A 53,664-nucleotide genomic window follows, 5' to 3' on the forward strand; every position below is an offset into this window, starting at 1 on the left:
AAGTTTGGGTTGAAAACGGTGGAATATCCGGCCTTGTCGGAAGCGGTGGAATGTATCACTGAGTGACGGCGCGTATCCACGGCCTGAAGGCCGTGGTATTGCGCCTGCTCCACCTATAATCAGCAACGCAATCGGCAACACGAGTTCGACCATCTCGGTGAAAAACTTCGCATTCGCCGCGTTGTAGGCGTCGGTGTTCAACACGAAAAAGCCAGCCTCGTCGTACTCTTGGGCAGTCTCGTACAGTGCCGTGTTTGCTTGCTCCTGCGGTTGTTCTGCCGCGGCGCTGGCGTTGAACGCGACCAGAATCCGGCGGTCGGTCGAATCCGTCGCAGTCCCGTGGCCAGTCGGGAGAAACCGCTGTGCTCGTGGCTGGTTGTTCAGGATGCGCCCGACGACGCGTTCGACACGCTGGTCCGAAGCGTCGTCAAGCGCGGTAATCTGTTCGTCGAGACTCGCATTGCGGTCGTCCGCCAGCCTGAGTGCGACCAGATTTTCGAGTCCGCGGATTCCGGCCTCGTGTAACGCCGCCTGCACGGTCTCGTCCTCGGTCACGTCCTGCTGATATCGTAGTCCAGCGAGCAACGAATCCCGAGACAGAACGTCCCCTTTCTCGTCGTAAACGTACACCGTCTGTATCGTCCGACGGTTGCGCTGTCGCTGTTCGGATTCGTTGCCGTAGTGCTCGAAAATGTACTGTTGTGCCTGTACCTGCTCGACGTTCTCGAACTGGTCGGCCGAGCCACTCGCTTCCGACTCCATGTCGAGTTGCGGAATGCCTGCCACCACCGCGCCGCTCAACACGAGCATCACCAGCAGCGTCAGCCGGTTGTGCTCGGTGACGAAATCGATGAGTCGACCTGATACCTCTCACAACTGCATACTATCGTTCTTTTCTCCGACTCTCCTCACAATTTGTGCTAGCTATGCAGAGCTCACCGGTGACCCAGTACTAGCTATCCAGACTCACCGCGCGTTACCACGTAAGTCCTTCGTAGGTTATCCCGCCGCGGCGGGAGATGATTCGACGGCCATCGACAACCACCGGCGAGGCCATCGCGTCGAACTCCTCGTCGAGGCTGGCGAACTCGTCCCAGTCGGTGACGACGACGGCACCGACAGCGTCATCGAGTGCCGCTGGCGCCGACTCGGCGTACTCGATATCGGGGAATAGTTCCCGCATCTCCTCGATTGCCACAGGGTCGTAGCCGACAACCGTTGCGCCACGCTCTTGCAGGCCCTCGATAACTGGAATCGCTCGGGAGTTACGGATGTCGTCAGTGCCTGGCTTGAACGAGAGGCCAAGCACAGCGACTCGTTCGCCGGCAACGTCGACGTGGTCATCCAGCAAGCCAAGCAGTCGTCCGGGCTGGCGGTCGTTGATTTCGACCGCCGCGTCGAGCATCGCCGGTTCGTAGCCGACACTGCGGGCGGCCGACTTTATTGCACCGACATCTTTTGGAAAACAACTTCCTCCCCACCCCACCCCACTTCTGAGGAACTGCTCGCCAATTCGGTCGTCGAGTCCGATGGCGTCAGCCACCTCGTAGGAGTCGACGCCGAACTCCTTGCAGATGTTTCCGAGGTCGTTGATGAGGCTGACCTTGGCGGCCAGAAAAGCGTTGTTGGCGTACTTGATCATTTCGGCTTCGCGGCGGCCAGTCTCGACGACTGGAATATCCCAGTCGGCGACGATTGGCTCGTAGAGTTCGGCGAGCAACTCCAGCGCGCGCTCGTCACCGTCAGTTCCGACAACAATCTTGTCCGGCCCCATGAAATCGTCGACTGCGGAGCCCTCTCGCAGGAACTCGGGGTTCACCGCCAGTCCAATCTCGTCGCCGTCGGTCCTGCCGGCGGCAGATTCAAGAATCGGTCTGAGTTCGTCCTCGGTCGTGCCGGGGATGACCGTACTCTTGACGACGACGAGGTGATAGCCCTCTTTCTCGCGGAGTGCGTTGCCGATGGACTCGATGCCGGCTTTCATCACGGAGAGGTCGATCCCGTCCTCGTTGTTCGGCGTCGGAAGTGCGACCATCGTCACGTCCGTCTCTCTAATTGTGTCGTAGTCGGTGGTCGCCTGGAGTCCCGACCCGCCGTAGGCCGACACCAGCGCGTCGAGTCCCGGTTCGTGGATTGGCGACTCGCCGTCGTTGATCTGTTCGACGACCGTCTCGTCGATATCGATGTTATACACCTGATGGCCCATGTCGGCGAGACACGCCGCGACTGTCGTCCCGACGTAGCCGCTCCCGACGATACTGACGTCCATTAATTCATTTACACCCAGTGTCGTCTTCAAAGGTTTGGGTCTACGGTAGCCCGACGGGGTCTGTCCGCCTCGCCTCGCGCGACAACTGGGAGCCTACCGAACGACTGTAACTGGAACCGGGCTGTTTCGCACGACCTTGTGTGCAACGTTGCCGATAAATAGCCGGTCTGCAACGGAACTGTCGTGGTGTCCGATGACGACGGTATCGAACTCCTCGGCCCGGCTCACAATCTCGCTGGCTGGGCTGCCATAGCCGATGATTCCTTCGAGTTCACGGTCCTCACCGGCGAGTTCGCTCGCGCGGTCGAGAACGATCCGGGCGGCTTCAGTCCCCTGTTCGCGTGACTCCTCGAACACCAGTCCAACGGCTTCGCCCATCATCCCTGACGGCTCGCCAATGATTGTCAGCACCGTCACTTCGGCGTCGGGATACGCCTCCAGGGCGAACTCCAGTGCTCGTTCGGTGATCTTCGAGCCGTCCATGGCGACTAAGACCCGTGATATCATTCTCTAGGCTATCTCCCCCCGACGGTAATGAAGCTACCTCTCAGAACTGCAGATGTGAACTCGAAGCTGGCCCGTCGTCGTCCTCAATTCCGCCCTCGTGGACGAACTCGTAGTCCTCGTCAGTCAGAAAGATATCGCCGCGGTTGACGGAGATGTCGACAGTCCACAGCGTCGACCCGTCTGCGGGGCCATTCTCACACCCACCTTCGCAGGCGTCGAACACCGAGCCGTGCTTCGGACAGACGACGCCGCCGTCCCGGATGATTGCCCCGATGTCACCCCCGCGGTCGAGTCGCTGGGCTTCGTGGGTGCAGCGGTTCACCCACGCCGTGACGCCGTCATCGCACGGGAGCACCGTCACCTCGGTCTGCTCACTGCCGTCACTTGCGGTAAAGAGCCACGACCCCTCCTTGTGGACGGTGTCGACTGAGGTAAGTCGCGTCGGCATACGCTGATACACAGGTGTCGCGGGCAAAAAACTCCCGCAACCCGGCAACTCAAAGCGCTCTTTGACTCTTCACGTCTCCCTTTAGTACGGCCGCCAAAACTGGGCGTGCCGGCCCGCTGCCGGCAGTCAGTCCGAATCCCTGACATCGGCTGTGTGTCTCTAAAACAGGAAACCGCCGCCCGCAACGGTCTGCCGCCCTCTTGATTTCCGCTGACGCATTATCCTCGCGTCGAGCGCGCTTCTCGAATCTCTGCCCCCTCGCGCAGTTTATCCTCACAGTTCGGACACACCCGTGGGCGGTCAAACTGCTCTGGTGTGAATACCCGTACGTATCGCTCGGTAACGAACGACTCGCAGTTCTGGCACTGTGGCATTCTTTCATAGGCTCCGCCGCCGGGACATAAACCTTCTGTCCAGTCTCTGAACAAACACCGCTGAGCGGGGGTCGGCAACGCTGTCGGTCAATTTTGTCCTCGTAGCACGCCGCTCTCGTGTCCGAAACAGTAGCTTTATCACTCGTAGGAGGCCAAAATTCATCGAGATTACTCCCGAGATGACATCGAACAAGCGACCGGAGGTAAATATCGGACTCGTCGGTCACGTCGATCACGGAAAGACGACACTCGTCCAGGCGTTGAGTGGGGAGTGGACAGATCAACACTCCGAGGAGATGAAACGCGGTATCTCCATCCGGCTCGGCTATGCCGACGCCACATTCCGGCAGTGTCCGGGACTGGACGAACCCGACTGTTACACAGTCGATGAGGAGTGTGCCGACGGCTCCGAGAGTGAACACCTTCGGACTGTCTCCTTCGTCGACGCACCGGGCCACGAGACGCTGATGGCAACGATGCTCTCGGGTGCGTCGCTGATGGATGGTGCGGTGCTGGTCATCTCGGCGAGCGAGGAGGTGCCCCAAGCCCAGACTGAAGAGCACCTGATGGCGCTCGATATCATCGGTATCGAGAACATCGTTATCGCCCAGAACAAAATCGACCTAGTCGACCGCGAACAGGCCGAGGAGAACTACGAACAGATCAAAGAGTTCGTCTCCGGCACTGTCGCGGAGGACGCACCAATTGTCCCGATCAGCGCACAGCAAGGCGTCAACATGGACCTGTTGATGCAGACCATCGAGGAAGAGATCCCGACGCCGGACCGCGATCCCGACACTGACGCCGAACTGCTCGTTGCCCGGAGTTTCGACATCAACCGTCCGGGGACGACCTGGGACTCACTCGTCGGCGGCGTCCTTGGCGGCTCGCTCTCACAGGGTGAGCTGTCGGCCGGCGACGAGATCGAACTTCGCCCGGGCCGTGAGGTCGAGGAAGGCGGCCAGAGCGAGTGGAAGCCGCTGCAGACGACCGTCCGCTCGCTGCAGGCCGGCGGCGATGATGTCGAGACGGCCACGCCGGGTGGGCTGCTCGGTGTCGGAACCGGACTCGACCCCTCGGTCACGAAAGGTGACGCGCTGGCCGGACAGGTCGCCGGACCGCCCGGCACGCTCCCGCCGGTGCAGGAGTCGTTCACGATGGGTGTCAACCTGCTCGAACGACTGGTCGGCAGTGAGGAAGGGGCTGGTGAAATCGAAGACATCTCGACAGGCGAGCCACTCATGCTCACTATTGGCACGGCAACGACCGTCGGGTCGGTCACGAGCGCCCGTGACGGCGAGTGTGAGGTGGCACTGAAACGACCGGTCTGTGCCGAGGCGGGCGACAAGATTGCCATCAACCGCCGAGTCGGCGCACGGTGGCGGCTAATCGGCTACGGAACGCTACAGTGACTGTCGTCCTGGACACGAACGCACTGATGATGCCCGTCGAATGTAACGTTCGTCTGTTCGACGAACTTGACCGGTTACTCGACGGGCCAGACCGACTCGTCCCACAGGCAGTCGTCGACGAACTGGCGAGTCTCTCAGCGGGCAACGGCACGGAAGCGACGGCCGCAAGTGTCGGCTACGACCTCGCGACCGACCGCTGTGAAATTCGGGCCACCGAGGCGACCTACGCCGACGACGCTGTCCTCGAACTCGCTGGTGGGGCGGCCACACACGTCGTCACGAACGACCAACCGCTGGCCGACCGGGCGTTGCGGGCGGGCGTATCGGTAATTAGTTTACGCGGGAAGAATAAACTAGGTATCACTCAATCGTAACCTCAACGGGTATCAGCTATGTACAAACGGGTCACACTACGCGACACAGTCGAGGTACCGCCGGAGGATCTAGCGGACGTTACGCCAGATCTCGTCAAGAAACTACTCCAAGATAAACTCGAAGGCCGGGTGGACGAAGATGTCGGTTCGGTCGTCTCCGTCGTCAATGTCAAAGACATCGGCGAGGGTGCGGTCGTCCCGAACGAGCCCGGTGTCTACTACGAGGCCGAGTTCGACGCCGTCACCTACGACCCACAGATGCAGGAGGTCGTCGACGGCGAAATCGTCGAAGTTGTCGACTTCGGTGCCTTCGTGGGTATCGGCCCAGTCGACGGGCTACTGCACGTCTCCCAGATCTCCGACGAGTATCTGGCCTACGATGGCGAGAACCAGCAACTCGCTTCGCGAGACACCAACCGAACCATCGGGACAGGCGACGCTGTGCGGGCGCGAATCGTCACGAAGAGTATCGACGAGCGCAACCCCCGGGACTCGAAGATTGGCCTGACAGCCAAACAGATCGGCCTGGGCAAACACGGCTGGCTGCAAGAAGAGCGCGAACAACGCAAGACACAGGCGGAAGCCGGTGAGAACTGATGGCGGACCGACTCGTCTGTCGTGACTGTCACCGGATTCAGCAAAACGAAGAAATCGAGGCCTGTGTCGCCTGCGGGTCGACATCGCTCACCGAAGACTGGGCGGGCTACGTCGTCATCTCCCATCCCGAGGAATCGGATATTGCCGAGGAGATGGAAGTGACCGAGCCGGGCCAGTACGCGCTGAAGGTCCGGTAACGATGGCCGATATCGTCCTCGAACTACAGGACGAACTGCGCGGGGAACTCAAGACGCCGCTGGGACCCATCTACACTGATACTCAGGCGCTGGTTGCCGACGCTGGCCGCCCGCTGATTGCTATCGGTGATGTCGTCACACACCATCTTATCGAGGCTGGCCAAGCGCCGACAGTGGCGCTGGTCGACGAACACACCGAGCGGTCGGAAGTCAGTCCTGACATCGCTCAGACGATCGATTCCTTCGAAGGATTCGACACTGTCGAGCAGGTCACGAACCCGGCCGCGACGCTCACTGCTGAGCTTCTGTCTGCGTTGCGGTCGGCACTGGACCGTGGCGGGTCGACGCTGCTTGATGTCGACGGTGAGGAAGACCTCGCTGCGCTGCCGGCGGTGGTCGCTGCTCCTGACGGCGCAGCAGTCGTCTACGGCCAGCCAGGCGAGGGTATGGTTCTGGCTGCCCTCGACGACGACACGCGCGCTCGCGGCCGCGATATTCTCTCCCGTATGGACGGCGATACCGACCGACTCTGGTCGCTGCTCGGCGTCGACGCGTGATTCGGGATTTTCTCGATACCGTGATAGCGGAGCTTGTTGCCTGTTGATTGCCTGATAGTGTGACGATCCAGACGAAGTGTGGCCAGAGACGCTCTGGAATTGTCAGCGGGCGGCTTCACTCTCCGCAAATTGCGGTCGCTACGTCGGCGCGCCGACACCAACTGTGCTGTTGCTGGTCCGACTCGTCTGCTGACCGGACCCGACGCGCAGTCTCCGAGGTAGCGGAGGCGATTGCTGGTAGTCGGGAGTGCTGGTAGGGATTACATGTGTAGGCGGGGTTAAGAGGGTGCGAGCAGTAAGATGGGATAGAAAGTGTCGGCACCGACTCCGACGGATGCCGCCGCGTGTGAACAAATTATGACGGCGAGTTCCAAACAACAGGACGAGGACGAAGAGGAGATTAGAGAGCACCTGCAGGATGTCGACGATGGGTGTGGCTGTGCGGAGGTGTGGGAACACATGTCCGAACAGCGCGACGAGTGACCTGGGTCGGCACCGGCCGCCTAACGCGGGACGTTTTTGACTCCGCGCCCCATGAGTACACGTAATGACGGAGGACGGCCCACGGAATTTCTTCAAGACCGACCGACAGTCGCCCATCGGGAAGCCTGTCATTCGTGGTGACCCCGACATTACCGGTCAGGGCCCCGAGGAAGCGGTCCAGTTCGACCCCGACGACCCCGACAGTCTCGCGCTCGCCGCCGAGACAGTCGCTGCCTTTGCCGCGAACACCGCCGGCGCCGAGGACAACGTCTTCATGCTCCGCGGGGCCGCGGCCTGTGCCGCATTAGTTCGTGGTGAAGGCTCCTACAAGGACGCCGCCAGCCGCGCCGGCGACGGCGTGACTGTTTCGTTCATCCGCAAGTGGTCGCGGGTCCACGACCTCCCGCACTCGATTCGGCGACACGTCGCCCGCGGCCAGATTGCACCGACGGCAGCGAAACATATTGCCCGCGTCTCCGGCGCTGCCCGTCTCCATCTCGCGTGGGCCGTGCTCGACCACGACTTGACAGTGCGTGATGTCCGTGCAATTGCCAGCGAGATCAACGACGGCACCGACGTTGCCGACGCACTCGCAGCCCGCGGCATCACACTCGGCGAAGTGACACTCACTCTCGACCCGGACATCTACGGTGAGTTGCGCCGCCAGGCGTCCATTGGAGATGTGACCCCGGGAGAACTCGCAAATAAAGCACTGCTAGCGCAGTTCCAGGAGTCAGAGTGACGATGGCACCACGACTCTCTCGCCGACAGTTCACTGCCAGCATCGCAGCGGGGACACTCACCGCCGTTGCAGGCTGTTTCTCTTCGTCCCGAGACCCTGGTGAGCAAGCCGCTGGCCAGCCGCTTGCGGTCCCGACGAAAGGCGACCCCGACGCCGCGGTGACTGTCACGGCCTACGAGGATATTGGCTGCCCGCACTGCCAGACCTACCAGACCGAGGTGGCTCCCGAAATCGAGAGTACGTATCTCGAATCGGACCGAATCCGCTACGAGTTCCGGGATATGGTTCTTCCTGCCGATGGCAAGCGGTCCTGGGAAGCAGCCAGCGCCGCCCGCGCCGTCCAGGACCGCGCTGGCGTCACGGCCTTCTGGTCGTATCTCGACGCACTGTTCGAGAATCAATCTGACTTGGGGCCAGACACGTACGAGACACTCGCTGACGACATCGACGTCGATGGCAGTGCGGTCCGCGACGCTGCCGTCACCCAGGCCTACGACGAGACGGTCTCACACTATACCGACGAGGCGGGCGAGGCCGGCGTCGATTCTACGCCGACCGTGACTGTCAACGGAAGCACCGTCGAGTGGGGCGACGAGATTGCTGCTGCCCCGGTTCTCGACGCCATCGAGCAAGCACTGTCGTAGCCTGTTTCTCACAACACGACTCCCGACTGCAACAGCGCAATCAGTCCCGTTAACGTCACCAGACTCGCCAGCGTGCTGACCAGAATGGCGGTGCTCACGTAGTCGGCGGCCGACAGCCCAGCGCGCTCGCTGCCGAACTCGATTGTCAACATCAGCGGCGTAATCGCCGCCGGCATCGCACACTCCAGGACGAACACCCGGCCGACGGTGCCGGTGAGCCCCAGCGCCAGTGCGATGGCGACGGCGATGACTGGCGCGACGAGCAGTCGCAGCGACGCCGCAGGGAGCGCGCGCTTGACCGTCCCGCCGCCAGTCGAGCGCGCAAGTTGGATTCCCAACAAGAGGAGCATAACCGGAATTGCCGCGTCGCCGGTGAGTTTGATCGTCTGCATCGCGCCGCTGTCGGTCGGCGGCGCGAGGTCGAACGCCCGGACCACTGCCGCGGCGGCGACGGCGTAGACCAGCGGCAACCTGAATACCTTCCCGACGGCCCCGCGGACAGACCCTGCCGAGCCGCGGGAGGCGACGTAGACGCCAACGGTGTACATCAACACGGACTGGACGGCGATATACAGGACAGCGGTGCTCCGCCCGAGCGCGCCGAAGGCAAACGCAGAGAGCGGAATACCGTAGTTGCCGGCGTTGGAGAAGGTACTCGTCAGCACGAACGCGCCGAGAATCGGCTCAGTTTCGCCGAGTACTCGACCGACAACCTCCGCAAGCGCGACGATAGCGATAATGAAGACCACGACGCCGACGAACAGCCGTGCCACTGTCGGGCCCTCGATGGGCGTCGTCAGCAGACTGTAGAATATGAGCGCCGGTGTGAGCACGTAGATGGTGATTGTCGAGAGCGTATCGACTTCGACATCCTGTGTGTAGCCGATAACCGCTCCCACACCGGCAACGGAGACGACGGGCAAAATCGCCGACGTCAGCACCGAAAGCAGCGACACACTCGGGGTGAGGCACGGCGCGCTGTCAACAGTTTCGGTCTCTTTGCCTGTGTGTTCGATAAATATCCAGACTGAACAATGTGAATAAACTTGACAGGCGGTATACATTTAACCATCTAGCATACGGCGACCGAAGGGAGCCGTTTCACCGGACGTGAGCACCGCGAGCGTCCGGTTTTTGGCTTCTAAAGTTTTCAAGGAGTGGTTCCCGCAGTGAGCCGTCGGCTCACGAGGAAACCCGACGCGAAAAGTTTAGCGGGCCGGGAGGGAGTTGAACCCCCGACCATCTGGTTAAAAGCCAGACGCTCTCCCTAACTGAGCTACCGGCCCGCAACAGTGGGTTGGGGAGTCGCTGGCTAAGTACTTACGAAACGCGACGGGCTTACTGCCGCCGGGTGGCGACCAGCGCCAGCGCGAGCAGTGCCGCGACGGCCGCACCGACCGCGAAGCCGGGGCCGCCGTCGTCGGCACTCTCCTCGGCATTTTGCTGGTTCTTGATGACCTCATCGTCACCGTCCGTTCCATCGTTGCCGTCCATCTCTCCATCGGTGGAGTCATCCTCCTGCGCTGCACGGGCCGCTTCCATCTCGTCGGGGTGGAGTTCCTCGGCGACGGCAACGAGCACGTCGACGGTTCGGGGTGCGTGCTGGCTGATGTAGTTCGCGTCAATCTGGATGGCCTGCGCGCCAGCCTGGTTGACCAGTCGTTCCTGTGCGAAGTCGCTCAGGTTTCCTGGTGAGATGACGATATCGGGATTCGCTTCGAGCACCGTCTCCTGATTGATGAGTGGGTAGCCGCTGCCGTACTGGCCTTCGACATCTGCAGCGATGTTTTCCGCGCCTGCGATGTCGAGTAGATTGTGCTCGAAGGCTTTCGAGTTGACCGTTCGAGGCCCACGGTCTTGCTGACTGAGGTCGTAGAAAACCGACGGTTCCTCGACATCTGCGGTTGCGTTCTCGACGAGTGCAATTCGGTCGGCCATCTGTTGGGTGCGCTGTTTGGCGGCGTCACAGGCACCGACGAGCCGGCCGGTGCGCTCGACCTGCGTCATCACGTCGGTGAAGTTCGTGGCGACCGGGTAGTGATAGACCGTCAGTCCGGCGTCGCGCAGTTCTTGGACGGCGTCGCCCGGAATCACGCTCGGCGAGAGTACGAGGTCGGGGTCCAGCTCCACGATTTTCTCGCTGTTGGGCACGTCGAATCCACGGTTGCTCTCTTGGTAAATGTGTGTCCGGCTCTCAGAACCCGGCAAGTAGGCAGTGTTGTCGTTGACCGGCATCCCGATGACTTTCTCCTCGGCACCGATCTCCCACATGTGCTGGGCGACGTTCGCCGCGAGGACGACGACTTCCTGTGGTTCTTCCTCGACGGTGACTTCCTGTGGCCCGCCGATCTGGTCAGGGGAAGCGTCCTCGGCCGAGTACGGGAACGTACAGTTCTCACTTTCTGTTCCGTCGCTATGGCTTGAATGTGCGAGGTCACTGGACTGTCCAACTGTGTGCGCACCAGCAGGCGCGGCCAGCGCCGGCCCTGCAGCGAGCACGACAACTACTGCGAGCAGTACTGAACGGAGTTGCATACTCAGGCGAAACGGCTAGTGCAACAAATATTTGACTAAAGAAAATCGAATTGCAAAGAGATGGAGATAGGCACACGGACACTGCTGTGGTCGGCGGGACTCTCTGCGCTGTTGGTCGTCGCGATTCTGTTCAGCGCTACCGTCGGCCCCGTCGATATCGGTGTCTGGACCGTCGCCAGGGCGATGGTCAACACGATTGCCGTTCCGTCAGACCTCGGCGTGGCCTGGACCGGGGCCGGATTCGGGTCGTACACCCTCTCTGTGCCCGTGCCGACGCTCGGATACACGCAGCCATTCAATCTCACGGTCCCCGAAACTCACCAGATTATCGTCGAGGAGATTCGCCTTCCGCGTATCTTCCTCGGTGCTATCGTCGGGTTCGCGCTGGCAACCGCCGGCACCGTCATGCAGGGCTTTTTCCGCAATCCGATGGCCGACCCCTCGATTATCGGCGTCTCTTCGGGCGCTGCCGTCGGTGCCGTCGCGACTATTGCCTTCCCGCTCGCCCTTCCCTTTGGACTCCAGACCGCCGCCTTCGTCGGCGCACTGCTTGCCGCCTTCGGCGTCTATCTCATCGCGACCGAGGGCGGACGAACACCAGTAACGACGCTGCTGCTCGCGGGGCTGGCAATCCAGACCTTTCTCGGCGCAATCGTTTCGTACATGCTGTTGTACTCCGGTGAGAGTCTCGAAGAAGCAATTCTGTGGTTGATGGGCCACCTCCGGTACAGCAGTTGGGGCGACGTGGAGGCGACCCTCCCGGTCGCGGCGCTCACCTTCGCGGTGCTGCTCGTCTACGCCCGTGACCTGAACGTCCTCTTACTCGGCGAAGAGGACGCTGACGCTCTCGGAATCGAGGTGGAACGCACGAAGCGAATTCTTCTCGCGGGGTCGAGTATTATCACCGCCGCCGGCGTTGCTGTCACAGGAGTTATCGGCTTTGTCGGTCTCATCATCCCACACATCATGCGCCTGATTGTCGGCCCCGACCACCGCCTGCTCCTCCCGACGAGCGCACTGGCCGGCGCAATCTTTCTCGTGCTCGCGGATACCATCGCGCGCTCCGGGCCTGCCGAGGTGCCCGTCGGTATCGTGACCGCTGCCGTCGGCGCGCCGTTTTTCCTCTTTTTGCTCCGCCGCCGGGAGGTGCACGCGCTATGATTTCTGGAACGAATCTCTCCAAATCCTTCGGTGACGTGTCTGTGCTGGAGGGCGTCGACATCACCGTCGAATCGGGCGAATTCGTTGGGCTCGTTGGTCCCAACGGCGCTGGAAAGACAACACTGCTACGCCTCCTCAACGGGCTGTTCGAGCCAGACGCTGGCTCTGTCACACTCGATGAGACCGATATCCAGACGCTCTCCTCGCGGGCGGTCAGTCGCCAGGTTGGGACTGTCCCGCAGAACAGTTCGATGAACTTCGCTTTTACCGCCGAGCAGATTGTCGAGATGGGCCGGACGCCACACCGCTCCCGGCTGGACTGGAGCGACGAGACCGACGCGGTCGAGGCGGCACTCGAACGGACGGAGATGCTCGCGTTGCGTGACCGGACCATCGACGACCTCTCCGGCGGGGAACGACAGCGTGTGCTTCTCGCTCGTGCGCTCGCACAGGACCCTGAGGTGCTCGTGCTGGACGAACCGACGGCAAATCTGGACATCAACCACCAGCGCCGAGTACTCGACCTCGTTTCTGACCTCGTCTCCGAGGGCCGCGCTGCCGTCGCCGCGATTCACGACCTGGACCTCGCTGCTCGGTTCTGTGACCGGCTCCTCGTCCTCGCAGATGGCGAGATTCGCACCTGTGGCCCACCTGAAGCGGTGCTGACCGACGCCGGCATCGAGACGGCCTTCGAGACGCGGACGGCCGTGACTACCGACCCAGTGACGGAGACGCCGCGGGTGACCGCCGTCCCCGAAGGTTCGGCTGCGGGGCGGATTCACGTCCTCGGCCACGGACCGACCGCCAGACGCGCACTAAAGCAGTGTTGGCTGGCTGGCTACGATGTGACGCTCGGTCCCGCCCCGGCCGGCGATGTCGCTGCCGAACTGGCTGCCGACCTCGGCTGTTCGGTTGTCACGGTTCCTGCCTTCGAGGGTCCCGACGAGGACACTCGCAGCGACGTTCGAGCGCAGTGTCAGCGTGCAGACGCGGTCGTCGAGGTCGGCGACTCGGCCACGGCCGACGACCGCCCGACTCCGAGTGTCGCTTTCTTCGACGAGCGGAGCACTCGGGCCGTCGGTGACGGAGGCACTGCTCGGACGGCTACAACTGGAGCAGAACTGCGGAGCGTCCTTCGGGACCTCACCGAGACAGCTTGATTCGTTGGGAAAAAGCAGGGAGAATAAATACGCGTGGGCAAAGTATTATCCATGCGCCTTCGACGGCTCGTCGACGGCCCCGCAACAGCCCTCGCGACGGCCACTGTCCTCGTCTATCTGCTGGTGGTTGTCGGTGCGACCGCCTCGCTCGCGGACGCGGCTGCGAGCTGTTCCGGCTGGCCGTTCTGTACGGGTTCGCTCACTGAGCCAGCCGTTGCTATTGCTTTCACACATCATCTCCTTGCGGCAGTGACAGGGATTGTGCTCCTGACTGCCGTTGTGCTGACGCTCCGTGCTGATACACCACGACGCGTGCGGGCAACTGCCCTCCTCGCGCTGGTCGTCTACCCAGCACAGATTGCCGTCGGTGCGGTGCTGGCCGGGTCCGGCGGTTCGCCGCCGGTTCCCGGACTGCATCTTGGCATCGGGCTCGGACTCTTCGGCACACTCGTGCTCTCGCTGGCGTGGCAACTCGAACACGAGACGGGCGGCCCAGACGACCCGCTCACCACCGAGGAGGTTGACCCGGTCGAACCCGACGCCCCCGACGAGCCGGTCACCCCACTTGCTGACCGGCCGCTCGGTGCACGGCTCCGTGCCCGCGCTGGCGCGTACTTCCGGCTGATGAAACCCCGGCTGATGTGGCTGCTCTGTCTGGTCGCTGCCGCGGCGATGGCACTGGCTGCCGGCACGAGCCTCGGTGTCGAGACTGTGCTGTTCACGCTCGGCGGCGGTGTTCTCGCAATTGGGGCCAGCGGCACCTTCAACCACGTTCTCGAATGGGAGAAAGACAAGAAGATGTCCCGGACGAACGACCGCCCGCTGGCAACGCACCAGATTCCCAAGCGGAACGCGACCATCTTCGGGCTGGCGCTGTCAGCGCTGTCGATTCTCGCCTTCCTCCAGTTGAATCCACTGACTGCCGTCCTCGGACTGACCGCCATTCTGTTCTACAGCGTCGTCTACACGCTCATCCTGAAACCGAATACGGTCCAGAACACCGTTATCGGTGGGGCTGCGGGCTCGCTGCCGGCACTCATCGGCTGGGCGGCCGTCACCGGACGGATTGGCGTTGCCGGCGTCCTGCTCGCCGGTGTCATCTTCGTCTGGACGCCAGCACACTTCTACAACCTCGCGCTGGCGTACAAGGAAGACTACGCCCGCGGTGGCTTCCCGATGATGCCGGTCGTTCGCGGTGAGACGACGACACGCAAGCACATCCTGCTGTGGGTCGGGATGACGCTGGCGACGACGGCGCTGCTCATCTGGGTGACGCAGTTGAGTTGGCTCGCCGCTGTCACCACTGTTGCAGTCGGCGCGGTGTTCATCTGGGCAACGGTTCGACTCCACCGCGAGCAGACCGAACAGGCTGCATTCCGTGCGTTCCACTCCTCGAACGCCTACCTCGGGCTCCTGCTGATTGCGATCGTTATCGATACGCTTGCGCTGTGAGAACGCTTTAGCTCTGTTGAAATCCTCAACCAGTGATATGTTTTTGGAGTCGTGCTGAATGCAGAGCGCATATCGGTCACGGAATGAGCGGTCGTAATTATCTTCAGTTACGATTTCAAGAGTATCAAGAGATGTAGTCGATCACTTGGTTCACCACGTCCTCGGTGCGGTCGTTAACGAGCGATGTCAGGTAGTGGTCAACGTCGGCAGCAGTGTTAAGCGTCGCAAGCGACCACGGGAGAACGTAACTTCGTTCTCCCAGTGGGTCACCTTCGTAGTCGTCGTCTCTGAGAGTGAGTGTCGTTTCGTGGTATGTCTTCGTGGAAATCAGGACCGTGATCAGCTGCACGCCGTGAGTCGGGAATTGAGGAGTCCCTAGTACGAGCATCGGGCGACCTTTCTCCGAAAGCGGATCGCTCGCCCAGACGATGTCACCGCGTTCCAACTCCTCGAACGCAGTCACTGTACCGCTTCCGTGTCCTCGGTTTGGAGGCTTTCAAGACGCTCTTCACCGTACTGGTCGTCTGCCGCTTCGTGCTGTCGATGGAGCCGGTACGCCGACTGGAGTCGCTCTTTATCGTCTGTGATTGCCCAGTAGGGGCGCTTATGACGGACGAGGTCACGTTCCTTCAATCGTGAGAGGATTGCACTGACAGCGTCCGTCTCCAGCCCGAGTCGTTCGGCAACCGTTGCCGCCTTCCACGCCCGGCCGTCATTTCTATCGAGGAACGAGACAATTCGCTCGGTGTCGTTCCGTTCCTCAAATTGGTCGGCGTCAGCGTCCTCGAACTCGTCGATATCGATAGTACCACCCGACATAGACGTATGTTGGTATTGTTGGAAAATAGTTGTTTGGTATGTTTGCTTTGTGGAAGTGGGGACTTTGACGTACTGCTGCCTCTGCCCTCTGTATCTTGCACGTCAGTCCCATCAGTGCTTAAGAATTTCAACAAAGCCAACGCTTTTTATTTGACGTTGCCAACATCGCAGTATGACAACAGTTGAAATCGAGTACTGCGTCCCGTGTGGCTTTCGCGAGCGCGCACTTGATGTCCAGCAAGCAATTTTGAACGGCCTGGAAACCCAACTCGACGAACTCTCGCTCGTGATGGGCGACCACGGTGTGTTTCAGGTCCGCGTCGATGACACCGTCGTCTACGACAAGGCCGAAGACGAACTCGACGTCGACGGGGTTGTTCGCGAAATTCGCGAACAGACGCGGTGAGACATCGAACTGCCTTTTAGTGCCCACGCGAACTCCCCTCTATGGACGTGGTGGTCGCCGAGGGGCTGACCCGCAGATACGGCGAGACGACAGCACTCGACGGTGTCTCGCTGTCGGTTGCGGGCGGCGAGGTGTTCGGACTCGTCGGGCCCAACGGCGCAGGGAAGACGACACTCGTGCGCGCACTGACTGGCACGACCGAAGCAGAGGGCACCGTCGAACTGTTCGGCACCAACCCTCGGTCGGTCGACAAAGACCGAATCGGGCTGCTTCCCCAGGAGTTCGACCCGCCGGACCGCCTGACTGCCCGAGAACTGATCTCGTATTACCGCGGGCTGTACGACGACGGACGCCCGGTCGAAGAGCTACTCGCAGACGTCGGGATGAGCGATGACGCTGATACCTACTACGAGAATCTCTCAGGCGGTCAGAAACGCCGCACCTGCGTTGCCGCAACGCTGGTCAACGACCCCGAGTTGCTCGTGCTCGACGAGCCGACGACAGGCATCGACCCTGCTGGTCGCCGACAGCTCTGGCGGTTGCTGACCGACCTCGCCGAATCGGGGACGACAATCCTCATCACGACACACTACATGGAGGAAGCCCAGCAACTTGCCGACCGCGTTGGACTGCTCGCTGCTGGTGAACTCGTTGCACTCGATACTCCCGACGCGCTCATCACAGAGCACGGTGGCGAGAGTCTGCTGTACATCGACGGCGAGTTCGACGAGAGCGTCGAAGCAGTTCTCGACTACGAAACCAGCCACGATGGGGACCGCCTGACTGTCCGCAACGTCCGGCCCGAGGAAATCGGGGCAATCACCGAGACACTCGACGATGCTGGTATCGCGTACGATTCGCTAACCTGGACTGAACCTGACCTCGAAGACGTGTATCTCGAACTGACCGGACAGACTGTGACCGCAAGCGGACAGATTCTGGAGGACCGATGAGCCGGATTGGCAGACTGCTGGCGACGACGCGAGCGGGCTGGCACAGCTTTCTCCGTCGACGGACAGCGGTCTTTTTCACATTCTTCTTCCCGGCGATTATCGTGATAATCTTCGGGGCGCTCGTCCAGACACAGCCGACCGACGGTGGCCTGTTCACCGAGCCGCCGGGCTGGTACATTGCCGGCTATCTTGCTGTCGTCGTGCTCTTTACGCCGCTGTCACGGGTCGGCAGTGAGGTGGCACGACACCGCTCGGGCAGCCAGTTCGAGAAACTTGCGACGACACCACTACGACGGTGGGAGTGGCTGCTGGCACAGACGCTGGTCAACACGGCTGTCATTGGGGTGGCCGCAATCCTCCTGCTCGGGCTGTTGTTCCTTGCAACCGACGCGACGCTTGTCGTTTCGTCGGCGACTGTGCTCGTCGTGCCCTTCGTCGTCGTCGGCGTTGCGCTGTTCTGTGCCATCGGCTCGATTCTCGGCAGTCTCGTCGACTCACAGGATGGCGTCATCGCCGCGAGCAACGGCACCGCACTGCCGCTCATCTTCCTCTCGGAGGCGTTTGTTCCACAGGACTTGCTTCCGGCGTGGCTTCCGCTGGAGCTGTCGCCGCTGACGTACTTTACCCGTGGCGTCCGCGCCGTCACCTATACCAGCGGTTCATCGGAACCGGTGGTGGTGCTTCTGCTTGTCCTCACGGCTTTCGCCCTCGTCGCATTCGTCGCCGCGTCGATGCTGTTGCCCCGGACCGACTAATCGCGGTTCAGCGGCGCACCAGCGAGGACGAGCGTTGCTCGCTGATCACCCGCATTTTCGATCTGGCGACGCTGGGCTGCGTCGACTCTGATCGCTTCCTCTGGACCGACCGAAACCTGCTCTCCATCGAGGTGAACTGTGACCGTTCCCGACACCACGTAGTACACCTCTTCCTGGCCGGTCGTGGACTCGTCGTGTTCCTTCCCCTTCCCGCCGGGTTCGAGTTCGAGCACCGTCAGGCCGAGTGTCTTCGCGTCGAGTTCGTCCTTGAGAAACCACATTCCACCGAACTCTCCGGGGATGACTGACTCTGCGTCGGTCTTCTTTGCGGTATCGTAGCCCATATGTCCCGATTTGACTCCATCGAAAAAGAACCCCCGTGATACCTGCATCGATTCAATTCCTACGTGAGTTATAAATCCCTCGAAGGAATCATGAGTGGAAAATATTATATGGTGTTAGGAGTATCTTGTACAATAATATGTCAGAAACACAGGAGCGACTACGGGAGTGTGCCTCCTGTGGCCGCTTGTTCAACACACAGGTAAACCACGGCAAATGTCCCGAGTGCGGGACGAAGGTCTCACGGACGCTGTCGGAGTGAGTCGTACGTACTGAGTGTTCCTCTGTCGTGTGAGCAGTCTGGTCGAATGAGTATGCCTTTCAGCACGCCAGTCCTACGTCCTGTGTGCAGATTGTCGGCTACGAGACGGCGGCCGCCGATGACGAGCAGCCTGCCCTGTTAGTCGCAGACGGCGGGACCGTTCGCACTGAACCGCTTGCCGCGGGGACTGAACTCTCCTACCAGCTTGGCCGCCGCCACTGTGCCGGCACGTTCGATTACGAGACAGGCGTGCACACGGCCTGTGACCGCGAGCAGGCACCGTACTGCGACCGGCACACGACGCGGTGGGCCTGTGCGCGCTGTACCGGTGACTGCGACCGCCCGCTAGAGAACTGCCGAGAGGAACACGCTATCTACCTCGCTGCGTTCGCGCCAGCAACGTTCAAAGTCGGCGTCACTCGGTCGTGGCGACTCGAAACGCGACTCTGCGAGCAGGGCGCCGACCGGGCAGCACATCTTCGAACTGTCGAGGACGGGCGCATTGCCCGCCGTATCGAGGCCGAGATTGCGACAGAGATTGGTGACCGCGTCCGCGTCGACCACAAACGAGAGGGTCTCCATCGCGCTGTCGACGCAGAGCAGTGGGAGTCACTGCTTGCGGCGTACGACCCAGTTGAAACGTTTACCTTCGACTACGGTCTGGACCTTGACGTGCAGCCGATGGCCGAACATCTCGCCGCGGGCACGGTGCAGGGTGCCCAGGGACGATTGCTCGTCCTCGAACAGGAGGGGACAATCTACGCTGTTGACCTTCGAGAGCTGGTTGGCTACGAACTGGAGCCGGGCGGCAGCGACCGCGCGCTCCAGTCGAGTTTCGCTGCCTTCGAGTAACTACCAGAACTTCACGCCGAGGTCGTGCATTCCGTCGTTGTTCGCCGCGAGGTTGATCAGCAGTGGTGTGAGTGACTCCACCTCGCTCGCGTTCGCCAGCGGCCCGGCGTCGAGCGCCCGGAGCGTCTCGAGTTCGGCGGTGAGTTCGACGACGGTCGCTTTGGCCTCGTCATCGTCGGCAACGACCGGCACGTCCCAGTCGAGGTCAGCATCGAGGTCTGCGAGTTTAGCTGCCGCGAGGTTGTGGAAGGCTCCGACGACCGGCACGTCGTCGGGTGCTGCCTTCACCGCAAGTGCTGTTACACTGCCCAGTCCCGGCGGGTTGTAGTGCAGGCCGTCCTCGTCTCGCTGCATCCCGACGGCTGGAGAGACAAGAACCGAGTCGTCGAGTTCGTCGGCGACAGCCTCGACAGTATCGGAGAGGTAGTACGCCGGGACGGCGGCGATCGCGATGTCGGCTGGCGCGGCTGCTGCCGGATTCTCGTGACCGGTGACCGTTGCGTCGGCGCCGCGTTCGTCGAGTTCAGTCCGGTATTCCTCAGCCGCGGATTCGGCCTTCTCGGCCTTTCGTGAGCCGATTCGAACCTCGTGGTCGGTGTCGCGTGCGATCCGCAACGCAAGTCCTTCGCCGATATCACCTGTGCCGCCTAGGAGTGCAATCTGCATATCCAAATGGTTGGCCGAATGGCGAATAAGCGTTTGTGTTCGAATCTCGGGCGACAATATATGGGATTAAGTAGGGCCAACCCATCGCTTGAGTCAACATGGTCGATCCCACCTCTGATCTCAACGAAGACATCTCGGCGGACGACGCCCCATCCTGCCAGACCTGCGGCGAGAAAATTCTCGACAGCACCGACCACCGAGTCATCACCTGGATCGAAGACGGCGGTGTCGAAGCCGCCCATTTCTGTAACGATGCGTGTCGGATGGAGTGGGACGGCGACGACTAACTGTTATTAACTCAGCTTGGCTTGTTACCAATTTCTTCTATTAAAACCGGCACATATAACAGCCAAGTTAATAAATACCGGTCTCCAAGCCTCGGATAATGACCGAAAACACCGTCCAAGTCCGGTTTACCGTGCCGGAGATGGACTGTTCGTCCTGTGCAGCCACCGTCGACGGGGCACTCAGTGACATCGACGGCGTCACGTCCGTCGACCCTGCTGCGGCGACGGGCCGTGTCACGGTATCCTACGACCCTTCCCTGACCGACTCGGACCAACTGGCTGCGGCAATCGAAGCCGCCGGCTACGAAGTGACCGGTACCGGCGGCGACGAACTCGGCGAGCAATCTATCTGGACGAGCCCTCGGGCGGTCAAGACAGCCGTCAGCGCGGTGCTGCTGGCTGGCGGTCTGGCGGTTCTCCTCGCGGGTGTCGACAGACCACTGTTGACTGTCCTCGGGACAGAGCACACACTCTCTGATCTCGCCTTTATCGGGGGCACAGTCGTCGGCGGCGAAATAATCCTCCGCAACGGCGCTGTCTCCGTTCGCGAGCGCTCGCTCGATATTGATTTCCTGATGAGCGCTGCAATCGTCGGGGCTGTCGCGGCGAGTCTCGGCTTTGGCGAAGGGCTGTATTTCGAGGCCGCGACACTCGCGGTGCTGTTCAACGTCGCCGAACTACTCGAGGCGTATTCGATGGACCGCGCGCGCAACTCCCTGCGCGAACTGATGGATCTGTCGCCCGACCAGGCCCGCGTCACCCGCGACGGCGAGGAGATGCTGGTGCCCGCTGAGGATGTGGCCGTCGGCGAGCGAGTGTCTGTCCAACCCGGCGAGAAGATTCCCGTCGATGGTATCGTCCAAGAGGGTCAGAGCGCTGTCGACCAGTCGCCGGTCACCGGCGAGAGCGTCCCAGTCGAGAAAAGCAGCGGCGAGGAGGTGTATGCCGGGACGGTCACCGAGACGGGCTATCTCGAAGTCGAGACGACTGCACCCGCTGGTGAACACACGCTCGCGAAGATCATCGACCTCGTCGAAGACGCCCAGACGAACAAGACCGAGCGCGAGCAGTTCGTCGACCGCTTCGCAGGCTACTACACGCCAGTTGTCGTCGCGCTCGCAGTGGTGGCGATGGTCGGCCCGCCACTCGTTCTCGGGGCGTCTTGGAGCCAGTGGTTCGTTTACGGCTTGACGCTGCTCGTACTGGCCTGTCCCTGTGCTTTTGTCATTTCGACGCCAGTCTCGGTCGTCTCGGGGCTGACCAGTGCGGCGAAAAACGGCGTCCTGATCAAGGGCGGAGACCACCTCGAAGCGATGGGTGCAGTGAACGCAGTCGCTCTCGACAAGACTGGTACGCTGACGCGGGGTGAGCTGACAGTGACCGACGTAATCGGAGTTGAGGGAACCGACGAGGACGAACTGCTGGCCTATGCCAGCGCCATCGAGGGCCGCAGTGAACACCCATTTGCGACGGCAATCAACGACCGCGCGGACGAACGCGATGTCGAACGACCGTCTGTCAGCAACTTCGAGGCCATCCTCGGCAAGGGCGTTCGTGCTGACGTCGACGGGCAGACGCACTACGCCGGCAAACCCGCGCTGTTCGAGGAGCTTGGATTTGACCTTTCGCACGTCCACGCGGCAACCGACGGCGGCGTCGCGGTTGCACCGTCGGAAATCGAGGACTGCCCACGCGACAACTGCGTGGACCTGCTCGCCGAGACGATTCCTGACCTGCAGGCGGCGGGGAAGACAGTTGCCCTCATCGGCACCGACGAACAACTGCTGGGTGTCATCGCTGTTGCCGACGAGATTCGGCCCGGTGCGGCGTCGATGGTCGAGCGCCTTCACACCCTCGGCGTCGAGCACGTGGTCATGTTGACCGGCGACAACGAGCGCACTGCCCGCGCAATTGCCGAGGAGGTCGGCGTCGACGAGTACCGCGCCGAACTCCTGCCCGAACAGAAAGCCGACGCTCTCGAAGAACTCGAAGCCGAGTACGGCGAGGTGGCGATGGTCGGCGACGGCATCAACGACGCACCGGCGCTGGCCACCGCAACCGTCGGCATCGCGATGGGTGCGGCCGGGACCGACACCGCTATCGAAACCGCAGATATCGCGCTGATGGGCGACGACATCTCGAAACTGCCGTATCTCCGTGACCTTGCTGGCCGCGCCAACGGTGTTATCCGCCAGAATATCTGGGCGAGTCTGGGGGTCAAGGCGACGCTCGTGGTGTTGGTTCCATTCGGACTGGTGCCTATCTGGGTTGCTGTCTTGTTGGGTGACGCCGGGATGACCGTTGGCGTGACTGGTAACGCGATGCGGTTGTCGCGAATCCAGCCCTGACGCCAAGCCGAAACGCCGTGTTTTAGTCTCCGCGCCCCCGAACACTGGTAAGATGGCCCGCTATCATATCGAGACCTACGGGTGTACCTCCAACCGGGGTGAGAGCCGCCAGATCGAGCGCGCACTGCGCGACGGCGGCCACCACCCCGCAGAGCGAGCAGAAGAGGCAGATGTTGCGATTCTCAACACCTGTACGGTGCTCGAAAAAACGGAGCACAACATGCTCCGGCGGGCCGAGGAACTCGACGACCAGACGCCCGGCGACCTCGTCGTCACTGGCTGTATGGCCCTCGCCCAGGGCGAGCAGTTCGACGACGCCGACATTGACGCCGAGGTGTTGCACTGGGACGAGGTCCCCGAACACGTCCGTAACGGCGAGTGCCCGACGACGACGCCCGACACCGAGCCAGTTGTCGACGGCGTCGTTGGCATTCTCCCCATCGCGCGGGGCTGCATGAGCGACTGCTCGTACTGCATCACCAAGCAGGCGACGGGCCGCATCGACTCGCCCTCTGTCGAAGAAAACGTCCGAAAAGCCCGTGCGCTCGTCCACGCGGGCGCGAAGGAGATTCGGATCACTGGCCAGGACACTGGTGTCTACGGTTGGGACCGCAATCAGGGCGAGAGTCTCCTTCCTGAACTACTCGAGCGAATCTGTACCGAAATCGACGGCGAATTCAGAGTGCGAGTCGGGATGGCCAACCCCAAAGGAATCCACGGCGTTCGCGAGCAGTTGGCCGAGGTCTTCGCCGAACAAGACAAGCTCTACAACTTCCTGCACGCGCCGGTCCAGTCTGGCAGCGACGACATCCTCCGAGATATGCGCCGCCAGCACTCCGTCTCCGAGTACGTCGAGGTTGTCGACACCTTCGACGACCAGCTCGACGAGTGGACGCTCTCGACGGATTTCATCGTCGGCTTCCCGACTGAGACCGACCACGACCACGAGCAGTCACTGGCCTTGCTCCGAGAGACGCGCCCCGAGAAGATCAACGTCACGCGGTTCTCGAAGCGGCCGGGGACCGACGCCGCCGACATGGACGGCCTCGGCGGCCAACTCAAGAAGGACCGCTCCTCGGAGATGACCGACGTGAAGATGGACGTCGTCAGTGAAGCGTACGAGTCGATGGTCGGCACCGAACGAGATGTCCTGTTCGTCGAGGACGGCACCGAAGACAGTCTCGTTGGCTACGACAGCGCCTACCGACAGGTTGCGGTACCCGGCGCCGAGGACCACGCCGACGTTGGCGATATCGTTACCTGTAAAATCACCGGCCAGAATACGGTCTACGCACTGGGCGAACTCTGCTAAGTTAGTCGCCCTCGCCGTCGGCGACGACCGGTGGCGTTTCTGTCGTAGTTGTTTCCGCGTCAGTGACGATTGTTGACGGGAATGACAGTGTTGCCGTGCTTCCCTCGGAATTGGTCTCGAAGGTCACGTCACCGCCAAGCCGGGTCACGCCCCACTTCACGAGCCAGAGTCCGAGTCCGCTGCCGTGTTCGAGCGCTGTTTCCTCGCCGCGTTCGATGACCATCTGTTCGTGCTCCGGAATCCCCGGGCCGTTGTCCGTGACAGTGACCTCGAATCTCGTCTCTGTCTGGCCGGCAGTTACGTTCACTGTCGGCACGTCGCTGTCGTTGTGCTCGATCGCATTTTCGACCAGCTGTCTGAGCACTGACCGGAAGACAGACGGATTCGTCAACAGCGCCAGCGACGGGGCGTCAACACTAATCTCTGCGTTCGGATGCTCTGCCTCGACTTCGGTCACGGTCTCGAACAACTGTTCGAGCGCAACGAGTTTTCGGTCTGTCTCCGTCTCGCCCAGTGCTCGCTCGACAGTCCGGGCAGTCTCGCTCGTCTTCAGCAGGTTATCGACAGCGTCGGTCGCGACGGTGAGTCCGTGTTCGGCCTGTTCGTCGTCGACCCGTTCTTCGGCGATGCCAAGGTGGCCCTGGACGATTGTCAGTTCGTTTCGGAGGTTGTGCCGGAGGATGCGGTTGAGCACGGAGAGTCGTTCCTTGCGCTGGACGTCTTCGGTAATTTCGCTGAACAGCAGCGTGTAGCCGACGTGGTTGCCCCCAGAATCCGACAGCGGCGCGCTTTCGACGCGAAACTCTCGGCGGCGACCGTCGGACTGGAGGCTCTGGCGTTCTGTCGTCGTCTCTAGGTCCACTTCGGTTCCGATGACCGCTGAGACTGGTTCGGTGACGACTGCGTCAGGGTCGAAGCTGAATAGCTCCGCTGCCGCCGAGTTCGTCTCGATGATTCGCCCGCTCTTGTCGAGGACGAACACGGGGCTCTGGAGGTCCTCGAAGGCCGACCGCTCGGCTGCGCGACTTGTCGCGGGCTGGAACTCGAACAATCCCTTTCCGACGAAGGCGTAGCCGTCGAGCATGACGTGGGGAATGAGTGTGTACACGAGCACGTTCAGTTGGCCAGCAGCGCCAGCACCCAGCAGCCAGGCAAAGAGTCCGACTGTCGGCGGGCCGAAACTCAACCCAACGGCGAGTGCCTCCCCACGGTACAGCGGTCCATAGCTCCAGACCGTATCGAACAACAACAGCGCCGCCACTCCGGCGATAGTTGTCCCGCCGAGGAGTGTCACGTAAAACAGCGGGCCAAACGAATACGAGACAGTCGCCACGCCGTAGACTGAATCAATTGCGAACTCCGTCCAGTACAGCTCTCGGGTCGCTGGAATCGGCAACAGCACTGTTGCCGTGAGGGGGACTACAAACAGCAAGCGAAAGCCCCACGAACGAACGAGTTTCGAGCGGCCGGTATATTCGAGCGCAAAGGCAAGAAACGGGACGCCGAGCCAGTGTAGCCCGACAACAGCGATGATTTCGAGCCACTCGCGCACGAGGGGGTCGAAGACGGTCAACCCGACGGCATAGCTCAGACAAAAGATAGCCTGCCCGGTGAGTGTGAGCATGAACCACTTCGCGCCCGGTCGCGTTCGGTGCTGGAACAGGTAGCCGACGAGAGCGGTCGAGCCGCCTCCTGCCACCAGTGCTCCAATCACCGGCCACGAAAGTAGCAGACTCAACTGGACTGTCACGGTCCTATCCACCGAGTAGGCTGTCGCTATTATTAGGTTCCCGCATCGTTATTACCGCTGATAACCCCGAGACACTCGTCGTTGCTGACCGAACGTCTTACTGTCTCCGGTATCGTAGCTTCGGTTGGCAGAGGGAGCCCGGCTTCCGTGTCCCAGCAGCACTCGCCAAGGGACATGAGGAAAGTCCCCCCACCAGTCGGGCAGGTGACCGGGCGCAAGTCCGGGGCGGGAGACCGCCGGCTCTGGAACAGAAACGAGATGCTCACCGTCGCTTTGCGACTGTGACATCCCGAAATCCCATCCGGGATTTCGAGGACCACTCTCTCCGACCAATGAGGCGTGCGAACCCCGCGCAAAAGGCATCCGCCGACGAAGCAACGGGGAGTTAACCCGCCGAGGGCTGCGAGACTCTCCGAGTCTCGAAACGGCGAACGGGCGCAAGCCCGTGAGCCGCGAGAGACCAACTGGTCTCTCACTGTGTGAACGGACCGCTTGTCGGTCCGTGAGCAAGCGGGACCCTACGGGTCCCGATTTGGTGAGCGGACTCTGTCCGCGAACCGCGCGAGACTCTCCGAGTCTCGAAACAGCGAACGGCCCGCTTGTCGGGCCGTGAGCAGCGTGGCGTTGCCACGTGAGACTCTCCGAGTCTCCCACGAGAGAGAACGGCTGGAACGGCGAACCCTCACCGGTGCAAGCCCGAACCCACAAGGTAGCCCGTAAACTGGTTCGGGTGCGTAGCCGAATGCCGGCAAACAGAAGGGGGCTTACTCCCCTCAGCCACTCACGTACAGCGCCCGAGCTTCGGCTAATGACGGCTGCTACCCTCCGTTCCCATACTCTGGGACAGACCGGGACACTCTTACATGCAGAGACCAACTTTCTGATGTTATGACGAAAGAGACTACCCGACGTACGTTCCTTGCGGCAACAGGCACAACGGCAGCGACAGTTGCACTTGCAGGCTGTTCCAGTGGCGGCGACAACGGTGACGGTGGCAGCGGTGGCAGCGGCGGTGCCAGCGTTCCAGGCCCTGTTGACACGTATCTCAGCGACAACGAAGCAAACGGCTACAGTGGTAGTGCCGTCGACGAGACAGGGTCGAGTTCGGTAACGATCGAGGTCGGCGCCGGCAGCCAGGGGTTGGCCTTCAGCCCAGCGGCGGTCGTGGTTGACTCTGGAACCGAGGTCGTCTGGGAGTGGACCGGTAACGGCGGCGCACACAACGTCGTTTCGGCCGATAGCAGCGCGGCGAGTTTCAACAGCGGAAGTGCACAGGAGGGTAGCGATGTCACCTTCAGTCAGACCTTCGACAGCGCCGGCAACCAGCTGTACTACTGCACCCCCCACCAGAGTCTGGGCATGCACGGTGCCGTCATCGTCAAAGAAGCCTAACGCAGCTTACACTCTCGCGTTCTTTTGGCCGCAGATAAATTAACAAAGGGGCAGGTCCATGTAGAGATGTGGACCGGGAACAACTCGTGGAACGCCTCGACAGCGAGTTCTGCAGCAGCGAGGAGGGCCGTCGCGCGGTCTCTCGGCAGGCGCGGGACCTGGCAGACTCCGGACGAATCGAGGCGGAACTCGACTACGAACTCACCGTCGAGACCATCGTCTCGAACTTGGCCGACGCGCCGGCGGAGTACGGCCTCGTCGAGCGGTGGAACTGGTGGATCGGTTCGCTGGAACTCTCTCACGGCAACTACCAGCGCTTTCGCGTTCGCTCGGATATCGCCTGACTCAGTCCCCGGCCGATAGTTCTGCTGTTGGTAGCCGTGTCACCGCGTTTGCTGGCGCGTCAACGGTGCCCGGATGAATGACACTCGCGAGCGCTGCCAGTGAGTCGACCAGCCGCGGCCCGGGTCGGTTCATGTAGTGGTGGCCGTCGATAGCGTAGACGCGGTCGTTTTGCACCGCCGACAGCTCTGCCCAGCCCTCGCGCTCGGTCATCACCGAGATGTCGTCGCGGGTCTGGTCCAGCCCGAAGCCACAGGGCGCGAGAATCAGCACTTCGGGGTCGTACTCGCGGATTGACGCCCACTCGCGGGGCCGCGAGCGCGCACCCGGCTCCGCGAGTCCGTACGACCCGCCGACGCGGTCGACCATCTCCGGGAGCCAGTGACCGCCGACCATCACCGGGTCGAGCCAGTCCAGTATTGTGACTCGGGGGCCGTTCTCAGGGGTCTGTTGGGTAATCGTCTCGACGCGCTGTTCGAGGGCTGCACGGACCGCCGTTGCCTGCTCTGTCTGGCCGAGTCGCTCCCCGAGGCGTTCGATATCGCCGAGCATATCGTCGAGACTGTGGGGGTCACTCGTCACCACGTCAGCGTCGAGACCGAGGTCAGCAACTGCCGCTCGGATTTCTGTGTCTTCGACCGCACAGACATCGCAGATCCCCTGCGAGACAATCACGTCTGGGTCGAGGTCAGCAAGCGTGTCGCGGTTGATCTCGTAGACACCGCCATCGTCGAGCGCTGACTGCACCTGCTCGTCGATGTCCTCGCTGTCGGCGCTGGCGTCGATGCGGGAACTGTTGACTGCCGGTAACTCGGCGGCTTCGGGCGGATAATCACACTCGTGAGAGACGCCGACAGGCTCGATGTCCAGCGCATAGAGCATCTCTGTCGCCGAGGGCAAAAGCGAAACGACGCGCATACCCAACCATGGGGTTTCGGCGTCTTAACCCTTGGCTAGAAGGGGAATCGGCGGCGAATCTCCTCGAAGAAATCAGTCTCGCCGTCGTCGGGAGGCGTGCCGTTGCCGATGGCGTGGTCTTTCGCGAAAATCATCGTCCGCCCGCCTTCCTCCGTCACCTCGATTAGTCCGTCGTCGTTCAATTCCGCCAGCGCCTCCTCGAGCGTGTCGATATCTTCTTCAACTAGCGCCCGGAGGTCGAATACCGTGGTGCCAGTGTCGGCTCTCCCGGCCAGGGCATCAAGAACCGCAACCTCTGTCTCGTCGCGGTCACGGTATTCCTCCTTCGCTCGCATTGGTTGTGGATACGTGAGGCTGGCTCTTATATATTTTCGCGCCGCGTTGACGGCTCGTCCAAGCAGTACGCTTATGGTTCGCAGGGTGAGATATTCATGCTAATGAGTTTCAAGTGTTCTGTCTTCGGGCATGCCTACGGCGACTCCGAGATCGAACGCGAACGTGAGGAGGACGGGAGTGAGGTCGTCACGACGATTCAGGAGCGACAGACCTGCAAACGGTGTGGGGAGACCCGGGTCGTTTCTGAAAACAAGGAAGTGACGACGCTGGAAACCGCCGCCGACATCGTCGCCGAGGACCTCGACGGACAGGACGAGACCGACGAGACGGAGAGTGACCCGACGCCTGAGCCCGAACCCGAGCCCCCCGAACCCGACGTGGACGCCGAAGACGCCGAAGTGCTGACTGATGACGAGCCAGCGGAGAGTACCGCGGAGCCAGAGCCGTCGATTGCAGAGGCCGAACCGGAGACTGGAGCCACGGGGGTCGTCGAGACGGCGGAGCCGGCCGAAGAAACTGACCCCGAAACTGACGACGGTGTCATCCTCGACGAGGAGGACGACGCGGACGAACCCGAGCGAAAACCCGGCGAGTGGCCCGACGAACCCGACGATGGCGACGACCAGTGGAAGCCCGAGACGGAGGTCGACCCGACGCCGGACGAGCAGGAGGTCGAGCAACCCGGCAGTGCCGTGACCGTCCCCGACGGCGAGTTTCACTGCCCGGAGTGTGAGTTCACCACGCCAGTTGCCGAGTCTTCACTTCGACGGGGCGACTTCTGTCCGGAGTGTCACCGTGGCTCGCTCGAACACGTCACCGAGTGACGCGCCAGTCCGAGCACGAAAGAGGTAAGACCGGTCCACACGACAGACTGACTATGCGCGAGTACAAGATGCGACGGGGCGAATACCTCGAAGACCGCATCGAGGATATGGAGGCAACAGTCGAGGAGTATTTCGGCCCAATCAGCGGCACCGAAGCGTACAACGACACTGAACTGTACGTTGTCGAGGACCCAGACAATCCTGTCTTCTCGAAGGTTACTGTCGGCACAGTCGAGTACGGCTCGAAAAAGGACAAACTCGCTCTCGATATCGAGGAGCGCCCGGCAGAGAAGGTTATCGCCGAGGGCCACGTTGAAGCCGCCGAGGACGCCGTTGCGGTCAAAAACGATTTCCTCGAATCAGCAACCGGCCGCGACGCCAAGTCTCGCCGTGAGTCGATGAAACGCTCTGTCGAGGACGACGAAGTTCCCGACGACGTCGCCTAACTTATTCGAGTGCTTCGAGCGCCGCCGGACCGACGTGCAGCGAGCGCCGCCCGGTTTCTTCTTCCGTTATCAACGCGCCGACCGTCAGGTCAGGCTGGCCGTCGTCGCCGTACAATTCGTCTGGCGGTGTTCCAATCCCAACGCCGTTTTTCACCGTGAGCATCGCCGTCCGGCGGCCGTCGGCCCGCGTCTCCGCCGCGTCGATGTCGACGTACTCGACCTCTTCCTCGCGGCTGGCCAATTCGTCGAGCACCTGCGCAACGTGGTCGGCCGGGTCAGCGGCGTCGTAGACGTAGGAGAGAACGCGCATACCGTCGATAGCAGTTCGAGCGGTTAGAAGATGTTGGCTTGCTGGTAGACTGACAGCCCACCTTCGGTCATCTCGTAGGGCTTTTTCTCACGAGAGTGGTTGGCATTTCGGATCTTCTGAATCTCGACAGCCAGCCGTGTCTCCTGGGTCTCTCCGCGGACGTACTGCAGGACGAAGACGGCGTCTGTCAGGTACTCGATGATGCCGTGACGCGAGGCGTAGGGATTGGTTTCGCTGGCCTCGCTCGTCAGAAACGTCGTCACGCCTGCCTTCTTCAGCGACCGGGTGAAGTCGAAGACCTCAGTTCGCCGTTTGGCCTGATTGTCGTACATCATCTCCAGCAAGGAGACGGAGTCGAGTACGAGTCGGTCAGCCCCGAAGTCCTGGATCAACTGCGGGAGTTCGGCCTGAATGTTGTCGAGGCTGTTCGCCATCTCGACGGGGTCCAAGTCGACGACCGCGAGTTGACCCTCTTCCTCGAACGTGGCGAAATCCCAGCCGAACTCGTTGGCTGTTGCGATGATCGCTTCGCGTGTCTGTTCGAGCGTGATGAACACGGCGTTTTCGCCGTTCAACAGCCCGTGATGGAGAAACTGCAGCCCGAAGGTGGTTTTCCCTGTCCCGGCGCTCCCGAAAGTCACCATCAGGTGCCGTTCGGGAATGCCTCCCTGAATCATGTTGTCGAGTCCTTCGATTCCGAGGTCGATTCGTGGGATTTCGGAGTCGAAATCCTCCTCCTCGAACTCCGCGTCGCCGCCGCCGAGGCCGCCGAATCCCTCGTCGTCGAACAGCCCTTCGCTGTCCCCGCCGCCGAAGGGGTCGTCGCCCCCGTCGCCGTCGAATGAGTCATCACTGCCGCCGAAGGGGCCATCAGCGTCATCGAATGGGCTCTCAGTGTCGGCCCCGCCCTCGCCATCGCCAAAACTGCTGTCGCTGTCGAACGCCTCGCCTCCTGTGCTGGTGTCCGCGTCGGCAGACTCGTTCCATGGGCCGCCTTCATCTGTCTCGTCTTCGTCCCACGGACTGCCGTCGTCTGTCTCGTCTTCACCCCAGGGTCCCTCGTCCTGTTCGTCGGGTTCGGGCTCTCCCCAGGGGTTCTCACTGCTCCCGGTGGCTTCAGCTTCTGCTCTCTCGTCGTTCTCTTCGCTGTCTGTGTCGGGGTCCTCTTCGGAGAGCGCTTGCTCGAACCAGTCGTCGTCCTCACTCATTACGTTCCCCCGGTCCGCAGCCGAGCATATCGGATAGTAATGCTGGGAACTGATTAACCTTGCCCGAATCTGACCGCGGATAACACAGACTTATTAGCCCGGGGGTACCGAGAGTCACATGTGTCACAGGGTAGCGAGAACGCAACCGTGCTCGTCGTCGACGACGAAGAGGAGGTTGCGGACGTGTATGCCCTACGGCTTCGCAACGATTACGACACTCGTGTCGCCTACGGCGGCGAGGACGCCCTCGAAACGATCGACATCGATGTCGATATCGTCCTGCTCGACCGCCGGATGCCAGATATCTCCGGCGACGATGTCCTCGCCGAGATTCGCGAGAAAGGCTACGACTGCCGGGTGATTATGCTGACGGCAGTCGACCCGGGGCTGGATATCGTCGAGATGCCGTTCGACGACTATCTCTGCAAACCCGTCGAAAAGGACGACCTCGTCGCCGCAATCAACCAGCAGCTGCAGGTCCAGCGCTACGGCGACCAGCTCTCGGAGTATTACGAGGTCTCCTCCAAACTTGCGCTGCTCGAGTCCGAGCTCCCGCCACAGGAACGCGAGCAGAGCGAGGAACTCGACCGACTCACCGAGCGGGCCGAGGAGCTTCAGGAAGAACTCGACGACGTCCTCGACGAGTTCGAGACGCTGGACGACGCCTTCCGGAGCATCGGTCGCCAACCGGGCTAACAGACGTAACGCTTTCTGCAGTCTACCCTCAACTATGCCGTGTGAGCCCGACTGCCGACGCTGCACCACTCGTGTTGATTGTCGACGACGAGGAGGATGTCGCGGAGACGTACGCACTCCGCCTCCAGACGACATACCGGACACGAGTCGCTACCGGTGGTGAGGCGGCGCTTTCGGCGATGGACGACGACGTCGACGCTGTCTTGCTCGACCGCCGGATGCCAGATATGCACGGCGACGAGGTGCTCGAACGAATCCGCGAGCGCGGCTACGACGTGCCGGTTATTATGGCGACTGCGGTCGACCCTGACCTCAACATTCTGGAGATGGACTTCGACGACTACCTCTGCAAACCGATTTTCGACGAGACGTTGCGAGACACTCTCGACCAACACCTCGACGGACAGGCCAGCGAGGAGCAACTGGACCGCTTTCTCTCGCTCGTCTCGAAAATTGACGTCCTCGAAGGCGAACTTACTCACGCCGAACTCGCAGACAGCGAGGAGTACCACCGCGCGAAAGAGCGCGCCGACGACCTCGCGCCACAGCTTCGCGAAGAGATCGACGGTTTCGACGCTCTCGTCGAGACCCACCGCGAGATTGAGCGGGAAGCCTAGCCGAACACGCGTTCCCAGACCAGAAGCGCCGGCGGCAAGACGATAATCGAGCCGAGATAGGAGTAGATAACGCTCACTGACATGAGCACCCCGAACTGGGCGAGCATCGGCGTCACCGACAACACGAGCGCCCCGACCCCGCCCGCGGTTGTAATCATACTCCCGGTAATTCCGCCGCCAGTCCCTCGGAGTGTGCGGACCAGCGCCGTGTGGGCGTCCCGCCCGGCGTTGTACTCGTCGATAAAGCGGTGGGTGATGTGCACCGAGTAGTCGATCCCAATCCCAATCGTGATCGAGAGAATCGTCGCTGTCAGGGCGTTGAACGGGATGTCGAGCACCGCCATCGTCGCCGCCAGCACGGCCACCGTCGAGATGATTGGCACAGTGTTGGCGAGACCGAGCGACGGTCGCCCCTCGAGCAGCCAGTAGATAAGAATCAGGAAGACAACTGTGAGTCCGAGCGCAACGCTGAGGCTGACGATGGCTGAAGCGAGCAACAACTCCGTGACTGTCTCGAAGATGATCGTATCGCCAGTTGCGGTGGCGTCGAGCCAGTGTCGGTCGGCAACCGACCGTGCGTCGGTCGTAATCGCCTGCTGTGAGGCTTCGGCGTCGACGGAGTAGATAACCCGCATTGATTGCAGGTCCTCGGTGATGTACGTCAGGGCCTCCTCCTCGTACGGCGACGCGAGCAGTTCCTGGTAGATTCGCCTGACGTTCTGGTCCGGGACGCCGTTGCCGGTGAGGTCGTTGCGTGCAACCAGTGCGGCGAACTCGTCGTTTTCCTCGGCGTACTCGTTTATCACGTCGAGGATGCTCTCGGACTCGGCCCGTCGGCCGTCGGTAACAATCGCTGGCGGCGGCTCCTGGCCGGCGCGATAGACAGACTCCAGGACGTGATTTTGATAGATCGGTCCCTCGACGTAGACGGTCACCTCGTTGCTCTCGCCGCTCTCGAAGTTGTCGCCGAGGAAGGTGACCAGCCCTCGAACCTGGTAGTCGCCCGGCCCCAGCGGCTCCGGAATTACGTCGATGTAGGCGGGAACGTCTTCGTATGGGAGAAACTCCTCGTCGTCGAACTCGGTGTCGACGCCGGTGCCGACGTAGCCCGCGCCGGCGGTCAGCAGGAGAATAGCGACGAGCATCACGACCGGCGCTCGTTTCGCGACGTGAGCGCTGACCGGGAGCAGTCGCCCGAGCGGAGAGTCTTCGTCGCCGAGTGGCTGGGTCCCAAACTCCGGAATCCGCGTCCCTTCACGGAGTTCGTCGAGATAGAGTTTGGCCGCCGGCAGGAAGATACCAAAGATGAGGAAGGTGAAGATGATACCCAGCGAGGCAACGAAGCCGAAATCGAAGATCGCGGGCAGGTCGCTGGTCATGTTCGCGCCGAAGCCGATTGCGGTCGTTCCGGTGACGATAAAGAAGGCAACGATGAGCTGTTCGTTCGCGATGATCATCGACTCGTAGGGGTCCTTGCCCGTGACGCGTTCCTCGCGGTAGCGGTTGACCGCGTGGATACCGAAGTCGATACCCACTGCGAGCAACAGCGGCGGGACGGCGACCATCATCTGGTTGAACGGGATGCGGGCGTGGCCGACGAAGCCAAAGGTCCAGATGACAGCAAGAAACAGCGAGACCAGCCCGAGCACGAGGTCAATCGGGTCACGGTAGGCAAAGAGCAGAAAGAACAGAATGAGGACAATCACCGCCGGGACCATCAGCGACAGCGAATCGATGAGCGCCTGCTCGAACTCGCTGTCGAAAATTGCCGACCCGAAGACGACGACGTCGCCGCCGACAGTGTCCGCGGTATCTTGCATCTCTGTCTGGATGCGCTCGAGTTCGGCGCTATCGCCGGTCGGAATCTCGTGTTCCACGATGGCAATCGAGGCCGACGCCGAGGGTGTCTCCTCGTTGAGGTCGTTGCTGAGTGAGCCTTTCACCGACGGGTTGCGTTCGAGCAGCGTCCGCGCGGCCGAGCGCACCTCAGCGTCAGTCGCCTGCTCGACGGCCCGAATCTGCTGTTCGCGCGTCTCGGCGTCGGTATCCAGGACTGTTGCGACACCCTGGGCCGGTGCTGAGCCTTCTCGCACGCGCAAGGAGGCGTCGTTCTCGACGCGCTGTAACAGTCTGAGCATTCGCAACACCCCCTCCCGCGAGAGGACGTTCTCGTTGCGCTGGATCAGCTGCGTTGTTTCTTCGCTCTCTGCGAACGGACGGTCGAATTCCTCGTTGACAGCGTCCAGTGCCTCCTGCTCGTCGGTGCCCTCGGTGAATCCGCCCTCACCGGGGTCGATCTCGATGTAGGGCAACCCCAGCGCGAACAGTGCCGTCACGACGAAGAACACGACGATAATCGTCTTCGGGCGGCCGGTCACCCAGCTATTGATGACATCGAGCACCGGCTGATAGTCGACCCCTCCGTTGGACATCGGCTATCCTCGTAGTTTTGCCGTGAGCTGTGTGCCCGCTGTGCTGACGGTCTCTCGGAAGTAGTAGCCCACGCCGCCGACGAGGAGTAGTGCGGGCGCGAGCAGCCACACCCAGAGGCCAACGCCGCCGTCGTCACCTTCCTTCACGTCGACCGGGACATCGTAGGTGCCCGCGAGTTGTGGTTCGCCGCTGTCGTCGTCGTAGCGAACGTCGAGCGCGATGGGATAGGCCTTCGGGACGGCGTTGTTGCCGACACTCACCTCGAAGACGAACGTTTCCGTTTCGCCGGGGTCGAGGCTGGCAACGAAAGACTCGTCGTTACCGCTTTCGAGTGGTGTCTCTGGGAATATCTTCGCGCGGACATTCTCGACGGTGTAATCGAGGTTGTTCGTCAGGTCGATCTTGACCTGCTTGCTCCCGCCGGGGGTGAGCGTCTGCTCGACTGGCCCGACCGAGAAGGCGTCACGTTCGGGCAACACCTCGACAGCGATGTCCTGTGAGCTATCGACGCGCTCGTCGCCGTCGCTGTTGCGGTAGCGGGTCTCGAACTCGAAGATTCGCGGCCCGGCCGTCGCCTCTGCGCTGATACCAATCCGGAACTCGAAGGCAGCAGTCTCACCTGGCTCCAGCGTCCCGACCGCGTACTGTGTCTCCCGTGGGAGGACTGTCTCGGAATCAGTCGCAAGCCGAATTGCCGTTCCGTTGACGGTCTCTGTGCCAGTGTTCGTGACGGTGCCGGTGAGCGTGCCGTCCTCGCCGACCCGGAGCGTGCTACTGTTCCCCTCGATTGCGAAGGTCTGCTCGACTCCTGGCTCGAAGCCGAACTCTCGGGACTGCGCTGTCACCGCCTCGTCGTCCGAATCGCGGCCGTTGACCGTCGCCGTTAGTGTGTATTCCCGCGGGAGGGCGCTCTCCGTCGTGCCGACCTGATAGCGAACCGTTTTTGTCTCGCCTGCGGCCCAGTCGCCAACGAATGCCTCGGAGTTCGGTTGGCCCGCATTCTGTGTCTCGAAGGCAGTATCCTGGAACTCGACGGCTTCGCCCGCACCGCCAGCGCCGAAGACGATTGCACCGTCTGCGGCGGTCACCTGTACGGAGGCGTCTGTAAGATTCAGCGGCCCCTCGTTGCGGACCACGAGTTCGAGCACGCCGTTGTTGTTGACCGCGATATCGTGGCTCGTGGATTCGATGGCGTAGCGCTGTCGCGGGAGTGGGGACACGCCGAACGTCTCGGTTCGGGTTGCGAGCGCGCTGTTGTTCTCGTCACGAGCGGTGATGGCTGCCTCGATGGCGTACTCGCTGGTGACCGCGTCGCCCGACGCACTGACTCGTGTCGAGATGTCCCGAGTCTCACCTGCGGCCCAGTCCCCGACGAAAATCTCGGTGGTCGTCGTACCATCTGCGAAGGTAAGCGCGGAAGTGCTGGACGTTAGTGTTACCGTCGCGCCGGTGACGTTCTGTGGCCCGCGGTTGCGGAGCGTCACGGTAACGGGGCTGTCGTCGCCGACAACGAGGTCGTGCGAGACATTCGTGACGGCGTAGCGCTGTTTCGGGTCTGGTGTGAATCCGAACTGCCGCGTGCGCTCGGTGAGTTCCGAGTCGTCCTCGTCGCGGCCGTCGACGGTCATCTCCAGCGTGTAGTTTCGCTGGACGGCCGCTGACCCAACTGCAACGCGAACCCCGATGTTCTGGGTGGCTCCTGCGTCCCAGTCCCCGACGAAGGTCGTGGTCGTCGTCGCGCCGCCGCCGGACTCTGGGAAGGTGATTGCCGGGTCGTTGCTCGCGATTGTCACGGAAGCATTCTCGATGTCCTGTGGCCCGGCGTTTTCGGCCACGACAGTCAGAATACCGTTGTCACCGACCGGAACCTCGTGGGTTGTCTCTCTGACGACGAACTGCTGGCGAGGTTCTGGTTGCACTGCCGTTCGCAGTGTCTCCGACCCATCGTTGCCGTCGGTGTCGGTGAAGTCGACGGTGATGTCGATTGGATACGGCTCTGTCACGGCGTCCTCGGCGACGTTTATCTGGTAGACGAGTTCCTTTGTTTCGCCGGCGTCCCACGACGAAACTGCTCGGTCAGAGGCTCCGCCGCCGGACCCGAAACTGATGTCTTGGTCGGTCGATTCCGCCGTGACAGTGACTTCTTCGGCGCGCTCCCCGCCGGTGTTTGTCACCTCGACGACGTACTCGTCGCTCTCGCCGACCTGCACGTCAGATTCGGTCGTTGCAATCTCGAAGGCCGGCTCGGGTTCGACATCGACAGTCACGGTGAAATTCTCGGTGACGCTCTCCCGTGACTCCTCGACTGCGACCAGTTCCCCGTCGCTGTTTTGCTCGTACTCGGTGACGGTGACATTGTTGTACTCCGCCGTCACACCTAGATCGTACTCGCCGGAGGCCGCGTCCTCGTCGACGTAGACAGTAAAACCGCTGACAACTGTGTCGCCGCTGTCGATATCTCCCGGTGACTGCTCGCCGGAGCGAACCTCAATTTCGGCTGGCGAGTCAGTGATATTCACCTCTGTCGACTCCGCCTGCGTTACCCGCGACCGGACGCCCGGTGGGTGCGTCCCGTTGGTCAGTACCTCGCCGTCGTTCGAGAGCCCGAGATTGAGCGTCTGTTCGGTCCCGCGCTGTAGCTCTCCGTCCTGGGTCTCGACATCGAGATTGACTTCGCCCTCGACGGGCCCAGCGGTGTTCTGGGCTGCGACGGGTGTCAGTGCGCCGAGAAACGGGACGAACAACGAACAGACGAGCAGTGCGGTGAGTGCCACCGCACCGACCGACTGCCCGGGGTCGAGTTGTTCCCGTGCTGTCGACCCCCCTTCCCCACGGGCCGCCGGGCGTGCTCCACTCATCGGTGTTGTCGTTAGGATACTACTAACAAGACATAACCATTTCGAAGTTGAGTACTGGACGGTAGCGTTATGTCGCCACATCGTAACGTCATCATATGAACGCACAAGTCGCAATCATCGGTGCCTACGGCAGCGCGGGGTCGGCAGTCGCCGACGAACTTGCCGGCGAGGCCGAACTCCTGTTGTTCGACGACGGTGACCCCGGCGGCGGCCTCTGTATCCTCCAGGGCTGTATGCCCTCGAAAGAGGTTCTCTCCGCAGGCGCACACCGGTATCAGGCCCGCCACGACGAGCGTCTCGTCGGCGACGTCCCCGACGTCGACCTCGAGGCAGTGGTCCAGCGCAAAGACGACCACACGCTGGGCTGGGCCGAGCACCGCCGCGACGCCGTCGACGGTCTCGCCGACCGCGATGATGTCACGCTGATTCGCGAGACGGCCCAGTTCGTCGACGAGACAACACTGCAGGCCGGCGGCGAGATGTACAATCCTGACTACGTCGTCATCGCGACCGGGTCGAACGTGAATATCCCCGATACGCCAGGCATCGAGACGGTCGAGTACATGACCAGCGCCGACGTGCTCGACACGACGGAGTTCCCCGACAGTGGTATTGTGATGGGATTCGGCTACGTCGGGATGGAGATGGTCCCGTATCTCTCCGAGGCCGCGGGGATGGACCTCACTGTTGTCGAACACGACGACCGGCCAATCGACGAGGCTGACGCCGAGTTCGGCGACGCTGCCCTCTCACTGTATCGCGAGGCATTCGACGTGACGATTCCGACAAACGCCCACGAGAAAGAACTCGAACCGACCGCAGACGGCGGTGTCCGACTCACGCTGGACACACCCGACGGCGAGCAAATCGTCGAGGCCGACCAGCTGTTCTGTTTCACCGGCCGCCGGCCGGCAGTCGACCGCCTCGGCCTCGAACACACGCCAATCGAGCCATACGGCGACTGGGTCGAGGACACGATGCAGGCCCGCGACGCCGACTCCGTGTACGTCGTCGGCGACGCGAACGGAAAGGAACCGATTCTCCACGTCGCGAAAGAACAGGGCATGCAGGCCGCGGCGAACATCCGCGCTGAGATGGCCGGCGGCGAACTCGAATCGTACGAGAATATCCACCACCACGTCATCTTCTCGGGGTTGGGTGTCTATCCCTTCACCCGCGTCGGGCACTCCGAGCAGAGCGCGCGGGCGGCAGGCCACGATATCGTCGTTGCGAGCCGGCAAGCTAGCGACGACGGTGTCTTTCAGGCGAAGGATGTCCCTGCTGGACTCGCAAAGTTAGTTGTCGACACTGACGGGACAGTGCTTGGCTATCAGGGGCTGCACTTCCACGCTGACGCGATGGCCAAGGCTATGCAGATTGTTGTGGAACTGGGGCTGGACGTGCGAGACATTCCGGACCGGGCGTATCATCCGACAACGCCAGAGATACTGGACGGGCTCATCCGAGAGACGACTGCACAGTTGTCCTGAAAGAGGAGGAAAAAGCGTCAGAAAGGGGAAACTGGGAGCGCGAAGCCTGAGTTAGGCTTCGACGGCTTCGGCGGCTTCCTCGGAGACCTGTTCGATCTGGTCCTGCACGTCGTTGGCCTGTTCCTGCAGTTCCTCGAACTGGCCGACGAGCTCTTCGGTGACTTCGACGGACTGGTCTTCGAGTTCCTCGTGGGCGTCGAGGACCAGTTCGAGCTGCTCGTCGAGCGTTTCGAGCAGGTCGTCGCTCACGTCGTCGACGTTGTCGATACCGTTTTCAAGCTCCTCAGAGACGCTGTCGAAGGCTTCCTCGTGACCGTCGAGGAGATCTTCGTAGCTTCCGTCGATGCTCTCGCGGAGGTCGTCGACTGCAACGTCTGCGCCCGGGAGGCCGTCGACGGCGTCGAGGAGGCTGGTGACGGTGTCGCGGTTGAGTTCGACGAGACGTCGCTGGAGCTGCTCCTGACTGTCGAGACCCGCGATGAGCGAGTCACCGAGCTGCTTCTGGACGTCGAGGCTCTGTTCGATTGCCTGCTGTCCCTGTTCGATCGAGCGGCGCTGGAGTTCGAAGGTGGTCGTGATTGGACTGGTGTAGTTTGCCATGATGTGTTACCTCTATTACCATATACACCCTCTGATGATATAAAGCTTGCGTTGTTTACCATCAAATACCATTTGCTGCCATTAAGATACGGAGAACGAGGTTTCACCCTCATAATTCCTGTCTCTGTGCGTGTCTGCGCGGGGGTTCCCTTTGGCCGTATGAGTGGTTTTTTGGTCACTGCACGCGAGTCTCCGTATATGCGGGAAGCTCTCGCCGAGTGGCGGCCGGTCATCGATGACGCAATCGAAGAGCTGTTGCCACGACGGATCGACGACACGTATCTCACTGAGTTTTTCGGCGAGCCGACCTACAAGTACCAGCCTGCGGCGATTCAGGAGGCATTGTCGGACCCAATCTGGCTCCTGCTCGACCGCGGTGGCAAACGCTGGCGCGCGATCCTCTTTTTGATGATTGTCGAAGCGCTCGGCGAAGAGCCCGAGGAGTATCTCCCCTACGCCTGCATCCCGGAGATTCTCCACAACGGGACAATCATCGTCGATGACGTCGAGGACGAAGCCCAGATGCGCCGCAGCGGCCCGGCACTGCACCACGAACACGGCACCGATATCGCACTGAACGCCGGCAACGCGATGTACTTCATTCCGCTGAAGGTAATCGAGGAATACCGCGACGACCTGACCGACAGTCAGCGACTCGCTATCTACGAGATGCTTACTCACGAACTCAACAGAACGCATCTCGGACAGGGGATGGACATCTGCTGGCACAACGAGAAAGAGATCACAGTCGACGAGCAGCAGTACTACGAAATGTGTGCCTGCAAGACGGGCTGTCTCGCCCGGATTGTTGCCCGTCTGGCCGCCATCGTCACCGACCAGCCAGATTCGGTCGAACAGCAGTTGGCTCGCTACGCCGAGGACCTCTCGATTGCGTTCCAGATTGGCGACGACATCCTCGACATCCAGAACACGCTTGACCAGGCCGGCGAATTTGGCAAGGAGTTCGGCAACGATATCCAAGAAGGCAAGAAGACGCTGATGGCCATTTACACGGCGCAGGAGGCGTCGGCCGACGATGTTACCCGACTTGAAGAGATTCTGTGGGCCGAGGACAACACCGACGAAGAGATCATGGAAGCCATCGAACTCATGCAGAGTGTCGGGGCAATCGAGTACGCCGATACCCGTGCACGCGAACTCTCTGCGAGCGCACGGAGCCATCTCGATGACCTTGACCTCGAGGCCGAACCTGAACAACACCTTCGGGACTTTACCACCTTCGTCATCGACCGACAGGAGTGACTGCTCGGCTACCTACGACGGAAAAAACGCGGAACCAATCAGGCAGCTTCGGCCTGTTCGATAGCGGATTCGAGTTCTTCGCGCTGCGTGACGCCGATGAACTTCTCGACGACTGAGCCGTCCTCACCCTCGATAACGATGGTCGGAATCGACCGGACCTGGTACTCGTTTGCGATATCTTGATTCTCGTCGACATCAATTTTCTCGACAGAGAGTCGGTCGCCAAGGTCCTCTTGGAGTTCTTCTACAATTGGGTCCTGCGTCTTGCACGGCCCACACCAGTCAGCGTAGAAATCTTTCAGTGTAACGCTCATGGATTCGATTCTAGGTAGCCTGCCGATTTTGATAAGGGTTTTCGTCGTGTGTGCGAGCAGTACCAGACTGGCTGTGCACCGTCGGTGTTTCTCACCCCGAAACGGGACCACAACTGGGATACTACTGTGTCTGGAATGACTGGTATGGCCGGCCTCGACGGATTGCTGCTCGACCTCCACGGCGCAGTCTATATTGGAGCGCTCTGTCTCGTGCTCGGTATCTGTATGGCCGCGTTCAAGTGGACGTTCCTCATTGCAGGCTACGACGACTCCTCGATTCCAGACAGGGTGGCGGGTCGGATGGTCGGTGTCTTTCTGATTCTGGTCGGGCTCGTGACCGCCGGCTATGGCGTTGCGCTCACACAGTACAGCCCGCCAGAGTGGATTGGGTTGGTGATTGCTGTCGCCGTTATCGCCGGGACAGGCCAACTCATCTACCGGCTCAACACCTACGAGCGTTAGCCGAGCCACTCGTCGAGAATCAGTCGCGTTTTTGTCCCCATCACCTCTTCGCGCTCGCGAGCCCGCGAGATGAGCTCGTTGAGGTCGTCTGTATCGGCGGCGTCGACGACCAGCACGATATCCTCTTCGCCGGAGACTTGCCAGACGAAGTCGACGCGTTTCCACTCCGCAAACTCCTCGGTGAGGCCACCGGTATGCACATCCACGTCGACGGTAATCTCGATCATTGCCTTGACGTTTCCCGTCCGCGTCGAGACAGTGAAGCGGTCGATTACGCCTGACTCGACCATCCGCTCGACGCGATTACGGATCGTCCCCTCGGAGGTGTCGACGCGGTCGGCAATCTCTGTGTAGGGGGTTCGCGCGTCGCGTCGGAGGATATTCAGAATCTCGCGGTCGAGGTCGTCCATCGAGATGTGTAGGTTCACCCGGACCCTACTTCAACGCTACGAATTTCGTAACTGACCTTCGAAAGCAACCCTTATGAGCCGGAGTTTCGTACGCATCTCGTAATGACTGATGCGTACGTCGCGGTCGAAGGCGAGCGTGTAATCGAGGCTCGTGCGCGTTCTCCGGGCACGACACGCGGTGAGCTGGTGTTCACTACCGCGTACACAGGATACGAGGAGAGTTTGACTGACCCCAGCTACGAGGAACAGCTGCTGACCTTTTCTTATCCGCTGATCGGCAACTACGGCGTCCGCGAGGAACGATTCGAGTCTGATCGGGTGCATCCGCGGGGTGTCCTCGCTCGTGAGATGACCGACGACGTTGCGGAATGGCTGCAGGAAGAGGGTGTCCCAGCCGTGGACCACCTCGATACCCGCGAAATCGTCACCGAAATCCGTGACGAGGGGGCGATGAAGTGCGGTATCGCTGCCGGCCCCGACGCCACCGAGGAAGACGCACTCGAAGAACTCGCCCAGTGCAAGCACATGTCCGACCACACTGACATCGGCTCACAGGTGTCGGTTCGAGAGCCAACCGTCCACAACGAGGGCGGCGAGGGTGCGGACGTGGCACTCATCGACTGCGGCGCGAAAGGCTCGATTATCGACTCGCTGGTCGAACGTGACGCTGTTGTCCACCAACTTCCCTACGACGCCACCGAAGCGGAAGTCGACGCAGTCGACCCCGACCTGCTGTTCATCTCCAACGGACCCGGCGACCCGGAGAACTTCGAGCAGGCCGGCGAGATTGTCGACAGCTACGTCGGCGACGTTCCGCTCGCTGGTATCTGTCTCGGCCAGCAGGTCGTTGCCAACGCGCTGGGCGGTCGCACCGAGAAGATGGAGTTCGGTCACCGCGGGGTCAACCAGCCAGTGCGTGATCTGCGCACCGATAAGGTCGTCATGACGACCCAGAACCACGGCTACACCGTTGCCGACCCGGGCGAGAAACTCACAGTCACCCAGCGAAACGTCAACGACGAGACGCCCGAAGGACTGGACAACGACGACCTCAAGATCATCACCCGCCAGTACCATCCCGAAGCAAATCCTGGCCCGCACGATTCGCTGTCCTTTTTCGACGACGTACTCGAACTCGCCGAGCAGTAATCCTGGATTGTCGGGACGCGGCCACAGCATTTTCGTTCTGCACCGTGAACAGTTGTGTATGTACGACGAGATTCTCGTTCCGACCGACGGCTCCGATGGCGTCGAGCAAGCACTCGACCACGCCGGCGCTATCGCCGACAACTTCGACGCACGACTCCACACAATTCACGTCGTCCAGACGCCCGGAACCAGCGAGACACTCGACGAGGAGTTTGCTGACACACTCGACAGGCTCGAACAGGCTGGCGAACAGGCTATCGAGACGGCTCGCGAACACGCCCGACAGGCGGGCCACGATATCGAAACGACACTCACAGAGGGCGCTCCGGAGGCGGAAATTCGCCGGTACATCGACGAGCACGACATCGACCTCGTGGTGATGGCAACAGCGGGGCGGACTGGCAGCGCCCGCGAGATGCTCGGGAGTGTTACCGAAGACGTTGTCCGCTCGACAGCCGCACCGGTCTTGACTGTCAACGTGGGTCACTCAGAATAGTCTGACGAGCCGCAGCGTCACGAACGACTCGATAACCGCCGCCAGCAGCAGCGTCACCCACGCGAGTCCGATGACGAGTCCGGTCTGGCGCCACTCTCTGTTGGTGAGAAATCGACTGTGCACCCCGATAAGAACTGCAAGCGCTCGCGCGACCAGCCGAAAGCTGACCGACGCCGCAAGCGCCAGTCCCAGTAGTTTCACGAGCCCGTGCGGCGCTACGGCGACGAGCGCTACCACGGGACGGATTGTCCCGACCGAGGAGCCAAGGAAGATACCGACGACGACGCCCTGTGCGACCAGTCCAAGCGCCGTTGCAATGCCGAGCGTGACTGCGCCAATGACCAGCACCGCCAGCAGTTCTGTATCTGCTTGCACCAGTGCGGCGACTGACCGCTCCTGTGTCAGGACCGAACTCGCGAGCTTAGTGAAGGGCAACCGTGCGAGCTGTCCAGTTCCGACTGTCTGTGAGAGTGCGCCAGCAACAACCGAACAACAGACCAGCAGCGCAGAACCAAGCGCGTACGGGAGATGGACCGCAATACCATCTCTGAGGTCACGATGGAAATTCCCGAGCAGCGACCCCGCCGGGGGTTCGCTGTCTCCGGGAGCCATTGCCTCAGGCGTACCGTTCGAGCGCGGGGTTGTCGAGGTCCTCGAGTACCTCGGCAGCCGTCTCGTCGAGCAGTGCCTGTCCGTCGGCGCTGGCCGACCGACCCTCGCCTTCACCGGTCTCGACGTAGCCGGCGGTTTCGAGCTGCTGGAGCGCGGTTCGGATCACGTTGCCGGAGCCGTCGGCGCTGTGTTTTGGCCGCACTTTGTAGCGGTTCGAGCCCTGCTTGCTGCCGCCGTACTCGGTCTGGAGCGCGCCGACGCCGACCGGCCCGTCGATAGCGACCTTTCGGAGCAGACTCGCCGCCCGGCGAATCCAGAAGTCGTCCTGTTCGGGTGGAAGCTCCCGGTCCGCACCGGATTTCGTGAATGCGAGCCACTCTGGCTGTTCGACTGCCTCTTCTTCGGCGAGCGTCTCTGCGAGTGCCTCGATGAGGTCCTCGGCAGGCACGTCGTAGACTGTTGTCATTGGCAAATCCTTCCTGTCGGCGTCATATAACAGTTGTGAAGCCCGACAGCGCCCGTGTGACCGACTGACAGTCGGTTTCAGGCGCCCGGGAGCACAATCACCGCCTGGTTGCCCGCCCCGTCAGCCCGGCGGTTCAGTTCGAGTTCGCCACCGACGGTGTCCGCCACCCAGTTTGCCAGCCAGAGGCCAATCCCAAGCGAGTGCATCAGCGGTGTCTCTTTGCCCTCGTTGATCGCCTGCAGGTCGCTCTCTGGAATCGGTGGACACTCGTCTTCGACGATTGTTCGAACCGCGTTGTCGGTCTGTTCGACCCGAATGACAACGGTCGGCTCCGCGTCGGGATTGTGTTCGATGGCGTTCTCGACGAGTTCGCTCAGCGCGATTCGATACGAATCCGGCGCGCTGACGACCAGTTCAGGGGGCAAATCGAGTGTGATGTTCGCAGCAGGATGTTCCCGGCGGAGTTGGACCGCCAGATGCTCGATCAACTCTGTGACATCCGTGCGGTCGTGCTCGGAGGGGTTGAACCCAACCTCGGTCTGTGCGGTCCGGGCTTTCTCGCTGATTTCCATCAGCTCTTCGGCGGCGTCTTCGATCTTTTCTGCCGCTGCCCGATGTGTCTCGTCGTCGGCGTCTTGCAGTGTCGCAGCGTGGCCGAAAATCAGGTTCAGCCGGTTGCGGACGTTGTGTCTGAGGACACGGCTCAGTACGTCGAGTTTCTGCTCGCGGTGCCGGCGTGCTCGGATATCTCGCGCCACGCCCGTGAGGCCGTCGTACTCCTCATCTTCGGACGGTAACAGACTAAACCGAATTTCGACGGGTTTGCGCTGGCCCCCCTTTGTAACCACTGTCGTCAACATCGACCCCGACGTGTCTTCGGTCGCGATGACGGACCGAATCTTGCCGTTGAAGCGCTCGACCTCCCCGTCGGCGAGGACGCGTCGGGGGTCTGCCCCGAGTAGGTCTTCACGGTCGTAGCCGGTCAACTCGACGAACGCGCTGTTCAGCAACTCGAACCGCCCATCCCCGTCGAGCATGTACAACCCGTCCTCGGCCTCCTCGACCAGGTGCGAGTAATTCCCTGTCTGCGACGACTCCCCCGTCTCTGTCTGCCCCTGCTCTTCGTTCATCCCAGATACAGTTCTACTGTAGCCCTCCCGCTTAACTTAAATACACTGCAAAAATTCAGCCCACTGTCATCATGGTCCTCACAAATCGATAGTTCAGACCCGGAGTGCCCGACAGGGCCGTTTTTGTTCCCCCGCAGCGTAGCCAGCGCATGGACGAGCGCGACGCTCTCAGGGCCCTTGCTGAGACGGTGCCCGGCGCGGGGGACGACGCCGCAGTCGTCGACGGCCTGGCTATCACGACCGATATGCTGCATCGCTCGACGGACTTTCCTGTCGGGACAACACGATATACTGCCGGCTGGCGGTCAGTCGCTGCCTCGCTGTCGGATATTGCAGCGATGGGGGCCGACCCGGTCGCCGCCGTCGCGGCCTACGCCGCTCCTGCCCTCGACTGGGACGAAATCGAGGCGTTCGTCCGCGGCGCACGCGAGGTCTGTGAACTCACCGGCGGAGCGTACGTCGGCGGTGACCTTGATGACCACGAGGAGTTGACCGTCACCACGACCGTCGCCGGCCGCACCGAGAATCCAGTGTTTCGCTCCGGCGCAACCCCCGGCGAGGCAGTCTGCGTAACCGGGACACTCGGCCGTAGTGGCGCGGCACTGGCACTCTTCGAGCGTGGCGAAACCGAGCGCGCCAACGACCTCTTTCGGTTTCACCCCCGCGTCGCCGCCGGTCGTGTTCTTGCTGGCCACGCAAGCGCGATGATGGACAGTAGCGACGGGCTTGCCCGCTCGCTGCATCAACTGGCCGAGGCGAGTGATTGCGGGTTCACCATCGAGTCGCCACTCCCGGCCGACGACGTTGTCGAGGAGGTTGTGGACTCACCGGACCGCAAGCGCGAACTGACGGCCTTCTTCGGCGAGGATTTCGAGCTGGTCTGTACGGTTCCCGAGTCCGCTGTCGACTCGCTGCGTGCGGAGCTTTCAGTTCCGTTCACGAGAATCGGTACAGTTGTCGAGTCGGGGCTGACACTCGACGGCGACACGCTCCCCGACCGTGGGTACACTCACGGTTAGGTGAGTTCGACAATTTCGACAGGAATCGGGGTGAAACACAGCGCTGCGAGCGCGAAGGTGACGACGCCGAGCGCCATCCGCTTCCGGTCGAGCCCCTCGTCGTCGATTGGGTCTGCAGGACCGGCGTAGGCGAGTCCAACCGCGAACAGACCCCACATTGCCCAGATGCCAACCGAATCGACCCCATCAGCGACCACGAGCAGGTACGCCGCCAGCCCGAACAGCACCGCAGGAACAATCGCTGCGAGCCGTTCCTGCTGTTTGCCGACCATCGCACGGAGGATGTGACCGCCGTCGAGTTGCCCCACTGGCAGCATGTTCAGAAGCGTCACGAGCATCCCGACCCAGCCGCCGAAGACGACCGGATGAATACTGTTCGCTTCGAGTTGTTCGGTCGCCCCAGTTGCGATAGCGATCAGTTCTAGCAGCGGCGGATGGTTGAATCGGACCGCGGTTTCGGCCTGTCCGACGGCGGCCTGCTGTGCCGGAATCGGGTCGAGCTGGAGGCCGATTGCGGTGACGACAACTGTTGCGGCCAGTCCCGCGAGTGGTCCCGCTGCGCCGATGTCGAACAGCGCTTTTCGGTCGGGAATCTTCCCACGCATCTTGATGACCGCACCCATCGACCCGATATACGTGGGTAAGGGAATGAAGTACGGTAACGACGCCTGAACGTTGTGATATCGGCTCATGACGTAGTGGCCGAGTTCGTGGACGCCGAGGACGCCCATCACCGCCACCACAAACGGCCACGCTTCGAGTGCCCGCCACGGTTCGCTGAACACGGGCACCTGATACCAGAAAATCGCCCCAGCGAACAGTGTCGAGAAAATCGTTGCGACGAACAACAGGAGGTTCGTCCTCGGGATGCCGTCGATTTTTGTGGAGTTCGGTTCCGCAACGAGAACGTACTCGCCACGCGAGAGCGGCAGTCCCTCGTCGGTCTTGTAGCCCCGCTGGACCGAGAGTTCGTAGCCCCGTTCTCGGAATAGCGGCCACAGCTCTTGTTCGAGTTGTTGGCCGGGAATCGTTGGCTCGCCAACGTACAGGACAGTATCGTCCTCTGTCCGAACTTCGTAGGCATCGAAAACGGAGGCGAACTCCTCCGCGCGCGGAGGCGTCCCCTGACTACGTCCCATCACTCCCTGTTAGGTGTTGTTGCTCTTTGAATGTTACCCCGCGCACGGTGGCGCGGGGAATCCTCCTCTTACGAGGGTAGGCCTCCTGTTTCGATGACGCGACTTGCAGACACAGACTCAAATTGAGCCGTGTCCGTAGCGTTGACGAGAGCGGAGCTCTCGTTCGCACACCAGAAACGCGCTGCGTTTCTGGGGACGGTCACAGTCTCCACAGGCGTTCGAAAATCGCTATGCGATTTTCGCAGCCCATCAGAATCGCACTGCGATTCTGAGGACGTTGATTCGGGCCATCCCAGCCCTAATTCAGAAAACCCACGCTTCAGGACGTTCATCGCCGTCGCAAACGCTACGCGTTTGCTGCCCGTCAGACGTAGTCTGACGACCGCATTCGCGTCCCTATCCGTTTCAAACCCACACGCTGGGCAGGAATGTTCCCTGACCCAGATGGGCTTCGCTGTCTCCACACCACACTTGGCGCACTCTTTGGTCGTCCCCCGTGCTTCGACCTGAACGACGTGCGTTCCGTGCAGATCAGCTTTGTATTCGAGCAGGGTGATGAATTGTCGCCACGCCGCATCCTGCTTGTTACGAGCGTTTCCGTCGCCCTGAAGCATACTCTGGACGTTCAGGTCTTCCACGAACACAGCGTCGTACTCTTTGACGAGCCATGTCGTGATTTTGTGCTGGTAGTCTAACACCTTCCGACGAATGTGGCGTTTGACTTTGGCGACCTCTCGGCGTTGCTTCTCGTAGTTGTTCGAGCCGTTCTCCTTCCGCGAGAGTTTGCGTTGTTCTCGTCGGAGTATGTCGTACTCGTCTTCGAGGTCGAGCCAGTCCACGGTCTTCCCATTGCTGGTGTGGATGTAGTTGAGAATACCGAGGTCGATACCGACGCTGTTGCTCGTGTCAAGCGTTTCCACGTTGGGTTTCTCGGGCAGGTCGGCATCGTTGGTTTCCAGACCGAAGGAGACGAACCATTCACCGGTCGTCTCTTTCTTGAACGTGACTTCTTTGATGGTGGCGTTGTCGGGAATTGGGCGCGAATACCGGATTTTCACCCACCCAATCTTGCTGAAGCGGACGTACGCGTACTTGTCGTGGCCCCTCTTTTCATCAAGGTCGAAACCAGACTGGCTGTACGTCACGCTCCGGTATTCGGTGGGTGATTGTCGTTTGAGCCGACCAACGTTGTACCCTTTCTTTTTTTTCTTGCGAAGGTTCGAGAGGTTACGGTGGAAGCGTGCAACGGTGGCTTGTGCGGCCTTCGAGTGTAGTTCACCGAACACCGACCACTTGCGCTTCCACTTGGGGAGTTTGTTGTTCTGGTCGTACTCACTCAGTTTGTCGTCTTCTGGGGCTTGTTGGTAGTCCCAGCGGACGTGGTTGTAGAGTTGGCGATGAATATTCAGATGGTGTTCCAGTCCGTCCGCTACCTCTTGTGTTGGGTAAGCGCGGTAGCGGTAACTGTGTTCCATCGCTGTCTCTTGGTTAGACATATGTTTACTTAATGGTTTGTATCAGCGAGTGTCAGCTTCATCCCCGACCGCGGTGTTGACGCAAATCGAAGATTTGCAAAAGCCGAAAACCTGTGGTTTTCGGAAGGTCGGGGTATTCGCCTTGCTGACCAGTATAAAAAGCACGGCCCGTCGGGCGACAGTCGTGTTGTGCGGAGGGCGGGGACCGAACACGACACGCTATGCCGGCTCGACGCGCCAGGTGGTCGCACTCGTGTACGACCACTTCTCGATTTCCAGTTCGATCGTGTTTTCTTTGAGTTTGACCATCAGCGCACCGATCTCTTTCGGCGAGAGCCCGACCTCGTCCGCGATGAACTTACTCTTGAAGTACATTTCTCCGTCCTGGGCCTTCCCTTTGAGATACGACCGGAGTCGGTCTTCTTTCGACCGGACATCGTCGGAGGATTGTGTCGTGCTCATGTCTACACTTAGCTAATGGCGGTACAGGGGGATATAAAGAAAGGAAGCTTCGTGTTGGTTTGACTGCATTCAGGCTGAATCACCGTAAAACGCACTTTTTACGAACGACGCTAAACTGCTTAGATTGTTTAAAACAAATTTTGTACTAGTAATTTGGGGTTGCTCAGACAGTATATATTCGGTGAAAAATAGCTGGAATAATGGCTCTCTCACCCTCGAAAACCAGCAGAATACACCGGTACATTGTCGCAGAGCTAGCTCGGGCCTCCGCCGGTGTTGACAACCCTTAAGATGGAATCACGGTTACAGCGAGGCAATGAAAGTAATCGTCTCTGTCGGCGGGAGCGTTCTCGCGCCGGATGTCGAGTCCGACCGCGTTGCGGAGTACGGGCGGGTACTCCGAGAACTCGAAGACGCGGGACATACTGTGGGTGCTGTCGTCGGCGGGGGACCGACTGCACGCACGTACATCGGTGCTGCCCGCGACATTGGGGCCAACGAGATGGAACTCGACCAGCTCGGCATTGCCGTCACTCGCCTGAATGCTCGCCTGCTGATTGCTGCGCTCGAGGACCGTGCGGTCCCGACGCCAGTCGAGACACACGAGCGGGCGCGAGAGGCGCTTCGTCAGGACGATATTCCCGTGATGGGCGGGACTGTCCCCGGACACACCACCGACGCTGTTGGGACGGCGCTGGCGGAATACACCAACGCTGACCTGTTGATTTACGCCACCAGTGTTTCCGGCGTCTACGAGGCTGACCCGGACACCGACCCCGACGCCGAAAAATTCGACTCGATGACCGCCGCAGAACTGGTCGACATTGTCTCGGACATCGAACTCGCTGCCGGGAGCAACGCACCGGTCGACCTGCTGGCGACGAAACTCCTCCAGCGCTCGGGCCTTCGTGCGGTTGTGCTCGACGGCACAGACCCGACAGCGCTCACTCGAGCAGTCGACGGCACACACGACGGCACCGACGTTGTGCCGGAGGACGAGGCATGACCGACCATCCCGACCCCTACGATGTCCTCGACAGCACGGAGCCATTCTGGGCTGACGCCGCCGCCAACGCCATCGAAGCACACAGCGACGGCGACCCAATCGTGATCAAGGGCGGTGTCTCGCCCTCCGGGGTTCCCCACATTGGCCACGCAAACGAGATTCTGCGCGGCTACATCGTCGCTGAAGTCTTACGGACGCGAGGTCACGAAGTCGCACAGGTGTTCACTGCGGATGACCGTGACCGCCTCCGGGCAATTCCCCGACGACTGGCTGACCTCGATGGGAATCTCGTCGGTCTCGGCGAGGTCGACGCCGGCGCGCTCGGTCGCAACCTCGGCAAACCGTACACCGACGTTCCGGACCCCTTCGGCTGCTGTGACTCCTACGGCGAACACTTCACCGAACTGCTGCGCCGCGAAACCGAGAAACTCGGCGTCGACGTGGAGTTCGTCTCGAACACCGAACTGTACGAATCCGGCGAGTTCGATGCCGTCACGCGACAGGTGCTCGAAAACGCTGACCAGGCCCGCGAAACGCTCTCTGAGTACCAGAATAAAGTCGACGAGGACTACGTTCCATTTTTCGCCCGCTGCGAGAACTGTGGGCAGTTGACTGAGACGATTACCGACGTGGACCTCGACGCCGGCACGGTCGCCTACCGCTGTACCGACAGCGAGGCAGGCGGTGACACAATCGACGGCTGTGACCACGAAGGCACGGCTGATTTCCAGGACGGCAAGCTTCCGTGGCGCTTCGAGTGGCCCGCCCAGTGGCAGGTGCTCGGCGTGGACTTCGAGCCCTTCGGCAAGGACCACGCTGAGGGCTCCTGGCCCAGCGGCGTCGATATCGCTCGCACCGTCCTCGGCGTCGAGCCGCCGGTTGGCATGGTCTACGAGTGGTTTACCCTCGAAGGCGAGGCGCTGTCCTCCTCGGAAGGAAATATTGTCACCGTCGGCGAGGTGCTCGACGTGCTCGAACCCGAAGTATTCCGGTACTTCTTCGGGAAAGAACCGCTCAAGCAGCGGGATTTCAGCATCGAGCGCATCGACCAGCTCGTCGACGAGTTCGACCGCCTCGAGGCCGTCTACTTCGGCGCAGATGCGGAAGAAAGCGAGCGAGCGCTGGCTGAACGGCTCTACCCGATACTCGTCGACGAGGTGCGCGAACAGCGGATTCGCATCCCCTACACCTTCGCTGCCGTACTCGGGATGACCGACGACCCCGAACTGCGCGAAGAGATTGCCCGCCGAGAGGGGCACATCCCCGACGACGCACCGGAGTGGGCCATCGAGGAAGCGCTCTCGCGGGTCAGCCGCGCCCGCGAATGGGCCCGACTGACCGAGAATGCCTTCGATTACGAACTCAAGCGCTCGACGCTCCCCGAGACGGACTTCGACGACGCTACAGCAGCAGCGCTCTCGGACCTTGCGACATTTGTGGAGGACGGCAACGATGGCGAGGCGATTCAGGCCGAGATTTTCGACCTGGCCGAGGAGTACGATATCGCTGTCGGGGACTTTTTCGGCGCGGGCTATCGGCTGTTTTTCGACGACGACGAAGGGCCGAAACTCGGGCCGTTCCTCGCCAGACTGGACCAGGAGTTCGTCGTGGCGCGACTCCGGCGTGAACGCTAGTTCGGGTCGGCGCTGAAGACACGCTCCGGACGGATGCGGAGAATCACGCGCTCGCTGACGATTTCTTGGGGATATGGCTCGCCGAAATAGCGCTGTGAGAGTTCGTCGATGTGCTCGCGAGCACCCTCTGTAGTGGTTTCCTCGACTTCGCCGCTGACCGAGAGATAGCGGTACGGGTTTTCGGGGTCGAGCATACTTGCCGAGACGGCCGGATTTCGCTCGACGTTTTTGCACTTCTGTCGGTGGCGTTCGGTGTTGACCAGCAGTCGGTCGTCGGCCTCGTCGTAGCCAATCCAGACCGGACTGGTGTGGGGGAGTCCGTTCGGGAACATCGTCGTCACGTGTGCGAACGTCGCTTTCTCGAAGAGGTCGTGAAATGCCGGTGGAATCTCTGCCATAGTGGCTCTGCGCCGGGCGGCAACTTAATATTCTGTGTAACTCACCGCCTGCACTCCGCCCGAATCTCTGGGGGGCGGCCCACCGAGACCAAACC

Annotated in this window: 60 protein-coding genes, 1 tRNA gene, 1 other RNA gene and 1 pseudogene; 34 read left to right on the forward strand and 29 right to left on the reverse strand. The window is 61.4% G+C overall.

The genetic code is table 11. The features are described 5' to 3' along the window. The 5 genes and pseudogenes from ACMGFM_RS15975 to ACMGFM_RS15995 all read right to left on the reverse strand — a co-directional run. Window positions 1-810, reverse strand: a pseudogene (locus ACMGFM_RS15975) (hypothetical protein); the annotation flags it as partial. Window positions 811-976: 166 nt separating this feature from the next. After that, a complete protein-coding gene (gene aglM, locus ACMGFM_RS15980; protein ID WP_436903671.1) occupies window positions 977-2,269 on the reverse strand; it encodes a UDP-glucose 6-dehydrogenase AglM in 1,293 nt (430 codons plus the stop codon). A gap of 93 nt (window positions 2,270-2,362) precedes the next feature. Next, on the reverse strand, window positions 2,363-2,776 hold the full coding sequence (locus tag ACMGFM_RS15985) for a universal stress protein (RefSeq protein WP_436903672.1): 414 nt from the start codon (window positions 2,774-2,776) through the stop codon (window positions 2,363-2,365). Window positions 2,777-2,816: 40 nt separating this feature from the next. After that, window positions 2,817-3,224: a Rieske (2Fe-2S) protein gene (locus tag ACMGFM_RS15990; RefSeq protein WP_436903673.1), complete on the reverse strand. Its 408-nt coding sequence runs from the start codon at window positions 3,222-3,224 to the stop codon at window positions 2,817-2,819. A 218-nt stretch (window positions 3,225-3,442) separates the two neighbouring features. Then, on the reverse strand, window positions 3,443-3,598 hold the full coding sequence (locus ACMGFM_RS15995; protein WP_201289256.1) for a DUF7563 family protein: 156 nt from the start codon (window positions 3,596-3,598) through the stop codon (window positions 3,443-3,445). A 179-nt stretch (window positions 3,599-3,777) separates the two neighbouring features. Between ACMGFM_RS15995 and ACMGFM_RS16000 the strand changes: the two genes are divergently transcribed. From ACMGFM_RS16000 to ACMGFM_RS16035, 8 genes are all read left to right on the forward strand, one after another. After that, entirely contained in the window at window positions 3,778-5,010 is a 1,233-nt protein-coding gene (locus ACMGFM_RS16000) for a translation initiation factor IF-2 subunit gamma (RefSeq protein WP_436903675.1), read from the forward strand. Continuing rightward, complete coding sequence (locus ACMGFM_RS16005) at window positions 5,007-5,384, forward strand: type II toxin-antitoxin system VapC family toxin (protein WP_436903676.1); 378 nt, start codon at window positions 5,007-5,009, stop codon at window positions 5,382-5,384. Before ACMGFM_RS16000 ends, ACMGFM_RS16005 begins: the two co-directional genes overlap by 4 nt. Window positions 5,385-5,402: 18 nt before the next feature. Next, complete coding sequence (locus ACMGFM_RS16010; protein ID WP_436903677.1) at window positions 5,403-5,981, forward strand: DNA-directed RNA polymerase; 579 nt, start codon at window positions 5,403-5,405, stop codon at window positions 5,979-5,981. Next, on the forward strand, window positions 5,981-6,178 hold the full coding sequence (gene spt4, locus ACMGFM_RS16015; protein ID WP_436903678.1) for a transcription elongation factor subunit Spt4: 198 nt from the start codon (window positions 5,981-5,983) through the stop codon (window positions 6,176-6,178). Before ACMGFM_RS16010 ends, spt4 begins: the two co-directional genes overlap by 1 nt. A 2-nt stretch (window positions 6,179-6,180) precedes the next feature. Then, entirely contained in the window at window positions 6,181-6,735 is a 555-nt protein-coding gene (locus ACMGFM_RS16020; RefSeq protein ID WP_436903679.1) for a GTP-dependent dephospho-CoA kinase family protein, read from the forward strand. Window positions 6,736-7,092: 357 nt separating this feature from the next. Further along, window positions 7,093-7,218: a DUF8595 family protein gene (locus ACMGFM_RS16025; RefSeq protein WP_299279408.1), complete on the forward strand. Its 126-nt coding sequence runs from the start codon at window positions 7,093-7,095 to the stop codon at window positions 7,216-7,218. A gap of 64 nt (window positions 7,219-7,282) precedes the next feature. Continuing rightward, window positions 7,283-7,960 (forward strand): DUF7119 family protein, encoded by a 678-nt coding sequence (locus ACMGFM_RS16030; protein WP_436903680.1) that lies wholly within the window; start codon window positions 7,283-7,285, stop codon window positions 7,958-7,960. 2 nt (window positions 7,961-7,962) lie between these two features. Continuing rightward, on the forward strand, window positions 7,963-8,604 hold the full coding sequence (locus ACMGFM_RS16035) for a DsbA family protein (RefSeq protein WP_436903681.1): 642 nt from the start codon (window positions 7,963-7,965) through the stop codon (window positions 8,602-8,604). Between the two features lie 8 nt (window positions 8,605-8,612). Here the strand turns inward: ACMGFM_RS16035 and ACMGFM_RS16040 are convergent, their stop codons facing one another. The 3 genes from ACMGFM_RS16040 to ACMGFM_RS16050 form a co-directional block, all read right to left on the reverse strand. After that, window positions 8,613-9,560, reverse strand: coding sequence for an AEC family transporter (locus ACMGFM_RS16040; protein ID WP_436903682.1), 948 nt, complete (start codon window positions 9,558-9,560; stop codon window positions 8,613-8,615). A gap of 256 nt (window positions 9,561-9,816) precedes the next feature. Next, a tRNA-Lys gene (locus ACMGFM_RS16045) sits at window positions 9,817-9,890 on the reverse strand. Window positions 9,891-9,942: 52 nt separating this feature from the next. Further along, the gene (locus ACMGFM_RS16050) at window positions 9,943-11,139 is read right to left on the reverse strand and encodes an ABC transporter substrate-binding protein (protein ID WP_436903683.1); all 1,197 of its coding nucleotides are present in this window, start codon (window positions 11,137-11,139) and stop codon (window positions 9,943-9,945) included. A 60-nt stretch (window positions 11,140-11,199) separates the two neighbouring features. On the opposite strand from ACMGFM_RS16050, the gene btuC reads away from it, so the two are divergent. The 3 genes from btuC to ACMGFM_RS16065 are packed head-to-tail and all read left to right on the forward strand — an operon-like array spanning window position 11,200 to window position 14,912. After that, a complete protein-coding gene (gene btuC, locus ACMGFM_RS16055; protein WP_436903684.1) occupies window positions 11,200-12,300 on the forward strand; it encodes a vitamin B12 ABC transporter permease BtuC in 1,101 nt (366 codons plus the stop codon). After that, on the forward strand, window positions 12,297-13,460 hold the full coding sequence (locus ACMGFM_RS16060; protein WP_436903686.1) for an ATP-binding cassette domain-containing protein: 1,164 nt from the start codon (window positions 12,297-12,299) through the stop codon (window positions 13,458-13,460). The genes btuC and ACMGFM_RS16060 overlap by 4 nt, the downstream gene beginning before the upstream one ends. A gap of 51 nt (window positions 13,461-13,511) precedes the next feature. Next, window positions 13,512-14,912 (forward strand): heme o synthase, encoded by a 1,401-nt coding sequence (locus tag ACMGFM_RS16065; protein WP_436903687.1) that lies wholly within the window; start codon window positions 13,512-13,514, stop codon window positions 14,910-14,912. A 124-nt stretch (window positions 14,913-15,036) separates the two neighbouring features. Here the strand turns inward: ACMGFM_RS16065 and ACMGFM_RS16070 are convergent, their stop codons facing one another. Both ACMGFM_RS16070 and ACMGFM_RS16075 read right to left on the reverse strand, forming a co-directional pair. Next, entirely contained in the window at window positions 15,037-15,375 is a 339-nt protein-coding gene (locus ACMGFM_RS16070; protein WP_436903688.1) for a type II toxin-antitoxin system PemK/MazF family toxin, read from the reverse strand. Next, window positions 15,372-15,731 (reverse strand): MarR family transcriptional regulator, encoded by a 360-nt coding sequence (locus tag ACMGFM_RS16075; RefSeq protein WP_436903689.1) that lies wholly within the window; start codon window positions 15,729-15,731, stop codon window positions 15,372-15,374. Before ACMGFM_RS16075 ends, ACMGFM_RS16070 begins: the two co-directional genes overlap by 4 nt. A gap of 172 nt (window positions 15,732-15,903) precedes the next feature. Here ACMGFM_RS16075 and ACMGFM_RS16080 point away from each other — a divergent pair, with 172 nt between their 5' ends. Genes ACMGFM_RS16080 through ACMGFM_RS16090 form a run of 3 tightly spaced genes read left to right on the forward strand, consistent with a single transcriptional unit; the run spans window position 15,904 to window position 17,845 of the window. Continuing rightward, window positions 15,904-16,137 (forward strand): SelT/SelW/SelH family protein, encoded by a 234-nt coding sequence (locus ACMGFM_RS16080; protein ID WP_436903690.1) that lies wholly within the window; start codon window positions 15,904-15,906, stop codon window positions 16,135-16,137. 41 nt (window positions 16,138-16,178) lie between these two features. After that, the gene (locus tag ACMGFM_RS16085; RefSeq protein WP_436903692.1) at window positions 16,179-17,090 is read left to right on the forward strand and encodes an ABC transporter ATP-binding protein; all 912 of its coding nucleotides are present in this window, start codon (window positions 16,179-16,181) and stop codon (window positions 17,088-17,090) included. Further along, a complete protein-coding gene (locus tag ACMGFM_RS16090) occupies window positions 17,087-17,845 on the forward strand; it encodes an ABC transporter permease (protein ID WP_436903693.1) in 759 nt (252 codons plus the stop codon). The genes ACMGFM_RS16085 and ACMGFM_RS16090 overlap by 4 nt, the downstream gene beginning before the upstream one ends. On the opposite strand, the gene ACMGFM_RS16095 is transcribed toward ACMGFM_RS16090, so the two are convergent. Continuing rightward, a complete protein-coding gene (locus tag ACMGFM_RS16095; protein WP_436903745.1) occupies window positions 17,842-18,189 on the reverse strand; it encodes a cupin domain-containing protein in 348 nt (115 codons plus the stop codon). The genes ACMGFM_RS16090 and ACMGFM_RS16095 overlap by 4 nt on opposite strands. A gap of 137 nt (window positions 18,190-18,326) precedes the next feature. Between ACMGFM_RS16095 and ACMGFM_RS16100 the strand changes: the two genes are divergently transcribed. Together ACMGFM_RS16100 and ACMGFM_RS16105 are read left to right on the forward strand one after the other, a co-directional pair. Next, entirely contained in the window at window positions 18,327-18,449 is a 123-nt protein-coding gene (locus tag ACMGFM_RS16100) for a hypothetical protein (RefSeq protein WP_436903694.1), read from the forward strand. An 84-nt stretch (window positions 18,450-18,533) separates the two neighbouring features. Then, window positions 18,534-19,301: a DUF2797 domain-containing protein gene (locus ACMGFM_RS16105; protein WP_436903695.1), complete on the forward strand. Its 768-nt coding sequence runs from the start codon at window positions 18,534-18,536 to the stop codon at window positions 19,299-19,301. On the opposite strand, the gene npdG is transcribed toward ACMGFM_RS16105, so the two are convergent. Beyond that, window positions 19,302-19,967, reverse strand: a complete 666-nt coding sequence (gene npdG, locus ACMGFM_RS16110) for an NADPH-dependent F420 reductase (protein ID WP_436903697.1) — start codon at window positions 19,965-19,967, stop codon at window positions 19,302-19,304. A 98-nt stretch (window positions 19,968-20,065) separates the two neighbouring features. Between npdG and ACMGFM_RS16115 the strand changes: the two genes are divergently transcribed. The 3 genes from ACMGFM_RS16115 (at window position 20,066) to ACMGFM_RS16125 (ending at window position 23,914) form a co-directional block, all read left to right on the forward strand. Beyond that, complete coding sequence (locus tag ACMGFM_RS16115) at window positions 20,066-20,254, forward strand: DUF7576 family protein (protein WP_436903699.1); 189 nt, start codon at window positions 20,066-20,068, stop codon at window positions 20,252-20,254. Window positions 20,255-20,352: 98 nt separating this feature from the next. Beyond that, window positions 20,353-22,602, forward strand: coding sequence for a heavy metal translocating P-type ATPase (locus tag ACMGFM_RS16120; protein WP_436903700.1), 2,250 nt, complete (start codon window positions 20,353-20,355; stop codon window positions 22,600-22,602). Window positions 22,603-22,654: 52 nt separating this feature from the next. Then, window positions 22,655-23,914, forward strand: a complete 1,260-nt coding sequence (locus tag ACMGFM_RS16125) for a tRNA (N(6)-L-threonylcarbamoyladenosine(37)-C(2))-methylthiotransferase (RefSeq protein ID WP_436903701.1) — start codon at window positions 22,655-22,657, stop codon at window positions 23,912-23,914. Between the two features lies 1 nt (window position 23,915). Here the strand turns inward: ACMGFM_RS16125 and ACMGFM_RS16130 are convergent, their stop codons facing one another. After that, complete coding sequence (locus ACMGFM_RS16130; RefSeq protein ID WP_436903702.1) at window positions 23,916-25,613, reverse strand: sensor histidine kinase; 1,698 nt, start codon at window positions 25,611-25,613, stop codon at window positions 23,916-23,918. Between the two features lie 177 nt (window positions 25,614-25,790). Between ACMGFM_RS16130 and rnpB the strand changes: the two genes are divergently transcribed. From rnpB to ACMGFM_RS16145, 3 genes are all read left to right on the forward strand, one after another. Continuing rightward, window positions 25,791-26,443, forward strand: an RNA gene (gene rnpB / locus ACMGFM_RS16135) — RNase P RNA component. Window positions 26,444-26,552: 109 nt separating this feature from the next. Continuing rightward, window positions 26,553-27,056 carry a halocyanin domain-containing protein gene (locus ACMGFM_RS16140; protein WP_436903703.1) on the forward strand — a complete coding sequence of 168 codons (504 nt, stop codon included), beginning with the start codon at window positions 26,553-26,555 and terminating at the stop codon, window positions 27,054-27,056. A 68-nt stretch (window positions 27,057-27,124) separates the two neighbouring features. After that, complete coding sequence (locus ACMGFM_RS16145) at window positions 27,125-27,400, forward strand: WNWW family protein (protein ID WP_436903704.1); 276 nt, start codon at window positions 27,125-27,127, stop codon at window positions 27,398-27,400. Window position 27,401: 1 nt separating this feature from the next. Here ACMGFM_RS16145 and ACMGFM_RS16150 read toward each other — a convergent pair whose 3' ends face one another. Together ACMGFM_RS16150 and ACMGFM_RS16155 are read right to left on the reverse strand one after the other, a co-directional pair. Beyond that, the gene (locus ACMGFM_RS16150; RefSeq protein WP_436903705.1) at window positions 27,402-28,316 is read right to left on the reverse strand and encodes a cobalamin-binding protein; all 915 of its coding nucleotides are present in this window, start codon (window positions 28,314-28,316) and stop codon (window positions 27,402-27,404) included. Between the two features lie 35 nt (window positions 28,317-28,351). Next, window positions 28,352-28,651, reverse strand: coding sequence for a DUF6432 family protein (locus ACMGFM_RS16155; RefSeq protein ID WP_436903706.1), 300 nt, complete (start codon window positions 28,649-28,651; stop codon window positions 28,352-28,354). A gap of 102 nt (window positions 28,652-28,753) precedes the next feature. Here ACMGFM_RS16155 and ACMGFM_RS16160 point away from each other — a divergent pair, with 102 nt between their 5' ends. Both ACMGFM_RS16160 and ACMGFM_RS16165 read left to right on the forward strand, forming a co-directional pair. Then, the gene (locus ACMGFM_RS16160; protein ID WP_436903708.1) at window positions 28,754-29,476 is read left to right on the forward strand and encodes a DUF7093 family protein; all 723 of its coding nucleotides are present in this window, start codon (window positions 28,754-28,756) and stop codon (window positions 29,474-29,476) included. A 53-nt stretch (window positions 29,477-29,529) separates the two neighbouring features. Continuing rightward, window positions 29,530-29,922, forward strand: a complete 393-nt coding sequence (locus tag ACMGFM_RS16165; protein WP_436903709.1) for a DUF5611 family protein — start codon at window positions 29,530-29,532, stop codon at window positions 29,920-29,922. 1 nt (window position 29,923) lies between these two features. Here ACMGFM_RS16165 and ACMGFM_RS16170 read toward each other — a convergent pair whose 3' ends face one another. Both ACMGFM_RS16170 and ACMGFM_RS16175 read right to left on the reverse strand, forming a co-directional pair. After that, window positions 29,924-30,232: a hypothetical protein gene (locus tag ACMGFM_RS16170; protein WP_436903710.1), complete on the reverse strand. Its 309-nt coding sequence runs from the start codon at window positions 30,230-30,232 to the stop codon at window positions 29,924-29,926. Between the two features lie 23 nt (window positions 30,233-30,255). Beyond that, entirely contained in the window at window positions 30,256-31,440 is a 1,185-nt protein-coding gene (locus ACMGFM_RS16175) for a KaiC domain-containing protein (protein ID WP_436903711.1), read from the reverse strand. A gap of 120 nt (window positions 31,441-31,560) precedes the next feature. Here ACMGFM_RS16175 and ACMGFM_RS16180 point away from each other — a divergent pair, with 120 nt between their 5' ends. Continuing rightward, window positions 31,561-32,136, forward strand: a complete 576-nt coding sequence (locus ACMGFM_RS16180) for a response regulator transcription factor (RefSeq protein ID WP_436903712.1) — start codon at window positions 31,561-31,563, stop codon at window positions 32,134-32,136. A 41-nt stretch (window positions 32,137-32,177) separates the two neighbouring features. Further along, complete coding sequence (locus ACMGFM_RS16185; protein WP_436903713.1) at window positions 32,178-32,753, forward strand: response regulator transcription factor; 576 nt, start codon at window positions 32,178-32,180, stop codon at window positions 32,751-32,753. On the opposite strand, the gene ACMGFM_RS16190 is transcribed toward ACMGFM_RS16185, so the two are convergent. Then, on the reverse strand, window positions 32,750-35,185 hold the full coding sequence (locus tag ACMGFM_RS16190) for an efflux RND transporter permease subunit (RefSeq protein ID WP_436903714.1): 2,436 nt from the start codon (window positions 35,183-35,185) through the stop codon (window positions 32,750-32,752). The two genes, ACMGFM_RS16185 and ACMGFM_RS16190, sit on opposite strands and share 4 nt — an antisense overlap. Window positions 35,186-35,188: 3 nt before the next feature. Continuing rightward, window positions 35,189-38,044 (reverse strand): COG1361 S-layer family protein, encoded by a 2,856-nt coding sequence (locus tag ACMGFM_RS16195; protein ID WP_436903715.1) that lies wholly within the window; start codon window positions 38,042-38,044, stop codon window positions 35,189-35,191. A 95-nt stretch (window positions 38,045-38,139) separates the two neighbouring features. Between ACMGFM_RS16195 and ACMGFM_RS16200 the strand changes: the two genes are divergently transcribed. Beyond that, window positions 38,140-39,534, forward strand: a complete 1,395-nt coding sequence (locus ACMGFM_RS16200) for a dihydrolipoyl dehydrogenase family protein (protein ID WP_436903716.1) — start codon at window positions 38,140-38,142, stop codon at window positions 39,532-39,534. Between the two features lie 51 nt (window positions 39,535-39,585). Here ACMGFM_RS16200 and ACMGFM_RS16205 read toward each other — a convergent pair whose 3' ends face one another. Continuing rightward, on the reverse strand, window positions 39,586-40,134 hold the full coding sequence (locus ACMGFM_RS16205) for a hypothetical protein (RefSeq protein WP_436903717.1): 549 nt from the start codon (window positions 40,132-40,134) through the stop codon (window positions 39,586-39,588). A gap of 198 nt (window positions 40,135-40,332) precedes the next feature. Here ACMGFM_RS16205 and ACMGFM_RS16210 point away from each other — a divergent pair, with 198 nt between their 5' ends. Continuing rightward, window positions 40,333-41,397: a polyprenyl synthetase family protein gene (locus tag ACMGFM_RS16210; protein ID WP_436903718.1), complete on the forward strand. Its 1,065-nt coding sequence runs from the start codon at window positions 40,333-40,335 to the stop codon at window positions 41,395-41,397. Between the two features lie 38 nt (window positions 41,398-41,435). Here ACMGFM_RS16210 and ACMGFM_RS16215 read toward each other — a convergent pair whose 3' ends face one another. Next, window positions 41,436-41,711, reverse strand: coding sequence for a thioredoxin family protein (locus ACMGFM_RS16215; RefSeq protein WP_436903719.1), 276 nt, complete (start codon window positions 41,709-41,711; stop codon window positions 41,436-41,438). A 144-nt stretch (window positions 41,712-41,855) separates the two neighbouring features. Here ACMGFM_RS16215 and ACMGFM_RS16220 point away from each other — a divergent pair, with 144 nt between their 5' ends. After that, window positions 41,856-42,173 (forward strand): DUF3784 domain-containing protein, encoded by a 318-nt coding sequence (locus tag ACMGFM_RS16220; protein WP_436903720.1) that lies wholly within the window; start codon window positions 41,856-41,858, stop codon window positions 42,171-42,173. Here ACMGFM_RS16220 and ACMGFM_RS16225 read toward each other — a convergent pair. Next, entirely contained in the window at window positions 42,170-42,583 is a 414-nt protein-coding gene (locus tag ACMGFM_RS16225) for an Lrp/AsnC family transcriptional regulator (RefSeq protein WP_436903721.1), read from the reverse strand. The genes ACMGFM_RS16220 and ACMGFM_RS16225 overlap by 4 nt on opposite strands. A gap of 102 nt (window positions 42,584-42,685) precedes the next feature. Between ACMGFM_RS16225 and carA the strand changes: the two genes are divergently transcribed. Together carA and ACMGFM_RS16235 are read left to right on the forward strand one after the other, a co-directional pair. Beyond that, complete coding sequence (carA, locus tag ACMGFM_RS16230) at window positions 42,686-43,732, forward strand: glutamine-hydrolyzing carbamoyl-phosphate synthase small subunit (protein WP_436903722.1); 1,047 nt, start codon at window positions 42,686-42,688, stop codon at window positions 43,730-43,732. Between the two features lie 58 nt (window positions 43,733-43,790). Then, entirely contained in the window at window positions 43,791-44,228 is a 438-nt protein-coding gene (locus ACMGFM_RS16235; protein ID WP_436903723.1) for a universal stress protein, read from the forward strand. Here ACMGFM_RS16235 and ACMGFM_RS16240 read toward each other — a convergent pair. The 3 genes from ACMGFM_RS16240 to ACMGFM_RS16250 all read right to left on the reverse strand — a co-directional run bounded on the left by ACMGFM_RS16240 (window position 44,220) and on the right by ACMGFM_RS16250 (window position 46,436). Beyond that, window positions 44,220-44,840 carry a stage II sporulation protein M gene (locus tag ACMGFM_RS16240; protein WP_436903724.1) on the reverse strand — a complete coding sequence of 207 codons (621 nt, stop codon included), beginning with the start codon at window positions 44,838-44,840 and terminating at the stop codon, window positions 44,220-44,222. The genes ACMGFM_RS16235 and ACMGFM_RS16240 overlap by 9 nt on opposite strands. Before the next feature lie 4 nt (window positions 44,841-44,844). Next, window positions 44,845-45,306, reverse strand: a complete 462-nt coding sequence (locus ACMGFM_RS16245; RefSeq protein ID WP_436903725.1) for a 30S ribosomal protein S19e — start codon at window positions 45,304-45,306, stop codon at window positions 44,845-44,847. Window positions 45,307-45,383: 77 nt separating this feature from the next. Then, window positions 45,384-46,436, reverse strand: coding sequence for a PAS domain-containing sensor histidine kinase (locus tag ACMGFM_RS16250; protein WP_436903726.1), 1,053 nt, complete (start codon window positions 46,434-46,436; stop codon window positions 45,384-45,386). A gap of 149 nt (window positions 46,437-46,585) precedes the next feature. Between ACMGFM_RS16250 and thiL the strand changes: the two genes are divergently transcribed. After that, window positions 46,586-47,455 carry a thiamine-phosphate kinase gene (thiL, locus tag ACMGFM_RS16255; protein ID WP_436903727.1) on the forward strand — a complete coding sequence of 290 codons (870 nt, stop codon included), beginning with the start codon at window positions 46,586-46,588 and terminating at the stop codon, window positions 47,453-47,455. Here the strand turns inward: thiL and ACMGFM_RS16260 are convergent. The 3 genes from ACMGFM_RS16260 to ACMGFM_RS16270 all read right to left on the reverse strand — a co-directional run bounded on the left by ACMGFM_RS16260 (window position 47,452) and on the right by ACMGFM_RS16270 (window position 50,531). Continuing rightward, complete coding sequence (locus ACMGFM_RS16260) at window positions 47,452-48,594, reverse strand: site-2 protease family protein (protein ID WP_436903729.1); 1,143 nt, start codon at window positions 48,592-48,594, stop codon at window positions 47,452-47,454. The genes thiL and ACMGFM_RS16260 overlap by 4 nt on opposite strands. A gap of 68 nt (window positions 48,595-48,662) precedes the next feature. Then, window positions 48,663-50,069, reverse strand: a complete 1,407-nt coding sequence (locus ACMGFM_RS16265; RefSeq protein WP_436903746.1) for an RNA-guided endonuclease InsQ/TnpB family protein — start codon at window positions 50,067-50,069, stop codon at window positions 48,663-48,665. Between the two features lie 219 nt (window positions 50,070-50,288). Continuing rightward, window positions 50,289-50,531, reverse strand: a complete 243-nt coding sequence (locus ACMGFM_RS16270; RefSeq protein WP_436903731.1) for a DUF7123 family protein — start codon at window positions 50,529-50,531, stop codon at window positions 50,289-50,291. Between the two features lie 316 nt (window positions 50,532-50,847). Here ACMGFM_RS16270 and pyrH point away from each other — a divergent pair, with 316 nt between their 5' ends. Together pyrH and lysS are read left to right on the forward strand one after the other, a co-directional pair. Beyond that, window positions 50,848-51,537 carry a UMP kinase gene (gene pyrH, locus ACMGFM_RS16275; RefSeq protein ID WP_436903732.1) on the forward strand — a complete coding sequence of 230 codons (690 nt, stop codon included), beginning with the start codon at window positions 50,848-50,850 and terminating at the stop codon, window positions 51,535-51,537. After that, window positions 51,534-53,171 (forward strand): lysine--tRNA ligase, encoded by a 1,638-nt coding sequence (gene lysS, locus ACMGFM_RS16280; protein WP_436903733.1) that lies wholly within the window; start codon window positions 51,534-51,536, stop codon window positions 53,169-53,171. The genes pyrH and lysS overlap by 4 nt, the downstream gene beginning before the upstream one ends. Here lysS and ACMGFM_RS16285 read toward each other — a convergent pair. Continuing rightward, window positions 53,168-53,569 carry a pyridoxamine 5'-phosphate oxidase family protein gene (locus tag ACMGFM_RS16285; RefSeq protein WP_436903735.1) on the reverse strand — a complete coding sequence of 134 codons (402 nt, stop codon included), beginning with the start codon at window positions 53,567-53,569 and terminating at the stop codon, window positions 53,168-53,170. The two genes, lysS and ACMGFM_RS16285, sit on opposite strands and share 4 nt — an antisense overlap. Window positions 53,570-53,664: the final 95 nt, after the last annotated feature.

It is taken from the genome of Halovenus halobia, from assembly GCF_051414135.1.
GTDB classification, from domain to species: domain Archaea; phylum Halobacteriota; class Halobacteria; order Halobacteriales; family Haloarculaceae; genus Halovenus; species Halovenus halobia.

Excerpts from the sequence above, each read along its gene's own strand:
- ACMGFM_RS16115 (WP_436903699.1), top strand. The coding sequence starts at position 20,066 with ATGGTCGATCCCACCTCTGATCTCAACGAAGACATCTCGGCGGACGAC.
- ACMGFM_RS16175 (WP_436903711.1), bottom strand. The coding sequence starts at position 31,440 with ATGAGTGAGGACGACGACTGGTTCGAGCAAGCGCTCTCCGAAGAGGAC.
- lysS (WP_436903733.1), top strand. The coding sequence starts at position 51,534 with ATGACCGACCATCCCGACCCCTACGATGTCCTCGACAGCACGGAGCCA.
- ACMGFM_RS16030 (WP_436903680.1), top strand. The coding sequence starts at position 7,283 with ATGACGGAGGACGGCCCACGGAATTTCTTCAAGACCGACCGACAGTCG.
- ACMGFM_RS16160 (WP_436903708.1), top strand. The coding sequence starts at position 28,754 with ATGAGTTTCAAGTGTTCTGTCTTCGGGCATGCCTACGGCGACTCCGAG.
- ACMGFM_RS16125 (WP_436903701.1), top strand. The coding sequence starts at position 22,655 with ATGGCCCGCTATCATATCGAGACCTACGGGTGTACCTCCAACCGGGGT.
- ACMGFM_RS16010 (WP_436903677.1), top strand. The coding sequence starts at position 5,403 with ATGTACAAACGGGTCACACTACGCGACACAGTCGAGGTACCGCCGGAG.
- ACMGFM_RS16120 (WP_436903700.1), top strand. The coding sequence starts at position 20,353 with ATGACCGAAAACACCGTCCAAGTCCGGTTTACCGTGCCGGAGATGGAC.
- ACMGFM_RS16260 (WP_436903729.1), bottom strand. The coding sequence starts at position 48,594 with ATGGGACGTAGTCAGGGGACGCCTCCGCGCGCGGAGGAGTTCGCCTCC.
- ACMGFM_RS15995 (WP_201289256.1), bottom strand. The coding sequence starts at position 3,598 with ATGCCACAGTGCCAGAACTGCGAGTCGTTCGTTACCGAGCGATACGTA.
- ACMGFM_RS16235 (WP_436903723.1), top strand. The coding sequence starts at position 43,791 with ATGTACGACGAGATTCTCGTTCCGACCGACGGCTCCGATGGCGTCGAG.
- ACMGFM_RS16195 (WP_436903715.1), bottom strand. The coding sequence starts at position 38,044 with ATGAGTGGAGCACGCCCGGCGGCCCGTGGGGAAGGGGGGTCGACAGCA.
- ACMGFM_RS16240 (WP_436903724.1), bottom strand. The coding sequence starts at position 44,840 with ATGGCTCCCGGAGACAGCGAACCCCCGGCGGGGTCGCTGCTCGGGAAT.
- ACMGFM_RS16035 (WP_436903681.1), top strand. The coding sequence starts at position 7,963 with ATGGCACCACGACTCTCTCGCCGACAGTTCACTGCCAGCATCGCAGCG.
- ACMGFM_RS16215 (WP_436903719.1), bottom strand. The coding sequence starts at position 41,711 with ATGAGCGTTACACTGAAAGATTTCTACGCTGACTGGTGTGGGCCGTGC.
- carA (WP_436903722.1), top strand. The coding sequence starts at position 42,686 with ATGACTGATGCGTACGTCGCGGTCGAAGGCGAGCGTGTAATCGAGGCT.
- ACMGFM_RS16025 (WP_299279408.1), top strand. The coding sequence starts at position 7,093 with ATGACGGCGAGTTCCAAACAACAGGACGAGGACGAAGAGGAGATTAGA.
- ACMGFM_RS16225 (WP_436903721.1), bottom strand. The coding sequence starts at position 42,583 with ATGGACGACCTCGACCGCGAGATTCTGAATATCCTCCGACGCGACGCG.
- ACMGFM_RS16075 (WP_436903689.1), bottom strand. The coding sequence starts at position 15,731 with ATGTCGGGTGGTACTATCGATATCGACGAGTTCGAGGACGCTGACGCC.
- ACMGFM_RS16150 (WP_436903705.1), bottom strand. The coding sequence starts at position 28,316 with ATGCGCGTCGTTTCGCTTTTGCCCTCGGCGACAGAGATGCTCTATGCG.
- ACMGFM_RS16285 (WP_436903735.1), bottom strand. The coding sequence starts at position 53,569 with ATGGCAGAGATTCCACCGGCATTTCACGACCTCTTCGAGAAAGCGACG.
- thiL (WP_436903727.1), top strand. The coding sequence starts at position 46,586 with ATGGACGAGCGCGACGCTCTCAGGGCCCTTGCTGAGACGGTGCCCGGC.
- ACMGFM_RS16205 (WP_436903717.1), bottom strand. The coding sequence starts at position 40,134 with ATGGCAAACTACACCAGTCCAATCACGACCACCTTCGAACTCCAGCGC.
- ACMGFM_RS16100 (WP_436903694.1), top strand. The coding sequence starts at position 18,327 with ATGTCAGAAACACAGGAGCGACTACGGGAGTGTGCCTCCTGTGGCCGC.
- ACMGFM_RS16165 (WP_436903709.1), top strand. The coding sequence starts at position 29,530 with ATGCGCGAGTACAAGATGCGACGGGGCGAATACCTCGAAGACCGCATC.
- ACMGFM_RS16060 (WP_436903686.1), top strand. The coding sequence starts at position 12,297 with ATGATTTCTGGAACGAATCTCTCCAAATCCTTCGGTGACGTGTCTGTG.
- ACMGFM_RS16270 (WP_436903731.1), bottom strand. The coding sequence starts at position 50,531 with ATGAGCACGACACAATCCTCCGACGATGTCCGGTCGAAAGAAGACCGA.
- ACMGFM_RS16020 (WP_436903679.1), top strand. The coding sequence starts at position 6,181 with ATGGCCGATATCGTCCTCGAACTACAGGACGAACTGCGCGGGGAACTC.
- ACMGFM_RS16200 (WP_436903716.1), top strand. The coding sequence starts at position 38,140 with ATGAACGCACAAGTCGCAATCATCGGTGCCTACGGCAGCGCGGGGTCG.
- ACMGFM_RS16065 (WP_436903687.1), top strand. The coding sequence starts at position 13,512 with ATGCGCCTTCGACGGCTCGTCGACGGCCCCGCAACAGCCCTCGCGACG.
- ACMGFM_RS16210 (WP_436903718.1), top strand. The coding sequence starts at position 40,333 with ATGCGGGAAGCTCTCGCCGAGTGGCGGCCGGTCATCGATGACGCAATC.
- npdG (WP_436903697.1), bottom strand. The coding sequence starts at position 19,967 with ATGCAGATTGCACTCCTAGGCGGCACAGGTGATATCGGCGAAGGACTT.
- ACMGFM_RS15990 (WP_436903673.1), bottom strand. The coding sequence starts at position 3,224 with ATGCCGACGCGACTTACCTCAGTCGACACCGTCCACAAGGAGGGGTCG.
- ACMGFM_RS16170 (WP_436903710.1), bottom strand. The coding sequence starts at position 30,232 with ATGCGCGTTCTCTCCTACGTCTACGACGCCGCTGACCCGGCCGACCAC.
- ACMGFM_RS16190 (WP_436903714.1), bottom strand. The coding sequence starts at position 35,185 with ATGTCCAACGGAGGGGTCGACTATCAGCCGGTGCTCGATGTCATCAAT.
- aglM (WP_436903671.1), bottom strand. The coding sequence starts at position 2,269 with ATGGACGTCAGTATCGTCGGGAGCGGCTACGTCGGGACGACAGTCGCG.
- ACMGFM_RS16140 (WP_436903703.1), top strand. The coding sequence starts at position 26,553 with ATGACGAAAGAGACTACCCGACGTACGTTCCTTGCGGCAACAGGCACA.
- ACMGFM_RS16085 (WP_436903692.1), top strand. The coding sequence starts at position 16,179 with ATGGACGTGGTGGTCGCCGAGGGGCTGACCCGCAGATACGGCGAGACG.
- ACMGFM_RS16155 (WP_436903706.1), bottom strand. The coding sequence starts at position 28,651 with ATGCGAGCGAAGGAGGAATACCGTGACCGCGACGAGACAGAGGTTGCG.
- spt4 (WP_436903678.1), top strand. The coding sequence starts at position 5,981 with ATGGCGGACCGACTCGTCTGTCGTGACTGTCACCGGATTCAGCAAAAC.
- ACMGFM_RS16050 (WP_436903683.1), bottom strand. The coding sequence starts at position 11,139 with ATGCAACTCCGTTCAGTACTGCTCGCAGTAGTTGTCGTGCTCGCTGCA.
- ACMGFM_RS16245 (WP_436903725.1), bottom strand. The coding sequence starts at position 45,306 with ATGACAACAGTCTACGACGTGCCTGCCGAGGACCTCATCGAGGCACTC.
- ACMGFM_RS16250 (WP_436903726.1), bottom strand. The coding sequence starts at position 46,436 with ATGAACGAAGAGCAGGGGCAGACAGAGACGGGGGAGTCGTCGCAGACA.
- btuC (WP_436903684.1), top strand. The coding sequence starts at position 11,200 with ATGGAGATAGGCACACGGACACTGCTGTGGTCGGCGGGACTCTCTGCG.
- ACMGFM_RS16090 (WP_436903693.1), top strand. The coding sequence starts at position 17,087 with ATGAGCCGGATTGGCAGACTGCTGGCGACGACGCGAGCGGGCTGGCAC.
- ACMGFM_RS16095 (WP_436903745.1), bottom strand. The coding sequence starts at position 18,189 with ATGGGCTACGATACCGCAAAGAAGACCGACGCAGAGTCAGTCATCCCC.
- ACMGFM_RS16265 (WP_436903746.1), bottom strand. The coding sequence starts at position 50,069 with ATGGAACACAGTTACCGCTACCGCGCTTACCCAACACAAGAGGTAGCG.
- ACMGFM_RS15985 (WP_436903672.1), bottom strand. The coding sequence starts at position 2,776 with ATGATATCACGGGTCTTAGTCGCCATGGACGGCTCGAAGATCACCGAA.
- ACMGFM_RS16220 (WP_436903720.1), top strand. The coding sequence starts at position 41,856 with ATGGCCGGCCTCGACGGATTGCTGCTCGACCTCCACGGCGCAGTCTAT.
- ACMGFM_RS16080 (WP_436903690.1), top strand. The coding sequence starts at position 15,904 with ATGACAACAGTTGAAATCGAGTACTGCGTCCCGTGTGGCTTTCGCGAG.
- ACMGFM_RS16000 (WP_436903675.1), top strand. The coding sequence starts at position 3,778 with ATGACATCGAACAAGCGACCGGAGGTAAATATCGGACTCGTCGGTCAC.
- pyrH (WP_436903732.1), top strand. The coding sequence starts at position 50,848 with ATGAAAGTAATCGTCTCTGTCGGCGGGAGCGTTCTCGCGCCGGATGTC.